At 68.2% G+C, this 56,618-nt stretch carries 50 protein-coding genes, 3 tRNA genes and 2 pseudogenes (2 of these 55 only partly in view); 14 read left to right on the top strand and 41 right to left on the bottom strand.

The annotated features are described in order from the left end of the window. The 12 genes and pseudogenes from astA to hpnI all read right to left on the bottom strand — a co-directional run. A protein-coding gene (gene astA / locus AQ610_RS06345; protein WP_009913095.1) for an arginine N-succinyltransferase crosses the window boundary here: on the bottom strand, positions 1–273 show its beginning. The gene continues 777 nt to the left of window position 1, outside the view; the window shows 273 of its 1,050 coding nt (coding positions 1–273); it begins with the start codon at positions 271–273; the stop codon falls past the left edge of the window. Further along, complete coding sequence (gene aruF, locus AQ610_RS06340) at positions 270–1,340, bottom strand: arginine/ornithine succinyltransferase subunit alpha (protein ID WP_006025852.1); 1,071 nt, start codon at positions 1,338–1,340, stop codon at positions 270–272. The genes astA and aruF overlap by 4 nt, the downstream gene beginning before the upstream one ends. Positions 1,341–1,395: 55 nt before the next feature. Further along, the gene (locus AQ610_RS06335; protein WP_006025851.1) at positions 1,396–2,631 is read right to left on the bottom strand and encodes an aspartate aminotransferase family protein; all 1,236 of its coding nucleotides are present in this window, start codon (positions 2,629–2,631) and stop codon (positions 1,396–1,398) included. Positions 2,632–3,284: 653 nt separating this feature from the next. Then, complete coding sequence (locus AQ610_RS06330; protein WP_009913099.1) at positions 3,285–4,322, bottom strand: GlxA family transcriptional regulator; 1,038 nt, start codon at positions 4,320–4,322, stop codon at positions 3,285–3,287. 27 nt (positions 4,323–4,349) lie between these two features. Beyond that, positions 4,350–5,144, bottom strand: a complete 795-nt coding sequence (locus AQ610_RS06325; protein WP_006025848.1) for an ABC transporter ATP-binding protein — start codon at positions 5,142–5,144, stop codon at positions 4,350–4,352. 21 nt (positions 5,145–5,165) lie between these two features. Next, a complete protein-coding gene (locus AQ610_RS06320; RefSeq protein ID WP_006025847.1) occupies positions 5,166–5,879 on the bottom strand; it encodes an ABC transporter permease in 714 nt (237 codons plus the stop codon). Continuing rightward, positions 5,876–6,565: an ABC transporter permease gene (locus tag AQ610_RS06315; protein ID WP_006025846.1), complete on the bottom strand. Its 690-nt coding sequence runs from the start codon at positions 6,563–6,565 to the stop codon at positions 5,876–5,878. Before AQ610_RS06315 ends, AQ610_RS06320 begins: the two co-directional genes overlap by 4 nt. Positions 6,566–6,841: 276 nt before the next feature. Next, the gene (locus AQ610_RS06310; RefSeq protein WP_006025845.1) at positions 6,842–7,432 is read right to left on the bottom strand and encodes a hypothetical protein; all 591 of its coding nucleotides are present in this window, start codon (positions 7,430–7,432) and stop codon (positions 6,842–6,844) included. Between the two features lie 274 nt (positions 7,433–7,706). Beyond that, positions 7,707–8,753 carry a lysylphosphatidylglycerol synthase domain-containing protein gene (locus AQ610_RS06305; protein ID WP_006025844.1) on the bottom strand — a complete coding sequence of 349 codons (1,047 nt, stop codon included), beginning with the start codon at positions 8,751–8,753 and terminating at the stop codon, positions 7,707–7,709. After that, positions 8,750–9,639 (bottom strand): annotated as a pseudogene (hpnK, locus tag AQ610_RS06300) (hopanoid biosynthesis-associated protein HpnK). Before hpnK ends, AQ610_RS06305 begins: the two are co-directional and overlap by 4 nt. Positions 9,640–9,642: 3 nt before the next feature. After that, on the bottom strand, positions 9,643–11,064 hold the full coding sequence (gene hpnJ, locus AQ610_RS06295) for a hopanoid biosynthesis associated radical SAM protein HpnJ (RefSeq protein ID WP_015600896.1): 1,422 nt from the start codon (positions 11,062–11,064) through the stop codon (positions 9,643–9,645). Positions 11,065–11,177: 113 nt separating this feature from the next. Further along, positions 11,178–12,356 carry a bacteriohopanetetrol glucosamine biosynthesis glycosyltransferase HpnI gene (hpnI, locus tag AQ610_RS06290; protein ID WP_006025841.1) on the bottom strand — a complete coding sequence of 393 codons (1,179 nt, stop codon included), beginning with the start codon at positions 12,354–12,356 and terminating at the stop codon, positions 11,178–11,180. Positions 12,357–13,032: 676 nt separating this feature from the next. Between hpnI and AQ610_RS06285 the strand changes: the two genes are divergently transcribed. Beyond that, complete coding sequence (locus AQ610_RS06285; protein WP_006025840.1) at positions 13,033–14,043, top strand: LLM class flavin-dependent oxidoreductase; 1,011 nt, start codon at positions 13,033–13,035, stop codon at positions 14,041–14,043. 100 nt (positions 14,044–14,143) lie between these two features. On the opposite strand, the gene AQ610_RS06280 is transcribed toward AQ610_RS06285, so the two are convergent. Next, entirely contained in the window at positions 14,144–15,280 is a 1,137-nt protein-coding gene (locus AQ610_RS06280; RefSeq protein WP_045554827.1) for an alpha/beta fold hydrolase, read from the bottom strand. A gap of 207 nt (positions 15,281–15,487) precedes the next feature. Here AQ610_RS06280 and pdxY point away from each other — a divergent pair, with 207 nt between their 5' ends. The 4 genes from pdxY (at position 15,488) to AQ610_RS06260 (ending at position 22,010) form a co-directional block, all read left to right on the top strand. After that, complete coding sequence (gene pdxY, locus AQ610_RS06275; RefSeq protein WP_006025838.1) at positions 15,488–16,351, top strand: pyridoxal kinase PdxY; 864 nt, start codon at positions 15,488–15,490, stop codon at positions 16,349–16,351. Positions 16,352–16,882: 531 nt separating this feature from the next. Continuing rightward, the gene (locus AQ610_RS06270) at positions 16,883–18,985 is read left to right on the top strand and encodes a phosphocholine-specific phospholipase C (RefSeq protein WP_006025837.1); all 2,103 of its coding nucleotides are present in this window, start codon (positions 16,883–16,885) and stop codon (positions 18,983–18,985) included. A gap of 605 nt (positions 18,986–19,590) precedes the next feature. After that, a complete protein-coding gene (locus AQ610_RS06265; RefSeq protein WP_009913124.1) occupies positions 19,591–20,739 on the top strand; it encodes a branched-chain amino acid ABC transporter substrate-binding protein in 1,149 nt (382 codons plus the stop codon). Positions 20,740–20,837: 98 nt separating this feature from the next. Further along, positions 20,838–22,010, top strand: coding sequence for an NAD(P)/FAD-dependent oxidoreductase (locus tag AQ610_RS06260; RefSeq protein WP_006025835.1), 1,173 nt, complete (start codon positions 20,838–20,840; stop codon positions 22,008–22,010). Between the two features lie 33 nt (positions 22,011–22,043). Here AQ610_RS06260 and AQ610_RS06255 read toward each other — a convergent pair whose 3' ends face one another. The 3 genes from AQ610_RS06255 to AQ610_RS06245 all read right to left on the bottom strand — a co-directional run bounded on the left by AQ610_RS06255 (position 22,044) and on the right by AQ610_RS06245 (position 24,794). After that, positions 22,044–22,505, bottom strand: coding sequence for a DUF2214 family protein (locus AQ610_RS06255; protein ID WP_006025834.1), 462 nt, complete (start codon positions 22,503–22,505; stop codon positions 22,044–22,046). A gap of 55 nt (positions 22,506–22,560) precedes the next feature. After that, positions 22,561–23,463 (bottom strand): hypothetical protein, encoded by a 903-nt coding sequence (locus tag AQ610_RS06250; protein ID WP_009913135.1) that lies wholly within the window; start codon positions 23,461–23,463, stop codon positions 22,561–22,563. A gap of 266 nt (positions 23,464–23,729) precedes the next feature. Next, on the bottom strand, positions 23,730–24,794 hold the full coding sequence (locus AQ610_RS06245) for a glycosyltransferase family 4 protein (protein WP_009913136.1): 1,065 nt from the start codon (positions 24,792–24,794) through the stop codon (positions 23,730–23,732). Between the two features lie 558 nt (positions 24,795–25,352). Here AQ610_RS06245 and AQ610_RS06240 point away from each other — a divergent pair. Then, entirely contained in the window at positions 25,353–27,212 is a 1,860-nt protein-coding gene (locus AQ610_RS06240) for an ABC transporter ATP-binding protein (RefSeq protein ID WP_009913139.1), read from the top strand. Between the two features lie 47 nt (positions 27,213–27,259). Here AQ610_RS06240 and otsA read toward each other — a convergent pair whose 3' ends face one another. Next, positions 27,260–28,636 (bottom strand): alpha,alpha-trehalose-phosphate synthase (UDP-forming), encoded by a 1,377-nt coding sequence (otsA, locus tag AQ610_RS06235; protein WP_006025830.1) that lies wholly within the window; start codon positions 28,634–28,636, stop codon positions 27,260–27,262. Next, a complete protein-coding gene (gene otsB, locus AQ610_RS06230) occupies positions 28,633–29,442 on the bottom strand; it encodes a trehalose-phosphatase (RefSeq protein ID WP_009913141.1) in 810 nt (269 codons plus the stop codon). The genes otsA and otsB overlap by 4 nt, the downstream gene beginning before the upstream one ends. Positions 29,443–29,801: 359 nt before the next feature. Between otsB and AQ610_RS06225 the strand changes: the two genes are divergently transcribed. Genes AQ610_RS06225 through AQ610_RS06215 form a run of 3 tightly spaced genes read left to right on the top strand, consistent with a single transcriptional unit; the run spans position 29,802 to position 31,865 of the window. After that, positions 29,802–30,461 (top strand): SCO family protein, encoded by a 660-nt coding sequence (locus tag AQ610_RS06225; RefSeq protein ID WP_041861833.1) that lies wholly within the window; start codon positions 29,802–29,804, stop codon positions 30,459–30,461. A gap of 26 nt (positions 30,462–30,487) precedes the next feature. Next, complete coding sequence (locus tag AQ610_RS06220; protein WP_006025827.1) at positions 30,488–30,934, top strand: copper chaperone PCu(A)C; 447 nt, start codon at positions 30,488–30,490, stop codon at positions 30,932–30,934. Positions 30,935–30,944: 10 nt separating this feature from the next. Further along, a complete protein-coding gene (locus AQ610_RS06215; protein ID WP_006025826.1) occupies positions 30,945–31,865 on the top strand; it encodes a cytochrome c oxidase assembly protein in 921 nt (306 codons plus the stop codon). Here the strand turns inward: AQ610_RS06215 and AQ610_RS06210 are convergent. Continuing rightward, positions 31,781–32,284 carry a GNAT family N-acetyltransferase gene (locus tag AQ610_RS06210; protein WP_043282478.1) on the bottom strand — a complete coding sequence of 168 codons (504 nt, stop codon included), beginning with the start codon at positions 32,282–32,284 and terminating at the stop codon, positions 31,781–31,783. The genes AQ610_RS06215 and AQ610_RS06210 overlap by 85 nt on opposite strands. A gap of 186 nt (positions 32,285–32,470) precedes the next feature. Beyond that, on the bottom strand, positions 32,471–33,337 hold the full coding sequence (locus AQ610_RS06205; RefSeq protein WP_006025825.1) for a pirin family protein: 867 nt from the start codon (positions 33,335–33,337) through the stop codon (positions 32,471–32,473). Between the two features lie 234 nt (positions 33,338–33,571). Here AQ610_RS06205 and AQ610_RS06200 point away from each other — a divergent pair. Beyond that, positions 33,572–33,797: pseudogene (locus AQ610_RS06200) on the top strand (LysR substrate-binding domain-containing protein); the annotation flags it as partial. Positions 33,798–33,955: 158 nt separating this feature from the next. Then, on the top strand, positions 33,956–34,468 hold the full coding sequence (gene msrC, locus AQ610_RS06195) for a free L-methionine (R)-S-oxide reductase MsrC (protein ID WP_006025823.1): 513 nt from the start codon (positions 33,956–33,958) through the stop codon (positions 34,466–34,468). A 175-nt stretch (positions 34,469–34,643) separates the two neighbouring features. Here msrC and AQ610_RS06190 read toward each other — a convergent pair whose 3' ends face one another. The 6 genes from AQ610_RS06190 to uvrC all read right to left on the bottom strand — a co-directional run bounded on the left by AQ610_RS06190 (position 34,644) and on the right by uvrC (position 39,237). Further along, positions 34,644–35,633: a CPBP family intramembrane glutamic endopeptidase gene (locus AQ610_RS06190; protein ID WP_006025822.1), complete on the bottom strand. Its 990-nt coding sequence runs from the start codon at positions 35,631–35,633 to the stop codon at positions 34,644–34,646. 166 nt (positions 35,634–35,799) lie between these two features. Beyond that, a tRNA-Cys gene (locus tag AQ610_RS06185) sits at positions 35,800–35,873 on the bottom strand. A 114-nt stretch (positions 35,874–35,987) separates the two neighbouring features. Next, positions 35,988–36,063 (bottom strand) — tRNA-Gly (locus tag AQ610_RS06180). Positions 36,064–36,123: 60 nt separating this feature from the next. Further along, a tRNA-Gly gene (locus AQ610_RS06175) sits at positions 36,124–36,199 on the bottom strand. 166 nt (positions 36,200–36,365) lie between these two features. Next, positions 36,366–36,959, bottom strand: a complete 594-nt coding sequence (pgsA, locus tag AQ610_RS06170) for a CDP-diacylglycerol--glycerol-3-phosphate 3-phosphatidyltransferase (RefSeq protein WP_006025821.1) — start codon at positions 36,957–36,959, stop codon at positions 36,366–36,368. A 112-nt stretch (positions 36,960–37,071) separates the two neighbouring features. Continuing rightward, positions 37,072–39,237, bottom strand: a complete 2,166-nt coding sequence (uvrC, locus tag AQ610_RS06165; RefSeq protein ID WP_009913156.1) for an excinuclease ABC subunit UvrC — start codon at positions 39,235–39,237, stop codon at positions 37,072–37,074. Between the two features lie 184 nt (positions 39,238–39,421). Between uvrC and earP the strand changes: the two genes are divergently transcribed. The 3 genes from earP to AQ610_RS06150 all read left to right on the top strand — a co-directional run bounded on the left by earP (position 39,422) and on the right by AQ610_RS06150 (position 43,071). Beyond that, the gene (gene earP / locus AQ610_RS06160; RefSeq protein ID WP_006025819.1) at positions 39,422–40,657 is read left to right on the top strand and encodes an elongation factor P maturation arginine rhamnosyltransferase EarP; all 1,236 of its coding nucleotides are present in this window, start codon (positions 39,422–39,424) and stop codon (positions 40,655–40,657) included. 189 nt (positions 40,658–40,846) lie between these two features. Continuing rightward, positions 40,847–41,404 (top strand): elongation factor P, encoded by a 558-nt coding sequence (gene efp, locus AQ610_RS06155; RefSeq protein ID WP_006025818.1) that lies wholly within the window; start codon positions 40,847–40,849, stop codon positions 41,402–41,404. A gap of 269 nt (positions 41,405–41,673) precedes the next feature. Further along, complete coding sequence (locus tag AQ610_RS06150) at positions 41,674–43,071, top strand: sigma-54-dependent transcriptional regulator (RefSeq protein ID WP_009913159.1); 1,398 nt, start codon at positions 41,674–41,676, stop codon at positions 43,069–43,071. A 66-nt stretch (positions 43,072–43,137) separates the two neighbouring features. On the opposite strand, the gene nagZ is transcribed toward AQ610_RS06150, so the two are convergent. From nagZ to fabF, 15 genes are all read right to left on the bottom strand, one after another. Further along, a complete protein-coding gene (gene nagZ / locus AQ610_RS06145; RefSeq protein WP_006025816.1) occupies positions 43,138–44,166 on the bottom strand; it encodes a beta-N-acetylhexosaminidase in 1,029 nt (342 codons plus the stop codon). Positions 44,167–44,193: 27 nt separating this feature from the next. After that, positions 44,194–44,625 carry a holo-ACP synthase gene (gene acpS, locus AQ610_RS06140; protein WP_006025815.1) on the bottom strand — a complete coding sequence of 144 codons (432 nt, stop codon included), beginning with the start codon at positions 44,623–44,625 and terminating at the stop codon, positions 44,194–44,196. 5 nt (positions 44,626–44,630) lie between these two features. Continuing rightward, positions 44,631–45,404, bottom strand: coding sequence for a pyridoxine 5'-phosphate synthase (pdxJ, locus tag AQ610_RS06135; RefSeq protein WP_006025814.1), 774 nt, complete (start codon positions 45,402–45,404; stop codon positions 44,631–44,633). Next, positions 45,401–46,252, bottom strand: a complete 852-nt coding sequence (gene recO / locus AQ610_RS06130; protein WP_015601093.1) for a DNA repair protein RecO — start codon at positions 46,250–46,252, stop codon at positions 45,401–45,403. The genes pdxJ and recO overlap by 4 nt, the downstream gene beginning before the upstream one ends. Further along, entirely contained in the window at positions 46,239–47,138 is a 900-nt protein-coding gene (gene era / locus AQ610_RS06125; protein ID WP_009913163.1) for a GTPase Era, read from the bottom strand. The genes recO and era overlap by 14 nt, the downstream gene beginning before the upstream one ends. Positions 47,139–47,207: 69 nt before the next feature. Further along, positions 47,208–48,581, bottom strand: a complete 1,374-nt coding sequence (gene rnc / locus AQ610_RS06120; protein WP_043282390.1) for a ribonuclease III — start codon at positions 48,579–48,581, stop codon at positions 47,208–47,210. A gap of 149 nt (positions 48,582–48,730) precedes the next feature. Next, entirely contained in the window at positions 48,731–49,624 is an 894-nt protein-coding gene (gene lepB / locus AQ610_RS06115; RefSeq protein WP_009913165.1) for a signal peptidase I, read from the bottom strand. A 15-nt stretch (positions 49,625–49,639) separates the two neighbouring features. Then, complete coding sequence (gene lepA / locus AQ610_RS06110; protein ID WP_006025809.1) at positions 49,640–51,433, bottom strand: translation elongation factor 4; 1,794 nt, start codon at positions 51,431–51,433, stop codon at positions 49,640–49,642. 236 nt (positions 51,434–51,669) lie between these two features. Continuing rightward, a complete protein-coding gene (locus AQ610_RS06105; RefSeq protein ID WP_045554893.1) occupies positions 51,670–51,864 on the bottom strand; it encodes a glutaredoxin family protein in 195 nt (64 codons plus the stop codon). 53 nt (positions 51,865–51,917) lie between these two features. Further along, positions 51,918–53,426, bottom strand: coding sequence for a DegQ family serine endoprotease (locus tag AQ610_RS06100; RefSeq protein ID WP_006025807.1), 1,509 nt, complete (start codon positions 53,424–53,426; stop codon positions 51,918–51,920). Positions 53,427–53,442: 16 nt separating this feature from the next. Further along, positions 53,443–54,498: a MucB/RseB family sigma factor regulatory protein gene (locus AQ610_RS06095; protein ID WP_015601294.1), complete on the bottom strand. Its 1,056-nt coding sequence runs from the start codon at positions 54,496–54,498 to the stop codon at positions 53,443–53,445. 5 nt (positions 54,499–54,503) lie between these two features. Next, the gene (locus AQ610_RS06090) at positions 54,504–55,106 is read right to left on the bottom strand and encodes a sigma-E factor negative regulatory protein (protein WP_006025805.1); all 603 of its coding nucleotides are present in this window, start codon (positions 55,104–55,106) and stop codon (positions 54,504–54,506) included. 81 nt (positions 55,107–55,187) lie between these two features. Then, positions 55,188–55,787 carry an RNA polymerase sigma factor RpoE gene (gene rpoE / locus AQ610_RS06085; RefSeq protein WP_006025804.1) on the bottom strand — a complete coding sequence of 200 codons (600 nt, stop codon included), beginning with the start codon at positions 55,785–55,787 and terminating at the stop codon, positions 55,188–55,190. Positions 55,788–55,893: 106 nt separating this feature from the next. Beyond that, entirely contained in the window at positions 55,894–56,367 is a 474-nt protein-coding gene (locus AQ610_RS06080; protein ID WP_006025803.1) for a protein YgfX, read from the bottom strand. 11 nt (positions 56,368–56,378) lie between these two features. Then, positions 56,379–56,618, bottom strand: partial view of a beta-ketoacyl-ACP synthase II gene (gene fabF, locus AQ610_RS06075; protein ID WP_009913173.1) — the final stretch only. 999 nt of this gene lie beyond the right edge of the window; 240 of the gene's 1,239 nt are visible here — the last part of the coding sequence; its start codon lies beyond the right edge, outside the window; the stop codon is at positions 56,379–56,381.

Genomic DNA, 56,618 nt, shown 5'->3' with positions numbered 1-56,618 from the left:
CACGCGGTAGTTGTAGAACGGCTGCGCGAGGCCGACTTCGGTTTCGATGCCGCATACGCCGGCGATGTCGCCCGACTGCGAATCCTCCATCACGAAGAAGTAGCCGGCTTCGGCGGGCGGCGCGAGATTGCCGAGCGTGCGGCGCGTGCGCTCGATGCGCGCGGCGAGCGCGTCGCGGTCCGGCTTGAACGTGGTGAGGCCCGGTCCGGTTTCCTGCGCGAGCGCGACGAGCGCGTCCACGTCGCCCGTTTGTACGACCCGAACGACGATCATGCTGCGTCTCCTGGTTGGTCCGTCGGTTGGTCCACCGGTTGGCCGTCGCGCTGATGCAGCGGCACGCAGCGCACCGTGTCGCCGTCAGCGACGCCGAGCGCCGTGCGCGCATCGGCGGGCAGCGGCGCGTCGGCGCTGTCGGCGGGCAAGTCCGCGAGCACGCAGCGGAACGCGTCGCCGCGCCCGCTCGACAGCAGATACGTGGCGCCGCCGTGCGCGCGCGCCGCCTCGCGCACCGTGCGATCGGCGTGCTTCGTCACGCACGCGGTGCGGTCGACCTGCGCGGTCAGCACGGGGCCGGCGTCGAAGATGTCGACATAGCGGTCCGGTTCGAAGCCTTCTTCGAGATGGATGTCGTACGCGAGGAGCGCATGCTCGTTCGGCTCGCCGAGCACGCGTTGCGCGGCTTCAGGCAAGAGCGGCACATAGAGCGGATAGGTCGGCATCACTTCGGCGATGAACGTGCGGCTGCGGCCGCCCGATTCGATCTCGACCGCCGCGAAGTCGCGCCCGAAGAACTTGCGGCCCACCGCTTCCCAGAACGGCGACGCGCCCGTCTCGTCGGTGACGCCGAGCAGCAGCGAGAACACCTCGGGCGTGAAGCGGTTGCGATTCGCGGCGATGTACATCATCCGTGCGCGCGAGAGCAGGTGCGCGGCGGCGTCGCCGCGCAGCGACGGATCGACATAGAAGCCGGCGAGCCGGCTCTTGCCCGTCAATTCGTGCGACATCGTGAGCGCGTGGATCTTGCGGTTCACGTGCAGCTCGCGCGACGCGTGGATCAGCGCGTCGTTGCGAAACGCGTAGAACGGCTCTGAGTAGCCGGCCGCGGCGACGACGCTCGCGGTGCCGAGCAGCTTGCCTGTGGCGCTGTCCTCGAGCACGAACAGATAGAACTCCTCGCCGGGGAAGTCGACTTCCGCGCGAAACGAGTCCTCGGAAAGCGCGACGCGCGCTTCGAGCGCCGCGCGGTCGTGCGGCAGCGAGTGCAGCACGGGTTGCGCGGTGCGCGCCATCTGCGCGAGCGCGTCGAGATCGGCGAGTTTGCCGGGGCGTACGAAGAGCATCGTCGGTCCTGTCTACGTCAGCGATTGGGCTGCTTGGGGGCGGCTCAGGGTCGGCTTAGCGCGACGCGGTTTCGGCTTGCGCGGCGAGCACCTGCTCGACGGCCTTCCCGAAGCGCGCGAGGCCTTCGTCGAGCACGTCGAGCGGAATCACGAGCGACGGCGCGAAGCGCAGCACGTTCGGGCCGGCGATCAGCATGATGACGCCGTGCTCGGCCGCGGCCGACACGAAGTCCTTCGCGCGGCCGTCGAGTGCGTCGACGAGTTCGGCGCCGATCAGGAGGCCCTTGCCGCGAACCTCCTTGAAGAGCTTGAAGCGCGCGTTGATTTTTTCGAGCGTGGCCGTGAGGCGCGCGCTGCGTTCGTTGACGCCTTCGAGGAGCGCGGGATCGCTGACGAGCTCGACGACCTTGTCGGCGATCGCCGACGCGAGCGGATTGCCGCCGTATGTCGTGCCGTGCACGCCGACCTTGAAGTGCGCGGCGAGCGCTTCGGTGGTGAGCATCGCGCCGATCGGGAAGCCGTTGCCGAGCGCCTTCGCGGTGGTCAGGATGTCGGGTGTGACGCCCGTGTCCATGTACGCGTAGAAGTGGCCGGTGCGGCCGACGCCCGTTTGCACTTCGTCGAAGATGAGGAGTGCGCCGTGCGCGTCGCACGCTTCGCGCAGCGCCTCGAGGAAGGCGGGATCGGCGGGAATGACGCCGCCCTCGCCCTGGATCGGCTCGACGATGACCGCGCAGGTCCTCGGGCCGATCGCGGCCTGGGCGGCGGCGATGTCGTTGAACGGCAGATGCTTGATGCCTTCCGGCACGGGGCCGAAGCCTTCGGAGTACTTCGACTGGCCGCCGACGCTGACGGTGAAGAACGTGCGGCCGTGGAACGACTGGAGAAACGACACGATTTCGTACTTGTCGGCGCCGTGGCGTTCGAACGCGACGCGGCGCGCGAGCTTGAGGGCGGCCTCGTTGGCTTCGGCGCCGGAGTTTGCGAAGAATGCGCGGTCGGCGAACGTGAGCGATTCGAGACGCTTCGCGAGGCGCAGGACGGGCTCGTTCGTGTAGCCGTTGCCGATGTGCCAGAGCTTGCGGCTTTGCTCGTCGAGCACCTTGAGGAGTTCCGGATGACCGTGGCCGAGCGCGGTGACGGCGATGCCGCCGGCGAAATCGACATAATCGCGGCCTTCCGTGTCCCAGACGCGCGAGCCCTCGCCGCGATCGGGGACGAACGGCGCGGGCGAGAACACCGGCACCATCACTTCATCGAAAGTCTGACGGGACACGTTCGGGCTCTTCATGACGATTCCTTTCGTTTCGTAAGAGGTAACAGATTCAAGTTTAGGCAACGTCGCGGGATGCGTCTTGCGCAATTGCGACGGGATTTATCGGAGGGGGCTTTTGCCACCTTTTTCGGTGGGGGATGGTTTCTCTGTCGGTCATTTGTGTGTGTGTTGCGTGAATGGCCTGTGATGTTTTCGGTCCATTGGCGTCGCCCCTCCCCGGGGCGGGGGTCACTTTTCTTTGTCTTGCCAAAGAAAAGTAACCAAAAGAAAGGCGCGTCCTTGGGCGGACAGCAAAGGGAGCTACGCTTCCTCTTCCCGCCAGCTTTCCCGCTCGATTCGCTGTACCCATCGTCCGAGCGCAGCGAGGATGGAGCGGCGGGAGGTATACCGCTCTGGTGAACGGTTCGACGACACCGACCCTGCGCGATCCCCTTGGCGTTCTTGTCTGACGCGACTCGTTAGGGGCTGTGCCAGTTTGCTGGAGCCTGGCAACGTAGGCCGGGGCCGAAAAAGCGCCTTTCTTTTGGTTACTTTTCTTTGGCAAGACAAAGAAAAGTGACCCCCGCCCCGGGGAGGGGCAACGCCAATGGACCGAAAACATCACAGGCCATTCACGCCCCCCAAAAGCACCGCCAAAAACTGCCACAAAAAAACGCCCCGACGACCACTCAATCCCCATCGCTGGGCCGCTCGACCAGCGCCCCCGCCCGAGGCGGCTCGACGCCCCCATGCTGCTTCTCGAGCCAGGCCCGCCGATCTTCACGCGGCGTCACCCCGAACCGCTCCCGATAAGCATTGGAGAAATGCGCAGCAGAAGAAAACCCACAAGCAAGACTCACCTGCACGACGGACTTGCTCGTGCGCTGCAACTGCGTGCGGGCCTTCAGGAGCCGCAAATTGAGGTAATACTTGGACGGCATCGCGCCGAGATATTGTCTGAAGAGCCGCTCGAGCTGCCTGCGCGACACGCCGACGAGCCCCGCGATCTCGTCGGTCGCGAGCGGGTCCTCGATGTTCGCCTCCATCAGCAGCAACGCATCGTTCAACCGCGGGTGCCGCTCGCCCGGCGCCGTCACGAACGGAATCCGCTGGCGCGCCTCGCCGCTTCTGAGCGGCCCCGTGCCGAGCGCATCCGCAATCCGCTCCGCCAGCTCCGGCCCCTGGTCGCGGCCGATCATCGCCAGCATGAAGTCGACGCTCGCCTGGCCGCCCGCGCATGTCGCGCGATCGCGGTCGATCTCGAAGATCTGCTGCGTGACGATCGAGCGCTCGAACTGTTCGGCGAACTGCTGGTAGGTCTCCCAGTTCACGCTGACCCGGTAGCCCGACAGTTGCCCCGCCATCGCGAGCCACCATACGCCGTGATGGATGCCCGTCACGAGCGGCGTGCGCTGACCGACCCGCGCGAGGCTCGCGAGAAAAAGCCGGTAGTCGGCGAACTGCTGGAACCGCTCGCTCACGACGATCAGCCAGTCGCAGACGATCGCATCGTTGAACGCCGCGTCCGCGTGCCATTGCGCGCCGCCCGCAAGCGGCACCGCACGTCCGTCCCACGAGCACACCCGCCAGCGGTACAGCAGACGCCCGTCGATCTCGTTCGCGAGATTCAGCGCGTCGACGATCGGCCCGACACCCGACATCGACACGGGCGGCAATGCAACGATCGCCACCTGTATCGTGCGCGCGGGGCTGCCTGGGCGATTCACGGACGTCACGACCTGCCGCGTCGGCCGTTACTTGAGGCTGCCCGACAGGAACTGCTTCAGGCGCTCGCTCTTCGTGCCGCCGAACACCTCGGCAGGCGCGCCCTCCTCCTCGACGCGACCCTGGTGCAGGAACATCACGTGATTCGACACGTTGCGCGCAAAGCCCATCTCGTGCGTGACGACGATCATCGTCCGCCCTTCCTCCGCGAGCTTCTGCATCACCTTCAGCACTTCGCCGACCAGCTCCGGATCGAGCGCCGACGTCGGCTCGTCGAACAGCATCACGTCCGGGTGCATCGCCAGCGCACGCGCAATCGCGACGCGCTGCTGCTGGCCGCCCGACAAATGCGACGGATACTGCTTCTCCACCCGCGGCGCGAGACCGACCTTCTCCAGATATTCGCGCGCGCGCCCCTCCGCCTCCCGCCTCGAAATCCCCAGCACGTGCACGGGCGCTTCCATCACGTTCTCCAGCACGTTCATGTGCGACCACAGATTGAAGTGCTGGAACACCATCGCGAGCTTCGTGCGAATCCGCTGCAGTTGCTTGTGATCGGCGACTTCGAGATTGCCCGCGCGATCGGTCTTCGTGCGCACCGTCTCGCCGTCGACGACGATCTGACCCGCGTTCGGCCGCTCGAGGAAGTTGATGCAGCGCAGGAACGTGCTCTTGCCCGAGCCGGACGCGCCGATCACGCTGATCACGTCGCCCGCCTTCGCGTTCAGCGACACGCCCTTGAGCACCTCGTTGTCGCCGTAGCGCTTGTGGATGTCCCGTGCCTCGAGCTTGCACGCGGCATTCGTGGTCGTGGTCTCTGCCAACTGGCTCTCCCTGGAGTGAAATCAATGACGGCCGGCCGCGAGATACGCGAGCCAGTGGCGCTCGGCCCGACGAAAGGCCGCGACGAGTGCGAACGATACCGCAAGATAGATCAGCGCGGCGATTCCGAACGACTGGAACGCCATGTACGTCGCCGAATTCGCGTCTCGCGCGACCTTCAGGATGTCGGGCACGGTCGCCGTGAACGCAACCGTCGTCGCGTGCAGCATCAGGATCACCTCGTTGCTGTAGAGCGGCAATGCGCGGCGCAGCGAAGACGGCAGGATCACCCGGCGATACATCGTGAACGGGCCCATTCCGTACGCGCGCGCCGCCTCCACCTCGCCGTGCGCAATCGCGCGGATCGCGCCCGCGAAGATTTCGGTCGTGTACGCGCAGGTGTTCAGCGCGAACGCGAGAATCGCGCAGTTGAAGCCGCTCCTGAAGAACGCGTCGAGGAACGCGTGATCGCGAACGAACGCGAGGCTGTACATCCCCGTGTAGATGAGGAGCAACTGCACGTAGAGCGGCGTGCCGCGGAACACGTACGTGTAGAAGCGCACGGGCGTCGACAGCCAGCGCTTCTTCGACACCCGCGCAACCGCGAGCGGCACCGCGCAGACGAAGCCGATCGCGATCGACGCGACGAGCAGCCACAGCGTGACGGCGAGCCCCGACACGCGCTGGCCGTCCCAGTAGAGGAACGCGCGCCCGAATTCCTGGAGAATCCCGATCATAGTTCCGCGTGCCTCACGCCGATGGAATAACGCTTCTCGAGCTGCTTGAGCACGAGATTGGAGGCCGTCGTGATCGCCAGATAGACGAGCGCCGCGACGAGAATGAAGAAGAACATGTTGAACGTGCTCTTGCCCGCGTCCTGCGCGGCTTTCACGATGTCGGCGAGACCGATGATCGACACGAGCGCGGTCGCCTTCACGAGCACCTGCCAGTTGTTGCCGATGCCGGGCAGCGCGAAGCGCATCATCTGCGGAAACATGATCCGCACGAACACGCGCATCCCGCCCATCCCGTACGCGCTGCCCGCCTCGAGCTGACCGCGCGGCACCGCGAGGAACGCGCCGCGGAACGTCTCGGTGAAATACGCGCCGTAGATGAACCCGAGCGTCAGCACGCCGGCGACGAACGGATCGATGTCGATCTGATCCCAGTTCATCAGATCGGTGAACTGGTTGAGCCAGATCTGGATGCTGTAGAACAGCAGCAGCATCAGCACGAGATCGGGCACCGAGCGGATGAGCGTCGTGTAGCCCGTCGCGATCGCGCGCAGCACGCGATTGTGCGAGAGCTTCGCGATCGCGCCGGCGAGGCCGAGCAGCACCGCCGCCGCGAGCGACAGCACCGACAGCTCGATCGTCTGCACGGTGCCCGCCCAGATGAGCGGACCAAAGCCGTATAGGAACACGCTTGTCTCCGTGATCGTGAAGGGGAACGGCGCGCGGATGACTGCGCCGGTTTGACGCGGATAGTCGCAAGCGAAAAAAAACCGCTCAAATGGCGGTGGCGCGCGATGCTGCGTTGCAACATCGCACCGACGCCGCCGCGCGCGGCGCGCACAGCACTGTTTTAGCGGGGTAAACGTCGGTTCCGTGCGTTGCCGGCCGCGCGCCGTCTGCGGCTTTTTTGCAAGTTTCGGGTCGCTTTTGCGATAGAGCCGACGGGGTCGGCGGGCGAGCGGCGCTCAGTGCCCCTTCAGGATGTCGGAGCGCGAAGTCGTGTAGACGAGCCCGTCCGGCCCGAAATGGACGTTGAAGAACGCGTCCTGATTGACGCCGTCCTCGAGCCAGCGCCAGCTCCACACCGTCTCCGGCTTGAGCGGGTAGCGCGCGACCTCGGTCGGCTTGCCGAGCAGACGCCGCACCTCGTCCTGCGTCATGCCCGAGCGGATCTTCGCGAAGTTCGCGGCCGTCAGCACCTGCGTCGCGGCGACGAAGCGGCCGTTCGCGTCGATGTCGACCATGTACGTCTCGTTGCCCATCGGGCCGCGCGGGTATTCGAGCCGCTTCGAGCCGTCGGTGTAGGCGCGCTCCGTCTCGGGCCGCCCCATCTGGCTGCGGATCTCGGCCTCGGTCGTCACGCCGGGCGTGAGCCCCTTGAGGAACAGCGGCGCGGGCTTGATCGCGTTGAAGAAATCCTTGAATCGCTGCACGGTCTGCTCGCTTTGCTGATCGTCGCAACCGGCGAGCGCGAGCGCCGCGCCGAGCATCGCGACAGGGAGGATACGGAATCGGAACATCGTCATCGGGAAACGGCGCGTCTTCGCGCGTGACATCGAACACGCGCGCAAGCATACCGCACCGCGGCCGTCGCACCCGGAAAGCGCAATTCGGCGCGGCGAGCGGGCGGGCGATTCCCCCCCGGGGGCCGGGGCGGGAAAGGAGGAAAATCGGAAACCCGTCGACCGCATGGCCGGGGGATCGCCACCGACGGAAGCACTGGGCGCGCACGAGGCCCGCGCCTTTGAGGCTTTGAGCCACCGGAGCATCGATCCGCCGCGCCCGCGAGTCAACGCCCGAACGAAAGCGCCCCGCCGCTCGGCCGCGCGCTCACAGCATGGGCTCGGCCTGCCGCTCGCGCCGCGCCTCGGCGGCCGCGACGCGCGCCGCGCGCCGCGCATGGCTGCGAATCCGCCGCCGCGTGCGCGACAGCTCGACGAACTGCCACGACCCGAGCGCGAGCGCGCCGAACAGCAGCTCGCGCACGCGCTTGACGAGCGCGAGCGACAGCGCCGCCTCGCGGCCGACGCCGAACATCTGCGCGAGCAGCACGACGGTCGCCTCCTGCACGCCGAGACCGCCCGGCACCATGAATGCCGCATGCCGCACCGCCTGCGTCATCGCCTCGATCGCGATCGCGCCGCCGATCGACACCGGATGGCCGAGCAGCGCGAGCGCCCAATAGATCTCGAGCGCGCCGGCGACATAACCCGCGAGCTGCCAGAAGAACGCGCGGAACAGCAGGCCCGCGCGCGACATCAGCGCATCGATGTCGGCGTCGAGGCGCTTGCCGTCGACGCCCTGCAGCAGCCGGTGCGAATCGCCGAGCAGCCGGCTCGCGAAGCGCTCGATCGCATGGAAGACGCCGCCGCGCCGCATCAGCACGAATCCGAGCACGGGGATCGGCAGCGACAGCACGAGCCCGACGCCGATCGTCCTCGCGCCGACGCTCTCCTGCGTCGCAGCGAGCAGCAGCACGAGCCCGAGCGCGGCGAACGCGTACTGGACGGCGATCGTCACGAGCACCTCGACGATCACCGACGCCGTCACGCGGCTCGCATCGGGCACGCGCCAGCGCGCGAGCCGGATGCCGACGATCTCGCCGCCGACGCCGACGACGGGCAACAGCCGGTTCACCGCCTCGCGCACGGTCGCGATCCACCAGAGGAACGGCAGCGACGCGCGCTTGTCGAGCAGCAGACGCCACGCGTGCGCGTCGAGCAGCAGCGGCAGCCCGTGGAACGGCACGAGCCACAGCAGCGCGAAGCCGGCCTGGCCGATCACGCGGCCGACGTCGCCGACGCCCTCGCGCACGACGAGCGCGAGCAGGATCGCAATCCCGATCGGCCAGCCGAGCCATTTGATCCAGCGGGTCATGACGGCTGCGCTCCGCTCATCCGCGCGCCGCGCGCGGCATCCGTGCGCGCGCGCCGCCGTCGAACACGTCGGCGAAGCCGCCGCACGCGACGCCCGCCGCCTGCACCGCGGCCGCGACGCGCGGCGACAGCAGCGCGGCGAGTTCGTCGGCCGGCCGGTAGTCGCGCATCGACGGCGTGATCGGGCCGTCGCCCGCCTCGGCCGGATGGCTGTAGATCTCGCCGACGCCCGCGGGCAGCTTCGCGAGCGCTGCGAGCAGCGCCGCCTCGTCCATCGCGCCCGAGTGCTCGATGCCGACGACGTAATCGTTGTGCGCGATGCCCGCGCGGTCGAGCCGCGCGCGCACGAGCGCGATCCACGGCTTCAGCCAGAACGGCGTCGACGGCTCGCACGGCAGCCGCATCGCGGAGAGCCCGAACTCGCGGCCGATGTCGACGATCATCGACAGCACGGTCGGATGCAGATGGAAATGCTTGTGCGTGTTCACGTGATCGAGCGCGAGCCCGGTCGCCGCGAACGCGTCGAACTGCGCGCGGATCTCGCGGCGCAGTTGCGCCCGCACATGCGGCAGGAAGAAGAAGCGGCAGCCGTCCTTCGCCATCGCGTCGCGAAAGCGACCGTCGGGACCGACGAGCGCGGGGATCTCGCGCGCGGGCAGCGTCGCGGGCCCGTCGGCAAGCACGACGTGCAGGCCGACGGCGAGCGACGGCAGGCGCTTCGCGCGCTCGACCGCGTCGCGCGCGGCCGGCGCGCCGACCATCAGGCTCGCGGCCGAGAGCACGCCGTCGCGGTGCGCGCGCTCGACGGCCGCATTGACCCGCTCATGCAGGCCGAAGTCGTCCGCCGTGAAGATCAGCGCACGCGGCGCCGCGCCGGAAGCCGCCACCGATCACGCCTCATGCGCGCGCAGGAAACGGAAGAACTCGACGCCCTCGCGCAAACGGCGCTTCATCATCTCCCAGCTCGTCAGCATTTCGCGGAGGATTTCCCAGATCTTCGACGGGCGGAAGTAGAACTCGCGATAGAAGTGCTCGAGCTCGTGATAGATCTCCTCCTTCGGCAGGTGCGGATAGCCGATCGCGGCGAGCTGCACGCCTTCCTTGCTGACGAGGTTGATCGTCTTGTTCTCTTCCATCCAGCCGTTCTCGATCGCCTGGTTGTACAGGCGCGTGCCAGGATACGGCGCGGCGAGCGACACCTGGATCGTGTGCGGATTGATTTCCTTCGCGTACTCGATCGTCTTCTTGATCGTTTCCTTCGTCTCGCCCGGCAGGCCGAGGATGAAGGTGCCGTGGATCTTGATGCCGAGCTTCCTGCAATCTTCATTGAAGCGGCGCGCGATGTCGGTGCGCAGGCCCTTCTTGATGTTCAGCAGGATCTGGTCGTCGCCCGACTCGTAGCCGACGAGCAGCAGCCTCAGGCCGTTCTCCTTCATGATCTTCAGCGTCGAATACGGGACGTTCGCCTTCGCGTTGCACGACCACGTGACGCCGAGCTTGCCGAGCCCGCGTGCGATTTCCTCGACGCGCGGCTTGAAGTCGGTGAACGTGTCGTCGTCGAACATGATCTCCTTGACTTCCGGCATGTTGTCGCGAATCCACTTCACTTCCGCGAGCACGCTCTCGACCGAGCGCGTGCGATAGCGATGGCCACCGACCGTCTGCGGCCACAGGCAGAACGTGCACTTCGAGCGGCAGCCGCGGCCCGTGTAGATCGACACGTACGGGTAGTTCAGATAGCCGATGAAGTAGTTGTCGATCTTCAGGTCGCGCTTGTAGACGGGCGCGACGAACGGCAGCTCGTCCATGTTCTCGATCATCGGGCGCGCTCCGTTGTGCTCGATCGAGCCGTCCTTCGCGCGGTAGCTCATCCCGAGGATCTCGGCGAACGGCAAGCCTGCCGCGATGTCCTTGCACGTGTAGTCGAATTCCTCGCGGCACACGAAATCGATCGCTTCCGTCGCGGCGAGCGAGTTGTGCGGATCGACCGCGACCTTCGCGCCGACCATGCCGACGAGCATCGACGGCTTCATCTTCTTCAGGTCTTCCGCGAACATCGCGTCGGTCGGGAACGACGGCGTGCTCGTGTGGATGATCACGAGATCGTAGTCCTGCGCGATCTTGAGCGTCTCCTCGACCGACAGGCCGTCGGCGGGCGCGTCGAGGACGCGGCTGCCCGGCACGAGTGCAGCCGGCTGCGCGAGCCAGGTCGGATACCAGAAGGATCGGATCTCGCGCTTCGCCTGGTAGCGGGAGCCCGCGCCGCCGTCGAAGCCGTCGTACGACGGTGCCTGCAAGAACAGCGTTTTCATGAATGCTCCGGTAGCCTGCTGCATAGATATCAATTCGTTCCAGTACAAATGTTTCGAAAAACCGCGGACGGCCCGCCGCCGCCCGCGCATCCGGCATGAGTGCCCGGCACCCGTCAGCGCCCGTCGCCCGCTTCCACGACCGTCGCGCGCGCGTCGCCGCCGACGACCGTCATCCGCGCGCCCCGCCACACGACCTGCGTGCCGAACGCCGCGACGAGCCATTCGAGCGCGAGCAGCGCGTCGCGCACCGGCACGAGCGGCAAGTCGCGCCAGAACGCGCGCCATCCGGCCGAGCCGCGCGCGTGCAGCGCAAGCCGCGCGAGCGCGCCGATCGCGGCCGCCGCGGCGGCCGTCGCGCCCGCCGCCGACGCCGGGCCGAGCCACGCCGCGAGCGCCGCGCCGATCGCGAGCCACGGCGCGGTGAACGTGATGAACAGGAAGGCGAAGCCCGCCGGATTCAGCGAGCGGATCGTGCGCAGCCAGCGCGTCTCGCGCAGCCACAGCGGCGCGAACGACGGCTCCGCGACGTCGGTCGCCACGTTCACCTCGGAGAGCACCGTGCGCCGCCCGAGGCGGCGCGGCAGCTCGGCGAGCCAGTAGTCGTCCGCGAGCTCGTCCTTCAGCGCCTTGAAGCCGCCGATCGCGTCGAGCGTCGCGCGCGTCAACGCGAGCGTCGCGCCGAACCCGAACCGGCTCGACCCGCCGAGATGGGTGATCCGGACCGACGGCGCGAACCACGCATCGACGAACTGCGCGCCGATCCGCGTCCAGAAGCCGCCGACGCTGCGCGCATGATACAGGCAAGTGACGACGCCGACCGACGGATCGGCGAGCGGCGCGCTCACGCGCGTCAGATAGTCGGGCTCGACCGCGATGTCGCTGTCGGCGATCACGATGCGGCCGTGGCGCGCGCGCTCGGCGAGATTGACGAGATTGCTGACCTTCAGGTTCGAGCCGTACACGCGCGCGTCGATCACGAGCTCGATATCGCTATCGGGATAGTCGGCCTGCAGCCGGCGCACGACGGCTGCGGCCGGATCGGCGGCCGACGCGACGCCGAACAGCAACTGATAGCGCGGATGCCGCTGCTCGCAGAAGGTCGCGAGGTTTTCATAGAGATGCGGCTCCGATCCGCACAGCGGCTTGAGCACGCTCACGGGCTCGAAGCCGTCGCGCGCGGCCGTACGGGGCACGCGCGGCGCGGGCGCGAACGCGGCGAGCGCCGCATAGCCGCACGATGCGCAAACGAGCGCGAGCAACACCCAACCGACGATGGAAAGCGATTCCGTCATGCCGCGCGCCTCCGGACGATCGGGCGGCGGGCGAAACGGGGATGCGATGCTTCGGCGGGGACGATTTCGAACACGATCCCAACTCCTTTCTGACTGGCTTGCACTTTCAACGACGCGCAACGCACCGGAACCGGCCTGGCGGCCGCTATCCCGAGGCTCCTCGTGCGGCTTTTCGCTGCAGGCGCAGGGAGAATAGAACGGAATCCGTGAGCGCGATTGGTGCGTAGGCCGCGAATTTTAGCAGCGACAAGCCGGCAACGCTTGCCGCGCATGTTGAAAAGCACTGTTTCTGAACGGCAGATCCACGCAGATACGGTCAATTTCCACGCAATTGCTCCATTGTTAGCGTAAGCGCTTTGCAGGACGCGCGCTGTCCAAAACGTAAGGGTTTCTGTGAATTTTTGTACCAGATGAAATATTCGAGTCAAATCCTCGCTTATTTCGTCGGGTTTCTTACGATTACAGTCTATTACAGAACAATCTTTCGCGAGGCGCCGCGTCACGTCGACACCCCCTTTCGCCCCTGCCGCCGTCAGGGATATCTTTCCGGCCTCCGACGCGATCCGGAACGCTTTGGCACAATCGACGCCATCTGTTGCGTGCGCGCATCATCGCCGGACAGCGGCGCATGCGCCGGCCCGCGTTCCGTCCCCATCCCATTCGTTCCGCCGTCGCCATGATCCCGTTTTCCGTTCTCGACCTCGCGCCGATTCCCGCCGGCGCCGACGCCGCCCAGGCGTTTCGCCACTCCGCCGATCTCGCTCGGCATGCCGAGCGTCTCGGCTATCGCCGCTACTGGCTCGCCGAGCACCACAACATGCCCGGCATCGCGAGCGCGGCGACCGCCGTCGTGATCGGCCACGTCGCGGGCGCGACGCAGACGATCCGCGTCGGCTCGGGCGGCGTGATGCTGCCGAACCACGCGCCGCTCGTGATTGCCGAGCAGTTCGGCACGCTCGCGTCGCTGTATCCGGGCCGCATCGATCTAGGCCTCGGGCGCGCGCCCGGCACCGATCAGACGACGGCCCGCGCGCTGCGCCGCGACCTGATCGGCAGCGCCGATTCGTTCCCGGACGACGTCGTCGAGCTGCAGCGCTACTTCGCCGCGCCCGCCCCTGGCCAGCGCGTGCGCGCGGTGCCGGGCGCGGGGCTCGACGTGCCGGTCTGGCTGCTCGGCTCGAGCCTCTTCAGCGCGCAGCTCGCCGCGATGCTCGGGCTGCCGTTCGCGTTCGCGTCGCATTTCGCGCCGGACTATCTGATGCGCGCGCTCGACGTGTACCGCGCGCAATTCCGGCCGTCCGCCGCGCTCGCGAAACCGTATGCGATGGTCGGCGTGAACGTGTTCGCCGCCGACACCGACGACGACGCGCGCCGCCTCTTCACGTCGCTGCAGCAGCAGTTCCTGAATCTGCGGCGCGGCACGCCTGGGCAACTGCCGCCGCCCGTCGAATCGCTCGACGCGCTCGGCGCGACCGAGCAGGAGCTCGCGAGCGTCGCGCACGCGCTGTCGTTCGCGGCGGTCGGCTCGCGCGACACCGTGCGCGAGCGGCTGCGGCGGATGATCGCGCAGACGGGCGCGGACGAACTGATCGTCGCCGCGCAGATCTTCGATCACGGCGCGCGGGTGCGGTCGTACGAGCTCGCCGCGCAGGTGCGCGACGAGCTTCGCGACGAAGCCGGGGGGTGACGGGGGGAAGACGGCGGGGGCAGCGCGATGGCGATGGCCGCGTGGGGGTGATGCGCGGAGTCCAGGTCCAAATGTCCGGGCCCCGCCCCGCCACGAACGCCTACTCGTTCGCCGAACCCGCCGCGCGCGCGGCGGGCTTCACGTCCGCGAGCCCGTCGAGCAGCGCCTTGTGGAACGTCGCCGGGTCCTGGATCTGCGGCGCGTGGCCGAGCGCCGGGAATTCGTATAGCACCGCGCCCGGAATCGCCGCCTGCGTTCGCTTGGCGAGCGCCGGATAGCGGCCGAGCCTCGCATGCACGTCGGGCGGCGCGACGTCCTTGCCGATCGCGGTCGTGTCCTTGTCGCCGATGAGGAGCAGCGTCGGCACCCTGATCGCGCCGAACTCGTAGAGCACCGGCTGCGTGAAGATCATGTCGTAGACGAGCGCCGAATTCCACGCGACGACGTCGCGCCCCGGTCCGCGATACATGCCGGCCAGCATCTGCACCCAGCGCTCGTACGCGGGCGACCACTCGCCCGCGTAGTACGTGCGCTGCTCGTAGCGGCGAATGCCGTCCGCGGTCGTCTTCAGCTCGCGCGCATACCAGTAGTCGACCGACAGCGGCGGCACGCCGAGCGCCTTCCAGTCCTCGAGGCCGATCGGATTGACGAGCACGAGCTGCTGCGTGTCCTTCGGGTACATCAGCGCGTAGCGCGCCGCGAGCATGCCCCCCGTCGAATGGCCGACGATCGTCGCCTCCCTCACGCCGATCGATTCGAGCAGCGCGTGCGTGTTGTGCGCGAGCTGCTGGAAGCTGTATTGATAGCGCACGGGCTTCGTCGACTTGCAAAAGCCGATCTGGTCGGGCGCGACGACGCGGTAGCCCGCCTTCGCGAGCACGTCGATCGTCTGCTCCCACGTCCCCGCGCAGAAGTTCTTCCCGTGCAGCAGCACGACGGCGCGGCCGTTCGGATGCTCGGGGCGCACGTCGAGATACGCCATCTGCAGCGTCTCGCGCTGCGACGTGAATGCGTAGCGATGCACCGGATACGCGTATGCGAAGCCTTCCAACTGGGCGCCGTACTCGGGGCCGTCGGCCTTCGCGCGCGCGGCGGCGCTCGCCGCACCCACGGCAGGCGCGCTCGCGGCAACCGGCAAAGCGGCGAACGCCGGCGCCTGCGGCATCGCCGCGGCCGCCGCAGCGGCCGCGAACATCGCGGCGAGCCGCGTGAACCACACTATGCGAATCTGGAGCATCGTCGAAGCCGGGAAGAGTGAATGAAGCGATAAAGGAAGCGATGAAGAAAGCGGCTCGCCGACATCCGTGCAAGCCGCGCGCCATTTTACTTTCGACGGGCTGACGCCTCCCCGGCACTGTATTACTGGATGTTTCCGCGAATGCGGGAAAGTCATGTATCGTTCGACGTAGTCCGACGGGCCCGCCGCGCGCCGGCACACTCGATCATGAAAAACGTCCTCAGCATCCAGTCGCACGTCATCTACGGGCATGCGGGCAACAGCGCCGCAGTGTTTCCGATGCAACGGCTCGGCGTCAACGTCTGGCCGCTCAACACCGTGCAATTGTCGAACCACATGCAGTATGGTCACTGGGCGGGCAGCGCGATCGACGCGGCGAAGATGGAGCAGCTCGTCGACGGCATCGCCGCGATCGGCGCGCTCAAGCGCTGCGACGCGGTTCTCTCGGGCTTCCTCGGCTCGCCCGCGCAGGCGCGCGCGGCGGTCGAGATCGTGCGCACCGTGAAGGCGACGAATCCGAACGCGTGGTACTTCTGCGATCCGGCGATGGGCCAGACGGGCGGCATCCGGCCGGAGCCCGGCGTCGAGGAGTTCATCGTCGCCGAGCTGCCCGAACTCGCGGACGGCATGGCGCCCAATCACAGCGAGCTGCAAAAGCTTGCCGGACAGCGGATCGAAACGGTCGCCGAGGCGGTCGACGCATGCCGCTCGATCATCCGCCGCGGTCCGCAGGTGATCCTTGTCAAGCATCTGCACGACCGCAACAGCCCCGCCGACCGTTTCAACATGCTCGTCGTCACCGAGACCGAAGCGTGGATCGGCCAGCGGCCGCTGTATGCGTTCCCGCGGCATCCGGTCGGCGTCGGCGACCTGACGAGCGCGATCTTCGTCGCACGCCGGCTGCGCGGCGACAGCGTGCGCGCCGCGTTCGAGCACACGCTCGCCGCCGTGCACGCGGTCGTCAAGGCGACCTACGACGCGCGGCGCTACGAGCTCGAGCTCGTCGCCGCGCAGGACGAGATCGCGCAGCCGAGCGAGTGGTTCGGCGCGTGGATCACGGGCGCGGATTGATGCGCGGCGCGCGCCGGCCCGCGTGTTGATCCGCACGCTCCATCGCGCGCTTGCGTTTCGGCCGCCGCGGCGCAAAGCGTCGTCGCGGTTCTCGCCGCTTCCGCTTTCCTCGCCGTTCCTGCCGCCTTCGCCCTCTTCGTTCGCTCCGTTCGCTCCGTTCGCTTCGGCCGTCCCGTCCTCGCCGTCCTCGCCATCGCCGCAGTCATCACAGCCGCCGTCGCCCGCCTCGCGGCCACAGCCGCGGCCGCGCCCATCGCCCGCCCACTCGCGTCCTTGCGCCGAACCGCATCCGCCGCGCCGCCGCGCACGCCGCATCGACACGGCGCGCGCCATCGCGCCCGAACGCGCGCGCCGGCATCCACGCGCACGCCCGCGCACGTTCATCCGGATGACACCGTTTCCCCGATATCCTCCCGGCGGCGTTGCGCGGCGGCGCTGCCGCGCAAGACGGCATCACGCATCGCGACCATCTTCCCTTCGGCCGCCGCCGCTCCGGCGGTCTCGCCCCACTCCAGACAAGGAAGCGACAACATGACGAATCAGAATCGCCGGGACTTTCTGCGCCTCGCCGCCGGCACGGCGGGCGCGGCCGCGCTGCAGCTCTTTCCGCCCGTGATCCGCGAAGCGCTCGCGATTCCCGCGAACCGCCGCACCGGCACGATTCGCGACATCGAACACATCGTGATCCTGATGCAGGAAAACCGCTCGTTCGACCATTACTTCGGCAAGCTGCGCGGCGTGCGCGGCTTCGGCGATCCGCGCCCGCTCGTGATGCAGAACGGCAAGTCGGTGTTCCATCAGCCGGTGCTCCTCGGCCCGGCCGAGTTGCTGCCGTTCCATCCGGACGCGTCGAACCTCGGCATGCAGTTCCTGCAGGATCTGCCTCACGGCTGGCAGGACACGCACGGCGCATGGAACAAGGGGCGCTACGACCGCTGGATCGCGAACAAGGGCACGACGACGATGGCGCACCTCGAGCGCGGCGACATCCCGTTCCACTACCAGCTCGCCGACGCGTTCACGATCTGCGACGCGTACCACTGCTCGATCCCGAGCTCGACCGATCCGAACCGCTACTACATGTGGACGGGCTACGTCGGCAACGACGGCGCGGGCGGCGGCCCGGTGCTCGGCAACGAGGAGGCCGGCTACGGCTGGAGCACGTATCCGGAGACGCTCGAGCAGGCGGGCGTGTCGTGGAAGATCTATCAGGACGTCGGCACGGGCCTCGACGCGGCGGGCTCGTGGGGCTGGACGCAGAACCCGTACATCGGCAACTACGGCGACAATTCGCTCCTCTATTTCAACCAGTACCGCAACGCGCAGCCGGGCAGCCCGCTGTACGACAAGGCGCGCACGGGCACGAACGTGAGCGCGGGCGGCACCCTGTTCGACGTGCTGCAGCAGGACGTGAAGAACGGCACGCTGCCGCAGGTGTCGTGGATCTGCGCGCCGGAAGCGTATTCCGAGCACCCGAACTGGCCGGCGAACTACGGCGCGTGGTACGTCGAGCAGGTGCTGAAGGCGCTGACGTCGAACCCGGACGTATGGAGCAAGACCGCGCTCTTCATCACGTATGACGAGAACGACGGCTTCTTCGATCACGTCGCGCCGCCGTTCGCGCCGCAGTCGCGCGACAACGGGCTGTCGACGGTGTCGACCGCGGGCGAGATCTTCGCGGGCGACGCGACGCACATGGCCGGACCTTACGGGCTCGGGCCGCGCGTGCCGATGCTCGTCGTGTCGCCGTGGACGAAGGGCGGCTGGGTCTGCTCGCAGACGTTCGATCACACGTCGCTGCTGCAATTCATCGAAGCGCGCTTCAACGATCGCTACCCGGTGCGCGCGCCGAACGTGACGCCGTGGCGCCGCGCGGTGTGCGGCGATCTCACGTCCGCATTCGACTTCGCGAGCCCGGACGGCAATTGGCCGCAACTGCCCGACACGAGCGGCTACGCGCCGCCCGATCGCAACCGCCACCCGAGCTACGTGCCGGTGCCGCCCGTCGTGCAGTCGATGCCGAAACAGGAGGCGGGCCTGCGCGCCGCGCGCGCGCTGCCGTACGAACTCTTCGTGCTCGGCCGCATCGACCAGTCGACCGGCAAGTTCAAGCTGACCTTCGCGAACACGGGCCGCGCGGGCGCGGCGTTCCAGGTGACGGCCGGCAATCGGCTCGACGGCCCGTGGGCGTACACGGTCGAAGCGCGCAAGCGCCTGTCCGACGAGTGGAGCACGGCGCTCACGCTGAGCCTCTACGATCTGACCGTCTACGGCCCGAACGGCTTCCTCTGCCAGTTCCGCGGCTCGACCGCGGCCGCGCTCGGCCTCACCGCGAACCCGGAAGTGATCTACGGTTACGACGTCGCGAACGGCAACATCACGCTGCGCCTGTCGAACCGCGGCCGCGCGGCGGTGCGGCTCACGGTCGCGAACGCGTACGGCAAGGAAAGCCCGCGCGTCTACGAGCTGAAGCCCGGTCAGCGGATCAACGACTACTGGGATCTGCGCGACAGCTACAACTGGTACGACCTGACCGTCTCCGACGGCGCGCCGAACGGCTTCCTGCGCCGCTTCGCGGGGCACGTCGAGACAGGCCGGCCGAGCACGAGCGATCCGCTGATCGCGACGGTCTGAGCGGCGGTCCGAGCGACGCCGCGTGCGTCGCTTCGGCGGCGCACGCGGCTGAAGCGACGGGCGCGGGCTGTCGCCCGTCGTGCGGCGGGCGAGCGCACGACGGAGCGCTCGAGCGGCGATCGCCCCGCGCGTCCGGCGAACACGCGGCGAGACGCACGCAGCGCGACGCGTCTCGCCGCGTCATGCCGCAATCGATCGATCACGCGCCGGCGATCCGTCGTACGAAATCGTCCTGAAAGCGGCGGAGCGCATACCGCCCGCCATATGTCTCCCGCGGTCTCCCGCGCACGCTTTCCCCGCTCGAACCCGATTCCCCGCGTTCTGCCGCAATGCGCCGCGAGCACCCGCCGATGCACGCACGGCGCACTTCGCCAACAGTCTGCAGAATCCAAGCGCCCCCGCCGTTTCGCGCCCGCTCCCGCCATCGCGCGACTATGCGCAAATCCGCACCCGATGCGCCGCAAATCGACAAGACTCGCCCAATTTGGCCTTCTATAAATCGGTTAGCCGGCGCCGCTCCGGCAGCCCGCGACGCGGGCCGCGGCGTCGGCCCTGAGCATCCGCGCTACTCGCGTCCCGTTCGTGCATCGCTACAAGGAAAGAACATGAGACTCCGCTCGTCACTGTCCTCCCTCGCCCTCGCCGCGGCATTCGCGTGCGGCGCAACCGGCGCCGCGCGCGCCGCCGACGACACGCCCGTGAGGATCGGCTTCGCCGCGCCGCTCACGGGCGTCAACGCGGGCTACGGCAAGGATCTGCAAAACGGCGTGCAGCTCGCGCTCGACGACGCCCGCGCGCAGGACGTCAAGATCGCCGGCAAGCCCGCGCGCTTCGAGCTCGTCGTCGAGGATGACCAGGCCGACCCGCGGATCGGCGTGCAGGCCGCGCAAAGCCTCGTCGACAAGAAGGTGTCGGTCGTGGTCGGCCACTTCAATTCCGGGACGACGATTCCCGCATCGGTCGTCTACGACAAGGCGAGCATCCCCGTCATCGATCCGGCCGCGACGAACCCCGTCATCACCTCGCGCGGGCTCGCGAACGTGTTCATGGTGATCGCCACCGACGGCCAGAACGCCGGCAACGCGGGCCGCTACGCGGTCGGCGTGACGAAGGCGAAGCGCATCGCGATCGTCGACGACCGCACCGCGTTCGGCCAGGGCGAGGCCGACGAGTTCGACAAGGCGGTCAAGGCCGCGGGCGGCGCGATCGTCGCGCGCGAATACACGAGCAACCAGGCCGTCGACTTCCGCGCGCAGATCACGAGCCTCAAGAGCAAGAACGTCGATCTGGTGTTCTTCGGCGGCCTCGATTCGCTCGCGGCGAACTTCACCAGGCAGATGAAGCAGCTCGGCCTGAATGCGCAGTTCGTCGGCGGCGGCGGCGTGAAGGACGCCGAGTTCATCAAGATCGCCGGCCCCGCCGCGGAAGGCGCGATGGCGTGGGAATACGGCCGGCCGCTCGACCAGTTGCCGCAAGGCAAGGATTTCGAGGCGCGCTTCAAGAAGCGCTTCGGCGTCGACGTGCTGTCGTACGCGCAGTTCGGCTACGACGCGACGTGGGCCGCGATCAAGGCGATGCAGGCAGCGGGCTCGACCGATCCGAACGGCTATCGGCCCGCGCTGAAGAAGATCGACTTCGAGGGCATCACCGGCCGCATCTCGTTTGGCGGCGACGGCTCGCTCAAGAGCGGGATGTCCACGCTCTATCAGGTAAAGAACGGCGCGTGGCAGACGATCGTCACGAAGGGGGGCTGATCGGCCGCCCGTGATTCGAGCGGGCCGCGTGCAACGCGCTGCATGCGCGCGGCCCTTTTCCCGAACGGCGCGCATCGCGCCCAACCCACGGAGTTTCGATGCATTCGAAAGTCGTCATCGTCGGCGGCGGCGTCATCGGCAGCGCGACCGCCTACTTCCTGCGCACGCTCGATCCGGGCATCGCCGTGACCGTGATCGAGCGCGATCCGACTTATGCGCGCGCGTCGTCCGCGCTGTCCGCGGCGTCGATCCGCCAGCAGTTCTCGACGCCGCTGTCGATCCGGATGTCGCTCTTCGGGATCGAGTTCCTGCGCTCGCTCGGCGAGCGGCTCGCGGTCGACGGCGAACGAGCGTCGATCGATCTGCACGAAGGCGGCTACCTCTTTCTCGCGACGCCGGCGGGCGACGCGACGCTGCGCGAGAACCACGCGCTGCAGACGTCGCTCGGCGCGCAGATCCGCTATCTGCCGCGCGATGCGCTCGCCGCGGCGTTCCCGTGGCTCGCCGCCGATGACCTCGCGGCCGGCTGCTACGGCGAGCGCGGCGAAGGCTGGTTCGACGGCTACGGGCTCGTGCAGGCGCTGCGCCGCAAGGCGCGCGCGCTCGGCGCGCAATACGTGAGCGCGGATGTGACGGGCGCGCGCGTCGGCGGGCGGCGCGTCACGCAACTGCTGACGGCCGACGGCCGCACGTTCGACTGCGACGCGCTCGTCAACGCGGCGGGGCCGTGGGCGCGCACGGTCGCGGCGTTCGTCGGCGTCGATCTGCCGGTGCGCGCGCGCCGCCGCAGCATCTTCAACGTGAGCTCGCCCGCCGTGCTGCCGCGCTGCCCGCTCGTCGTCGATCCGAGCGGCGTCTACTTCCGGCCGGAAGGCGCATCGTTCATTTGCGGCGCGGCGCCGCCGCCCGAGCGTGATTTCGACGACCTGCCGCTCGACGACGTCGACCATGCGCTCTTCGACGACCTGATCTGGCCGACGCTCGCGCACCGCGTGCCGCAGTTCGAGGCGCTGCGGGTCGTGCGGAGCTGGTCCGGCTACTACGAGTACAACGTGCTCGACCAGAACGCGATCATCGGGCCGCACCCGGACCTCGACAATTGCCTCTTCGCGAACGGCTTCTCGGGGCATGGGCTGCAGCAGGGGCCGGCGACGGGGCGCGGCGTTGCGGAGCTGATTGTGCACGGGCGGTACACGTCGCTCGATCTTTCGCCGCTCGGCTTCGCGCGCGTGCTCGAAGGCCGGCCGATCGTCGAGAAGAACGTGGTTTGACGGAGAATGCGCGGCGGCGGGAACGGCCGGCGCTCAGAGCCCGACGCCGCGCGCCATTCCGGTTGCCGCGAGCATGATCACGGCGACGAGCATCGCCTGCACGTGGCCGATCCGCGCGTACGCGGGCGCGCGCGCTAGGTCGGGCAGCATCCCGCGCCGCGCGGTCACACGCCAGCGGATGAGGCCCATCATCGGCATCAGCTCGAGCACGAGGATCAGCGCGAGCGCGCCCATCTTCAGATGAAAGAGCGGCGCGTGCAGATAATAGTCGCCGCCTTTCTCGAAGCCGCCGAACGCGCGGACGATGCCCGTCGTGATCAGCACGAGCGCGGACACGCCCCAGATCGCGTCGGCCCTGAACACGTCGGGCAGATCGGCGGACTGCCGCGACGCGGCGACGCGCTTGAGCGCGCGGTTGCGCGCGGCGATCGACGCGAACGCGAAACCGAACGCGAGCAAATGAACGGCGGCGAGCAGCCATCGAACGGTCAGCATCGTTCCTCCTTGTGTCGGCGAAGCGGGCGCGGCGGCGCGAGCCGGCCCGCCGGCGTCACGCGATCTGCCTGAGCGACGCGTCGAGCGCGCGCGCCGCGACGCGGTCCCCTTCCGTCGCGAGCGGCGCGCGCATCACGATCTGGCGGTTGTGGCCGACCGCCGCGGGCGAATCCCAAAGCAGCTCGATCTTCGGCCGCGCGAGCCACCCTCCGTTGCGCGGTGCGGGACGCGCCGACGTCGGCTGTTTCGCCGAAGCACGCGATGCGGCCGATGCCGCCGATGCGGCGGCATCCGGTTGCGCAACGGGTTGCGCGGCAATATCCGGTTGCGCCGGCGCGCCGGCTTCGACGGCCGCGGATTGCGGCGCGGCCCCCTTCGGCCAGCGCACGGACAGCTCGCGCGCATCGTATTGCCCGACCTTGCGGCTCTCCATCCAGACGACGACGGTGCGCGTCAGCACATCGAGCGAGATCGCGTAGCGGCCGATCGCGTAGCGGCGCGCAGCGACATTGGTACGCCACAGCGCACGCGGCCGGCACATCCAGACGACGGCCGCATAGAGCGCGGGCGCGGCGAGCAGCCAGCCGTTGCTGACCGTCAGCGCGTGCAGCGAGCGGCGCCAGCCGGCCGCCGCCGCGAACACGCCGACCGACCATACGGCGAACAGAAAGCCGAGCAGCGCGAAGAAGCGCAGCGCCTGGCGCAGCCACTGCGGAAGCGGATGGAACGGGCGCTCGGCGCGCGCCTGCGCGCCGGGCAAGACGAGCAGCAGGAAGATGAGGACGACGTTGATGCACGCCCACGGCGAGGACGCCATCGCCGACAGCGACGCGCGATAGCCCATCAGCGACATCGAGAACAGCCAGCGGGCGAGCAGCACGAGACCGATGGCTCGCAACGCGAAAATGACGCCCGAGCCGGGAGCCGGGTTCGCGCGCGTGGGTTTCGTTCTCGCCAAAGCTCTCTCCTCTTGACGGCCTTGCCGGGGCCTGATTTTACGGCACGGCCATTATAGGGACATTACTCGGCCGGCTGATGCCCGCGCGGCGCAAATCGCCGGATTGCGTCGTTTCCTGCCCCGGCGGCGCGGCGCGAATACAACAGATCGCGGGCGGCGCGCCAGGGCGGCCGGCCTACCCCGTCGCCGAATGCAAAATGCCCCGCCCGGGTCGACCCGGGCGGGGCATCGCTCGAACATGCAGCGTCCGAAAGCGCGGCGCCGCGTCAGCCTGCGTTGACTTCGCGCAGCACCGTGCGGCGCTTCTGGCGCAGCAACTCTTCGTAGCCCGACACGTAGTTCCGCGCCATCACCTTCGACGTGAAGCGCGCATCGAACGCGGCGCGCACCCGCTCGCGCGGCAGCGTGTTCAGGCGCTTGACGGCGGCGACGGCCGACAGCTCGTCTTCGACGACGAAGCCCGACACGCCGTTCTCGATCACCTCGGGCACCGAGCCGCGCTTGAACGCGATCACCGGCGTGCCGCACGCCATCGCCTCGATCATCACGAGGCCGAACGGCTCCGGCCAGTCGATCGGGAACAGCAGCGCGTGCGCGTTGCCGAGGAATTCGGCCTTCTCGGCTTCGCTGATCTCGCCGATATATTCGACGTGCGGCAGCGAGAAAAGCGGCTTGATCTTCTCTTCGTAGTACGCGCGGTCGGCCTTGTCGAGCTTCGCGGCGATCTTGATCGGCATGCCGGCCTGCTCGGCGATCCGGATCGCGGTGTCGACGCGCTTTTCCGGCGAGATGCGGCCGAGGAACGCGAGGTAGCTCGGCTTCACGTCCGGAATCGGCTTCAGCAGGTTCTCGGGCAGACCGTGGTAGGTCGTCTGCAGCCAGTTCGCCTGCGGCAGCGGAATGCGCTGGTTGTCGGAGATCGACACGACGGGCACGTCGCTGAACGTGTTGAAGATCGGCTGCAGCTCCGGCAAGTCGAGGCGGCCGTGCAGCGTCGTCAGATGCGGCACCGGCTGGCGCGAGAACAGCGGGAACGGGTAGTAGTCGATGTGGAAGTGCAGCACGTCGAACTCGTCCGCGCGGCGGCGCACTTCCTCGAGCAGCAGCATGTGCGGCGCCATCACGTCGCGGATCGTCGGATCGAGGCGCAGCGCCTGCGGCCACACGGCCGCGAGCTTCGCGGAGGTTTGCGAATCGCCGCTCGCGAAGAGCGTGACGTCATGCCCCATCTCGACGAGCGCCTCGGTCAGATAGGACACCACCCGTTCGGTACCGCCGTACAGTTTCGGGGGAACCGCTTCGTGCAACGGAGCGATTTGAGCGATTCGCATGTGCAACTCCTAAAAAATCGGCAAAAAGTAAAACAGCGGGTCGATCGCCCGCCTGCCGAACGCCGCCGCGACGTCGGTTGGACGTCGGGCGAGCCGGCTCGCGACACTGAAGCTGCGTTGCCTCGCAGGCCGCGTCGCACGGGCAATCAACGTTTCAGCGGGAAATCCGTTGACAGGTTCCAGTAAAGGACCTAGGGCAAACCCGGAGTCGATTATCGGGGGTCGCGAACAGTGCGGCGCACAACATTTCAAAGTCTTTACGTTGTTACAAAGACGCAACACTTTGCCAATCTTCCGACGTGAAGACCGTTTTAGAGTAGTTGCGTCTGCCCCGCTCCCTGCGGCAACAGGCCGTGCGCGCGGCGGTTTTCGTCCGTCGACGAGAGGAACGCGCCACAAGACATAAAATTTTATCCCAAAATAAGTCGCATACCCTGGCGCGATGCAACTCGGGTGCAGCGCGACACACCGGCTTGATTACAATGCCGGCTTTCGCCTGCTTCTCGGCGCGACGTTCGGACGCGGCGTTCAACCCTCGTTTCACCACACGCACTGATTTTGGAAGCTCTCACCCCTGCCCAGCGCAACGCCCACAACGCGAAGCTCGCGAGCTACGCCGCCCGGCCGCTCGCGTTCCTGTTCCGCTACATCCGGATGCACCCGGTCGCACATGTCGTCGTGCTCGTCAGCGTGCTCGCGGCGGTCGGCTGCGCGCTCGGCTCGCAGTACGCGATCAAGCACCTGATCGACGTGCTCGCGGCCGGCCGCCATCATCCGGGCGCGCTCTGGGGCGCGTTCGCGCTCCTCGTCGGCCTGATCGCCGCGGACAACCTGCTCTGGCGCGTCGGCGGCTGGGTCGCCGCGCATACGTTCGTCGCGGTCACGGGCGACCTGCGCCGCGATCTGTTCCAGTATTTGAGCGGGCACTCGCAGACCTACTACGCGGAGAAGCAGCCCGGCACGCTCGCGAGCCGGATCACCGCGACGTCGAACGCGATCTACACGTCGGAGAACACGATGGCGTGGAACGTACTGCCGCCGTGCATCGCGGTGATGGGCGCGATCCTGATGATCATCGTCGTCAATCCGCTGATGGCGCTCGGCCTGCTGTCGTGCTCGGGCGTGCTCGCGATCGTGCTGTTCAAGCTCGCCAAGCGCGGCTCGATGCGCCACCACCGCTTCGCGGCGAAGGCGGCGGCTGTCGACGGCGAGCTCGTCGACGTGATCGGCAACATGGGGCTCGTGCGCGCGTTCGGGATGACGCTGCGCGAGCAGAAGCGCTTTTCCGCGACCGTGAAGGCCGAGATGGACGCGCGCCAGCAGAGCCTGCTCTACCTCGAGAAGCTGCGCCTCTTGCACGCGGTGATCACCGCGATGCTGTCGGCGGGCCTTCTCGGCTGGGCGCTGTGGCTCTGGGACCAGGGCCGGGCGACGTCGGGCGACATCGTGCTCGTCAGCTCGCTCGGCTTCACGATCCTGCACGGCACGCGCGACCTCGCCGTCGCGCTCGTCGACGTCACGCAACACGTCGCGCGTCTCGCCGAGGCGGTAAAGACGCTCCTCGAGCCGCACGGGATGCCCGACCGCTCGGACGCGATCGCGCTTGCGCCGCGCGGCGGCCGCGTCGACTTCGAGCGCGTGACGTTCGCGTATCCGCACCGCCGGCCGATCCTCGACCACTTCGACCTGCACATCGAGCCCGGCCAGCGCGTCGGCCTGATCGGCAAGTCGGGCGCGGGCAAATCGACCGTGCTCGCGCTGCTGCAGCGCTTCTACGACATCCAGCAGGGCGCGATCCGGGTCGACGGCCAGGACCTCGGCTCGATCACGCAGGAGAGCCTGCGCCAATCGATCGCGCTCGTGCCGCAGGACATCTCCCTCTTTCACCGGTCGATCTACGAGAACATCGCGTACGGCCGGCCCGACGCGACGCGCGAGGAAGTGCTCGCCGCCGCGCGCGACGCGCGCTGCACCGAGTTCATCGAGGCGATGCCCGAGGGCTTCGAGACGATCGTCGGCGATCGCGGCGTGAAGCTGTCGGGCGGCCAGCGGCAGCGGATCGCGATCGCGCGCGCAATCCTGAAGGACGCGCCGATCCTGCTGCTCGACGAGGCGACGTCGGCGCTCGACAGCGCGTCCGAGGAAGCGATCCAGGCCGCCCTCGACCGGCTGATGACGGGCCGCACGGTGATCGCGATCGCCCACCGGCTGTCGACGCTGCGCAACTTCGACCGGATCATCGTGATGAGCGCGGGCAAGGTGATCGACGACGGCAGCCCCGACGTGCTGCGCGAGCGCCCGGGCCTGTACCGCGACCTGCTCGCGAAGCAGCACGGCCGGCACCTGGCCGCGCCGGCGCCCGCCGAAGACAACGGCGACGACGATTCGTCTGCGTCGGACGACGAACGCGTCGCGTAGCGCCGCGCGCGCCGCAGAGGACCCGGGCCGTCGCCCGTCGCCGTGCGCTACCGCCCGAGATCCCGCAAGAAGTTGTCGCGCCACACCGACACGTTGTTCTCGCGCAGCCGCGCGAGCATGTCGGCGTGACGCGCGCGCCGCTCGGCGAGCGGCATCGACAGCGCGCGCGACAACGCATCGGCCATCCCGCCGATATCGATCGGATTGACGATCAGCGCGCCCGTCAGTTCGCACGCGGCGCCCGCGAAGCGCGACAGCACGAGCACGCCGGGATCGTCCGGGTCCTGCGCCGACACGTACTCCTTCGCGACGAGATTCATCCCGTCGCGCAGCGGCGTCACGTACCCGACGCGCGCGAGCCGGTACAGCGCGGCGAGCACCGGCCGCTCGTACTGCCGGTGGATATAGAGGATCGGCGCCCAGTCGAGCTCGGCGAAGCGGCCGTTGATGCGCCCCGATTCGCCCTCGAGCTGCCGGCGGATGTCCTGGTACGCGCGCAGGTCGGCGCGCGTCGACGGCGCGATCTGCAGGAACGACACGTGGTTGCGAAACGACGTCTCGTGCTCGAGCAGTTTCTCGAACGCGCGAAAGCGCTCGACGAGCCCCTTCGAGTAATCGAGCCGGTCGACGCTCATCACGAGCTGCCGCCCGCGCAGCGACGCCGCGAGCGACTTCACCGCGCGGCCGTTCTCGCCCGCCTTCGCGAGCGCGGCGATCTCGTCCGGATAGACGCCGATCGGATACGCGGCCGCGCGCAGCGTGCGCCCGAACGCCTCGACGCGCGCCGGATGCGCGGCGCGGTCGACCGCGCCGCCCGCCTCGCATTCGACGTACTCGAAGAACGCGCGCAGATCGGTGTCGGTCTGGAAGCCGAGCAGATCGAACGAGCACAGCGCCTCGACGAGCTCGCGATGCGGCGGCACGTTGACGAGCACCTGCGCGGCCGGAAACGGAATGTGCAGGAAGAAGCCGATCCGGTTCTTCACGCCGGCCGCGCGCAACGCCTGCGCGAACGGGATCAGATGATAGTCGTGCACCCAGATCACGTCGTCGTCGCGCAAGAGCGGCACGAGCTGCTGCGCGAGCCACACGTTCACGCGCGAATAGCCCTCGAACTCGTGGCGGTCGAACTGGATCAGGTCCGCGCGGTAATGGAACGCGGGCCACAGCGTCGCATTCGAGAAGCCCCGGTAGTACTGATCGTAGTCGCGGCGCGACAGCCCGATCGTCGCGAACGTGACGGGGCCGTGCTCCTCGACGCGAATCTGCGGCGCGCCCGACGCGACGACCTCGCCGCTCCAGCCGAACCACATGCCGCCCGTTTCCTTCAGCGCGTCGTAGACGCCGATCGCGAGACCGCCCGCGGCGGGCTCCCCTTCCGAAATCGGCGCGACCCGATTCGAGACGATGATGAGACGGCTCATGCGGGCGCGCGCCCCGCGTCGATCCAGCGCGCGAGCTGCTCGCGGAACGCGGCGACCGAATCGATGCGCGCGCGCGCCGTCGTGTCGCCCGCGCCGACCTTGATCGACAGTCCGCCGTTCGCGTTGACGACGGCGAAGCCCTGCTCGTCGGTCAGATCGTCGCCGGCGAAGACAGGCATGCGGCCGGCGAACGGCGGCTCGTTCAGGAACGCGGCGACCGCGCGCCCCTTGTCGACGCCCCTCGGCTTGATCTCGAACACCATCTTGCCCGGCTGCAGCACGTACACGTCCGGATAGTCGGCGACGAGCCGCTCGGCCGCCGCGCGCGCAACGCCTTCGCGTTCGGGCGCGTTGCGAAAGTGCAGCGCGAGCGCCGCGCCCTTGATCTCGAGCAGCATGCCCGGATGGCGATCGACGACCGCCGCGAGCTCGCGCTCGATGCGCAACAGACGCGGATCGTCGAAGCCGATCCGCTGCGTGTCGCCGTTCGCGTCGCGCCGTTCGGCGCCGTGCAGGCCCGCCACCGGCAGATCCGGCAGGTTGAGGTACGCGTCGATGCTGTCGATGCCGCGCCCCGACACGATCGCGACCGCGCCGTGCGACAGCCGCCGCAGCGCGTCGACGAGCGCGGGCACGTCGGGCGGCACCCGGATCGCGTCGGGCGTCGGCGCGAGATCGACGAGCGTGCCGTCGAAGTCGAAGAAGAACGCAGTGCGGGCGAGCGGAAGGGAAAGCGGGATGGATTGCATCGATTCGCTGAAGAGAATGGCTGCCGGCGGGCGCGCCCGCCGGGCGAATGTGCGCATCTTACCGCGCCTCATGCACGATGAACAAAAGCGCGGGCCCGTGGCGCGCGGCCGGCATGCCGCGCCGCTGCGACATTTTGCCCCGGTTCGGTGCGCCGCGCGCGTTTCGAAAAGACGATCCGGATCAAATTGCGCTACAGTCGCAATCGCCAACCGATATAGCGCGACACGGCGCGACGCCGATCCGCAGGTGCCGGTGCCCGTGGCCGGGCCTGACGCGCGCGCCGCGACGGGCGATGCGCCGAAGGCGCGGCGCGATCGATGCGCCCTCGACCGCAGCCGGCGCCGCAAGCCCCGTGCCGCGGCACCCGACGCCGCGCGTGGCCGTCGCGCACGATTGCTTCGAACCGAATTCGCCGATGCCGTTTCCTTTTTTCGCGGCGCGCGCGCAGGCCGCCTCACCGCCGGCTGGCGCACGCCGCATGCGCCTTCTCCGCTTCGCCGCCGCCTGCGCGGCGGCGGCCGCGCTCGCCGGCTGCACGCCGCGCGGCGAGCCGTGGCGCTTGACGAACGTGACAGGCCACCTGCCCGACCTGACGTTCTCGCTCACGGGCGAGGACGGCAAGCCGATCGACGCGTCCGCGTTCCGCGGCCGCGCCGCGCTCGTCTACTTCGGCTACACGCACTGCCCGGACGTGTGCCCCGAAACGATGACGCGCCTGATGCGGGTGCTCGCGCTGCTCGGCCCCGACGCGCGCGGCGACGTGCGCATCCTGTTCGTGTCGGTCGACCCGGCGCGCGACACGCCCGCCGCGATGCGCGACTACGTCGGCGCGTTCGACGCCGAGCACGCGTACGGGCTCACGGGCAGCGAGCGGCAAATCGAGTCGCTCGCGAAGCGCTATCGCGTCGCGTATCAGATGGAAAAGCGCGACCCGAACGGCAGCTACGAAGTCACGCACAGCTCGGCCGTCTACGTGTTCGATGCGCAAGGCCGCGCGCGCCTGCTCGCGACCGACCAGGATTCCCCCGACGCGATCGCCGCCGATCTGCGCCGGATCATCGCCAACCGTTCCTGAACCGGAACCCACTTACCGCCAAGCCGATGACGCTCAAACCGACCCTCCTCGCCGCGCTCGCCGCCCTTTCGCTCAGCCTGAACGCACACGCGGCCGGCGCCGCTTCGATCAGCGCGCAGAACGCGTGGGTGCGCTGGCTGCCGAACAAACTGCCCGCCGCCGGCTACGTGACGCTCGTCAACGCGAGCGACAAGCCGATCGATCTCGTCGACGTCGACAGCCCCGAGTACGGGATGACGATGCTGCACCAGACCGTGTCGAACGGCTCGACGCAGAAGATGGAGATGGTCGACAAGCTGACGATCCCCGCGCGCGGCAAGGTCGACATCGCGCCGGGCGGCTATCACTTCATGCTCGAAGAGCCGAAGCGCGCGATCAAGCCGGGCGACACCGTGCACCTGCGGATGCAGTTCTCCGACGGCGAGAAGCTCGACGCGCCGTTCGCCGTGAAGTCGCCCGCGGCCGCCAAGTAAGCTCCGCGCGATGAACCTGCTGTACTGGCTCGAGCCGTGGGAGCCGTCGCCCACCGTCGTGATCGCCGTGCTCGTGGCCGGCGTGCTGTTCGCGCGCGGCGCGCGCAAGGCGAAGGTGTCGGCACCGCGGCGCGTCGCGTTCTGGCTCGGACTTGTCGCGCTGTACGTCGCGCTGCACACGCGGCTCGATTATTTCTTCGAGCACGAGTTCTTCATGCATCGCGCGCAGCACCTGGTGCTGCACCACCTCGGGCCGTTCTTCATCGCGCTGTCATATCCGGGCGCGGCGATCCGCGCCGGCATCCCGTTCGCGTGGCGGCAGCGCTTCGTGCGCCCCGCGCTCGCGCAGCCGTTCGTGCGCGCGACGCTCGACGTGCTGTTCAATCCGGTCGTCGCGGTCGTGCTGTTCGTCGGACTGATCTATTTCTGGCTGCTGTCGCCGATCCACTTCGTCGCGATGCTCGACTGGCGGCTCTATCGCGTGATGAACTGGAGCATGGTGATCGACGGGCTGCTGTTCTGGTGGCTCGTCGTCGATCCACGGCCCGCGCCGCCCGCCCGGCTCGCGCCGGGGCGGCGCATCCTGATGGTCGTCGCGGCGATTCCGCCGCAGATCATGCTCGGCGCGCTGATCTTCTTCACGCCGCACGAGCTCTATCCGATCTATTCGATCTGCGGGCGCGCGTTCACGTGGTTGAGCCCGCTGCGCGACCAGCAGATCGGCGGGCTGCTGCTGTGGATTCCCGGCTCGATGATGAGCGTGATCGGCGCGCTGATCGCGCTGCGGCACTGGATGCGGCTGTCCGCGCGCGGCCGGCTGTCCGACGAGCGCGCGGCGCGCGCCGCTCACGCGGGCGAACGCATCCACACGTGCGCAATGCCGTCCTCGTCGTGCACGTCCGAACTCGGCGCGAAACCGAACGCGCCATAGAACTTCTGCAAATGCGCCTGCGCGTGCAGGCTGATCGACGTATCCGGCCATTGCGCGCGAATGCGCTCGAGCACGGCCGAGAGCATCGCATGGCCGACGCCCATTCCGCGAAACGGCTGCGTCGTCAGCACGCGTCCGATCCGGATGTCCGGCTCCGACGCGTCGGGCAGCAGCACGCGCAGGTAGCATGCGAGGCGGCCCTGCGCGTCGTACGCGCCGAGGTGCCATGCCTCGAGATCGGCATGATCGATGTCGCGGTACACGCAGTTCTGCTCGACGACGAACACGTCGCTACGCGCCGCGAGGATCGCGTAGATCTCGCTCGGCGTCAGCGCGCCGAACGGCTTCCAGCGCCATTCGAGCGACGCCAGCGGCGCAGCGGTGGTAACGGACGAAGCGGCTGTCGTGGAGATGGACATGATCGAGATCCCGAATGAAAGGCTGCGCCGTTGCGATGCGCGCAATGGCCGATTATGCCTTGAACGGACGGGGTCGCGAACGCGAATGCAGACAGCCGCGCCGATGCGCACGCGCCGCGCCGAGCATCCGCGCGCGGCGCCGCGCGACGGCGCACGAAAAACGCCCCGCTCATCGCGGGGCCTTCGTCAAGCGCTCATCTTGCCGAAGCGGCCGCCGTTGAAATCGTCGATCGCCTGACGGATCTCCTCGTCGCTGTTCATCACGAACGGCCCGTAGCCGACGATCGGCTCGTCGATCGGCTCGCCGCTCAGCCACAGCAGCGTCGCATCGTTGTTCGCTTCGATGTCGACGTCGCCGCCGTCCCGCGCGAACTGCACGAGTTGCGCTTCGCGCACGACCTCTTCGCCGTTCACGAGCACCGTGCCGCGCAGCACGACGAGCGCGAGCGTGCGGCCCGCGTCGGCGCGCAGCCGCACGCGGCCGCCCTGCGCAACGCGCACGTCCCACACGTCGAGCGGCGTGTGCGTGCGCGCCGGCCCGCGGCGGCCGCCGAACTCGCCCGCGATCACCCGCACGCGGCCCGCGCCGTCGGGCAGCTCGACGGACGGGATACTGTCGTTCGGCAGCGTCTGGTAGCCGGGCTCGGACATCTTGTCCTTCGCCGGCAGATTCACCCAGAGCTGCACCATCTCGAGCGTGCCGCCGTCGCGCGCGAACTGCGCCGAATGAAACTCCTCGTGCAGGATGCCGCCCGCCGCCGTCATCCACTGGACGTCGCCCGGGCCGATATGGCCGCCCGCGCCCGTCGAGTCGCGGTGATCGACTTCGCCCTGATAGACGATCGTCACCGTCTCGAACCCGCGGTGCGGGTGCTGGCCGACGCCGCGCCGGCGGGCCGTCGGCTCGAAGCGCGCGGGACCGGCATAGTCGAGCAGCAGGAACGGGCTCAGATGCGCGCCGTGGCTGTCGTAGCTGAACAGGGGCCGCGCGGGAAAGCCGTCGCCGACCCAATGCGAGCGAGGCGCGCTGTGCACGCCGACGATTTGCTTCATGCTCCTCTCCTTTCATTCATGGCCGAAGCGATCGCTTCAGTCGATGGATAGAAGATAGAATCCGAACGATGTTTGCGGTAGTGCGTGGAAATCGCACTCAGCGTTCCATATGGAGAACGATGCATCATGCGGGATCTGAACGATCTCTGCTACTTCGTCCAGGTCGTCGATCATGGCGGCTTCGCGCCCGCCGGGCGCGCGCTGAACATGCCGAAGTCGAAGCCGAGCCGGCGCATCGCGCTACGCGCGGCCGCCGCCGCGAGCGTCGGCGTCGCCCAGTTGCCGACGATGATGGTCCGCGACCCGATTGCGCGCGGCGAGCTGCGGCAACTGCTGCCCGGCTGGGCGCCGCGGCGCGAAATCGTGCATGCGGTGTTCGCGTCGCGCCGCGGGCTGCTGCCGTCCGTGCGCGCTGCTCGACTTTCTCGCCCGGCGTTTCGCCGCGCTCGAGCCGGATTAGACAACGCTCGGGCCTTCGATCGATACGGCGCCCGCCTCCGATCGGCCCCGGCCGCGGCGCGCGATCACGCCGCACGCCTCGGCGAATTCCCGTAGACTGCACGAGCTGCGGCCGCCACAGCCACCGCAGCCGCCGCTCAACCATCACGTCAATCGCTCATGTTCGCGCTCTCCGAAACCCTTCCGTCATCGAAGCCTGCGCTCTACGAAACGCTCGCCGCGCAGGCGCGCGCGCTCGTCGAGACGGAAACCGATGTCGTCGCCAACGCGGCGAATTTCGCTTCGCTCGTCTACCACTCGCTCGACAGCCTCAACTGGGCCGGCTTCTATTTCCTTGACGGCCGCGAGCTCGTCGTCGGCCCGTTCCAGGGCAAGCCCGCGTGCGTGCGCATTCCGCTCGGCAAGGGCGTGTGCGGGACGGCCGCGCAGACGCGCAGCACGCAAGTCGTGCACGACGTGCACGCGTTTGCCGGCCACATCGCATGCGATTCGGCGTCGCAATCGGAAATCGTCGTGCCGCTCGTCGCGCGCGACGGCGCATTGATCGGCGTATGGGACGTCGACAGCCCGCTGATCGGCCGCTTCGACGAAGAGGACGCGGCAGGCATGGAGGCGCTCTGCCGGGTGTTCGTCGAGGTCGCGTGGGAAAACGCGGCGCGGCCCGGCAAGTGAATCGGTATCCGGCGATGCCGGCCGTGCCAGGCGGAAGGCGTCGCCGGCAAGCCGTTCGCCTCGTCTCGACAGTGTGCAATCGCGCGCGCCTCGCGTCCGTATGATCGCCCCCCCTCGCGCACTCGCGATGAATCAGGGTGCCCGGCCGCTCCCTCATCGAACCGGCCGGCCGCGTCTATCGATCGATTCCCCGCGCGCTTTCGCCACGCAGCGCAATGCCCGGCGCACGTGCGCCGCGCCGCCACCAGCCCCACATCGCGAACGCGCCGATAGCGAGCAGCGGCAGAACCAGCACGCTGCCCTCGGGCCCGGCCGTCCCGCCGCTCAGCAGCGGATGCCCGACGGCGTGCGCGGTCAGCCGCACGCCCTCGACGAGCCGGCCGCTATCCGGCGCGCCGTAGAAATACGATTCGCCCCAGTCCCATGCCGCATGAAAGCCGATCGCCCACCAGAGCGACCCCGTATACCAGAGCGATAGACAGAGGACGAATCCGAACAGCATCGCCGACACGAGCCCCATGATCGATTCGTCCGGACTGACGACATGCAGCACGCCGAAGAGCGCCGACAACAACACGGCGCCCCACCAAAAGCCAATCCAGCGCGCGAGCGTACAAAGCAGATAGCCGCGCAGCAGCGACTCCTCGAAGAGCCCGGTCATCACGAACATCGCGGCCCACACGGCCGCATATTCCCACGCGCGCGCACCGTGAATCGCGGGCGCATCGAAGCGCAGCAGCCCTGCCTCCCACAACGCGAACACCAGCGCCGAAATCGCCATGAAGCCGCATACGGCGCCAGCCGCGAAGCGCAACGCGCGCGCTCGCCCCTGCAGCCCGTAGGAAAACGGCGAACGGCGCTCGATCCACGCGAGCACGATCGTTGCGAGCGCAACCGATGCGAGTTGCATCGCCTCCATCACCGCGCCGTTCACGACGGACAGCGCCTGATCGCCCGCCGGCATCGGCAGCAGCCGGCGCGAGACGAGCGCAAGCCCGGCGATCGCACCGACGAAGATCGCGACGAACAGCAGCACGCCCCACGGCGCGCGCAAGCCGTCCTGATCCAGCAGGACCCGGCGCAGACGGCCGCCGCGATACCCGGCCGATGCCGCGGCCGACGTGTCGTTCGACGACGCGGACGAATTCGAATGAATCGGTTTCAAGTACGCTCCCGGTCGGGCTCGAAATGGGAAACGGCTCGCGCACGCGAGCAGGCGACGCTGCGCGTTGCCCGCGGCGCATGCGGATTGAACGCGATTGTCACACCGGAAGCGGCGATACGGGCGGGGAAGCGAAAAAAAGAAAAGCCCCGTTGATCGGGGCTTTGTCTGGAGGCGCGAGCCGGAGTCGAACCGGCCTACACGGCTTTGCAGGCCGCTGCATAACCGCTTTGCTATCGCGCCGTAAGCGGACTGCCGAACGTCGCGAAAACCAGCCGGCTTGCAACGATCGACAGATTTCGTTCGAGGGCCGAAAGGCCCATCAAACAAAAAGGGAAGCTTGGCTTCCCCTTGTTCTGGAGCGGGAGACGAGTCTCGAACTCGCGACCTCAACCTTGGCAAGGTTGCGCTCTACCAACTGAGCTACTCCCGCATCATCCTGCACTGCATGTCTTGCCGAACAGCACGTCAAGCAAAACGCTGCCTTGAAACCTGGAGCGGGAGACGAGTCTCGAACTCGCGACCTCAACCTTGGCAAGGTTGCGCTCTACCAACTGAGCTACTCCCGCGTTTTGCTTCCCCCACCGCACTGCGTCAGGCGTCATGCAGTGGAGAAGCGAAATTATGGTGAAACTCGATTTGCGTGTCAAGCGTTTTTCGCGCCCTTTTTCTTCGATCACGTCATCGCCATCGTCGACGCGCGATCCGGCATGCGTTTCGCCGTGCGTTCCGCGCTCACGCCGCGCCGCCGCGCTCGCGAATCTGCGGCCACGCGAGCTTCATGTAGTAGAGCATCGACCAGATCGTCAGCACGGCCGCGAGATAGATCAGCCACTCGCCCCACACGCGCGTGTCGATCGCGACGCCGCCGCCGAACGGCAGCCGGCCGTAGAAGAGCAGCATCGGGATCGCGACCATCTGGCACGCGGTCTTGAACTTGCCGAGCGAGTTCACCGCGACGCTCTTCGACGCGCCGATCTGCGCCATCCATTCACGCAGCGCCGAGATCGCGATTTCGCGGCCGACGATCACGAGCGCGATCGCCGCGTCAATGCGCGCGAGCTGCACGAGCATCAGCAGCGCCGCCGTCACCATCAGCTTGTCGGCGACCGGATCGAGAAACGCGCCGAATGCCGACGTCTGGTTCCATTTCCGCGCGAGATAGCCGTCGAACCAGTCGGTCAGCGCGGCCAGAATGAAGATCACGGCGGCCGCCAGATTGCGATGGTCGGCGCTCAGCATCGTGTCCGGCAGATAAAACACGCCGACGACGAGCGGAATCAGCACGATTCGCACCCACGTCAGGAAAATCGGGAAGTTGAACGGCATGGCACGCGACACGATTGAAGGATTTGCCATTGTGCCGCGTCGCCCGCGCCGCCACAAGCAAGGCGCCCGGCGCGGGCCGCGCCGGGCCGGGCGGCGGCGGGCGGTGCGGCGTTCAGTGGAGTTGCCGGTAGATCTGCTCGGCGAGCGCGCGGGAGATGCCTTCGACGCTCGCGAGCTCGTCGACGCTCGCGGCAACGACGCCGCGCAAGCCGCCGAAGCGCGCAAGCAGTCGCTGCCGACGCTTCGCGCCGACGCCTTCGAGTTCCTCGAGCCGCGACGTCTGCCGCGCCTTCGCCCGCTTCGCGCGCATCCCGGTGATCGCGAAGCGGTGCGCCTCGTCGCGGATCTGCGCGACGAGCATCAGCGCGGCGCTCTCCTTGCCGAGCTCGAGCGGCGCGCGGCCGTCGGCGAAGATCAGCGTCTCGAGCCCGACCTTGCGCCCCTCGCCCTTCGCCACGCCGACGAGCATCGAGATATCGAGCCCGAGCTCGGAGAACACCTGGCGCGCGATCTCGACCTGGCCCCGGCCGCCGTCGATCAGCACGATGTTCGGCAACCGCCCGGCCGAAGCGGCCGCATGCACCGCGTTGCCGTCGATGCCGGCCGCTTCGTCGGCCGACGCCTCGGCGGCCGCCTCCTCGACCATCTTCTCGTAGCGGCGCGTGAGCACCTGGCGCATCGCCGCGTAGTCGTCGCCGGGCGTGATCCCCGCGATGTTGTAGCGGCGGTACTCGGACGACTGCATCTTGTGATGGTGATAGACGACGCACGACGCCTGCGTCGCCTCGCCCATCGTATGGCTGATGTCGAAGCACTCGATCCGCAACTGCGCGAGATCGTCGCTCTCGTAGCCGAGCACGTCGGCGAGCGCGCGCGTGCGCGCCTGCTGCGAGCCCTGCTCGGACAAGAGCCGCGCGAGCGCGAGGCGCGCGTTCTGCTCGGCCATCGCGAGCCACGCGCGCTTCTGGCCCTGCGGCTGCCGCACGACCGCGACCTTGTGCCCAGCCTGCTCGACGAGCAGATCGATCAGCTCGCGATTCGCGGGCGCATGGCTCACGACGAGAATCGGCGGCACGCGGTTGCCGAGGTAGTGCTGCGCGATGAACGCTTCGAGCACTTCGGTTTCGAGCGGCGCGGCGGCAGCATCGGTCTCGGCTTCCTGACGCGCGGCGGCAGCGCCGCTGCCGGGCGGCGCGCCGGCCTCGCGCGCTTCGGCCTCGCCTTGCGGGCCGACGCTCGCGTCCGCGCGTCGCTCGACATCGCCTTCGGCACGCGCGTCGGCGGTCGCGTCGCCCGCAAGCGGCGCCCGCGTCGTCGGCTCCGCTCCGGCGGCCTGCGCGTCGTCGCCGCCTTCGCCGGCGCGCGCGTCGAAGTCGCCTTCGAGCGCGAGCGCGGTTTCGACGTGCGTCGGGAAATACGCCTTGTCGCCGAGATGCCGGCCGCCGCGCACCATCGCGAGATTCACGCACACGCGGCCGCCCTGCGCGACGACGGCGAGGATATCGACGTCGCTGTCGCCGCCGACGTCGATCGCCTGCTGATGCAGCACCTTCGCGAGCGAGCTCATCTGGTTGCGCACGGCCGCTGCCTGCTCGAACTTCAGCTCGGCCGCGAACGCGTGCATCTTCCGCTCGAGCTCGCCCATCACCTCGCCCTGCCGGCCGAGCAGGAAGCGCGACGCGTTGTCGACGTCGCGCGCATAGTCCTCCTCGCCGATCGCGCCGACGCACGGCGCCGAGCAGCGGCCGATCTGGTGCAGCAGGCACGGGCGCGTGCGGTTGTTGAACACCGAGTCCTCGCAGGTGCGCAACTGGAACACGCGCTGCAGGATCTGGATGCTCTCGCGCACCGCCCACGCGCTCGGAAACGGCCCGAAGTACTGGTTCTTCTTGTCGACCGCGCCGCGGTAGTACGCCATGCGCGGAAACGCGTGGCCCGTGAGCTTCAGGTACGGATACGACTTGTCGTCGCGAAACAGGATGTTGTAGCGCGGCGCGAGCGCCTTGATCAGGTTGTTCTCGAGCAGCAGCGCCTCGGCCTCCGAGCGCGTGACCGTGGTCTCGACGCGCGCGATGCGCGTGACCATCATCGCGATCCGCGGCGACGACTGCGTCTTCGTGAAGTAGCTCGACACGCGCTTTTTCAGGTCGCGCGCCTTGCCGACGTACAGCACCGCGTCCTGCGCGTCGTAGTAACGGTAGACGCCCGGCAGGTGCGGCAGTTGGGCGAGGATCGGCTTGGGTTCGAAACGGGATTCGGGTGCGTCGGGGGATGTCATGCTCAATGCGGGCGCGAGCGGCGCGCGCGAACAAGGTCATTTAGAATCGCCAGTTTAGAGCATTCGCCGCGCGCGATCGCGGCCCGGCCGCCGCGGCGCGCGTCCGCGTGCCGCGCGGCTCGCCGGTTTGCACGCTGATTCGCCTGCCGATCAGCGTTTCATTCGCTACGCTTGCCCAGACCAGATGACGTCGTCCGCCCCGCTCACCCCGCCCGCTTCCGCACCCGCTTCCGCGCCCGCCGACACTCGCCCGCCGCCGCAAGACACGGCGGGCCCGATCGCGTGCGACATCTTCTGCGCGGTCGTCGACAACTTCGGCGACATCGGCGTGTGCTGGCGCCTCGCGCGCCAGCTCGCGGCCGAGCATGGCTGGCAGGTGCGGCTCTTCGTCGACGATCTCGCGACATTCGCGCGCCTGCAGCCGGCCGCCCGGCCCGACGCCGCGCGGCAGACCGTCGACGGCATCGCCGTCGAACACTGGCGCGCGCCCGCGCACGCGGGCGACACGCTCGAGATCGCCGACGTCGTGATCGAAGCGTTCGCGTGCGAGCTGCCGGGCGCTTACGTCGCCGCGATGGCGCGCCGCGCGCGGCCGCCCGTTTGGATCAACCTCGAATACCTGAGCGCCGAAGACTGGGTGGGCGACTTCCATCTGCGCCCGTCGCCGCACCCGCGCTACCCGCTGACGAAGACGTTCTTCTTCCCCGGCCTCGGCCCCGGCACGGGCGGCGTGCTGAAGGAGCGCGATCTCGACGCGCGCCGCGCCGCGTTCGAAGCCGACGACGACGCGCGCCGCGCATGGTGGCAAAACGTTGCGGGCGCGCCAAGGCCAGGCCCGGACGCAACCGTCGCATCGCTCTTCGCGTACGAGAACCCGGCGCTCGACGCGCTGCTCGAACAATGGCGCGACGGCGGCGAGCCGGTCGTGCTGCTCGTGCCCGAGGGCCGGATCTCGGCGCGCGTCGCGCGCTTCTTCGGGGTCGGCACGTTCGGCGCCGGCGCGCACGCGGCACGCGGCAGCGTCGCCGCGCACGGGCTCGCGTTCGTCGCACAGCCCGACTACGACCGGCTGCTGTGGGCGAGCGACGTGAACTTCGTGCGCGGCGAGGATTCGTTCGTTCGCGCGCAATGGGCGCGCCGGCCCTTCGTCTGGCAGATCTATCCGCAGGCCGACGACGCGCATCTGCCGAAGCTCGACGCGGCGCTCGCGCACGTCACGGCGCGCGTCGATCACGCGACGCGCGCGGCGACCGAACGCTTCTGGCATGCGTGGAATGGCGCGGGCGCGCCCGACTGGGCCGACTTCTGGCAGCACCGCGCGGCGCTCGCCGCGCGCGCGGCGAACTGGGCGAACGAGCTCGCGGCCGTCGGCGACCTCGCCGGAAATCTGGCGGATTTTGCAAAAACTCAGTTAAAATAAACGGTTATCCAACGGCTGACCACGCAAGCGCGTCCGTTACCGGCGCGACGCTTCAGGATAAAGGGGGCCGCCAGCCCGGCCGCGACCGATCGCGCATGCGGTCGCAGGGCTTGCCGGGTCGAGCCCGCTTGCGCCGTTAGCCGTTGAGCAACGCTCAGGCAAATTCTCTCGTTCAGGATAGTTTTAGTTATGAAAACCGCACAGGAACTCCGCGTAGGCAACGTCGTGATGGTCGGCAACGACGCATGGGTCGTCTCGAAGGCCGAATACAACAAGTCGGGCCGCAACGCCGCCGTCGTCAAGATGAAGCTGAAGAACCTGCTGACGAACGCAGGCCAGGAATCGGTCTACAAGGCGGACGACAAGTTCGACGTCGTCGTGCTCGATCGCAAGGAAGTCACGTATTCGTACTTTGCCGACCCGATGTACGTGTTCATGGACGCCGACTACAACCAGTACGAAGTCGAAGCGGAAATGATGGGCGACGCGCTCAACTATCTCGAAGACGGCATGGCGTGCGAAGTCGTGTTCTACAACGAGAAGGCGATCTCGGTCGAACTGCCGACGATCCTCGTTCGCGAGATCACGTACACGGAACCGGCCGTCAAGGGCGACACGTCGTCGGGCAAGGTGCTCAAGAACGCGAAGCTCTCGACGGGCTTCGAGCTGCAGGTGCCGCTCTTCTGCAACACCGGCGACAAGATCGAAATCGACACGCGCACGAACGAGTACCGCAGCCGCGCATAAGCGCCGATTGCGCCGGCAGGTCGAACAAAGCGCCCTTCGGGGCGCTTTTTGTTTATTCGACGCCGCTTATTGCATAAAGGCGCCACATCATAAACAATGCCTTGAAGAAGCACTGACGGGATTCAATTTGTATCATCCGTAACTGTTTTATAGTCGATAACAAATACCGTACGCCAAGTGCGCGATGGGGCATAAAATTCATTTCTCATCCCGAAATGGGGGCTGTACGCCGGTCCGGCCGATGGACCGGTCTTTCAATTGCGCACACCATGCCACACGCCCTGATTGTCGAAGACGATCCCAATAGCTTATCCGGCCTGACCGCGCTCCTCGCCGCGGACGGTTTCTCGGTCGATACGGCCACCTCGCTCGCCGAGGCCCGTGGCGCCCTCGCCCGCTCGATTCCCGACGTCGTCCTCGTCGACCTGAACCTGCCCGACGGCAGCGGCTTCGACCTGCTGCAGAACCTGCCGCAACAGCAGCCGAACGGCTCGCTGCCGGTGATCGTGCTGACCGGCAATGCGACCGTCGAAAGCGCGATCGAGGGGCTGCGGCACGGCGTCTGGGATTACCTGCTGAAGCCAGTCAACATCCCGCGGCTGCGCAGCCTGCTCGCGCGAATCCCGCGCCCGTACGAACTGATCGAGGAAGTGCAGGCGCTGCGCGCGTCGCTGCGCCGCCTCGGCCGCTTCGGCTCGCTCGTCGGGCGCAGCGACGCGATCCAGCACGTCTACGACATGATCGAGCACAATGCGCGCACCGAAACCGCGGTGCTGCTGTGGGGCGAGCCCGGCACCGGCAAGGAGGCGGCCGCGCGCACGCTGCACGGGCTGAGCCGCCGCCGCAAGGGCCCGTTCGTCGCGTTCGACTGCCGCGCCGCCGTGCAATCGCCGCGCAACATCGAGACCAACGGCCGCGCGATCGAGAGCATGCTGCTCGGCCGCGAGCGCGGCGCGTACACGGGCGTCGAGCGGCGCGACCCCGGCCTCTTCGAGCAGGCGAGCGGCGGCACGCTGTTCCTCGAGGAAATCACCGCGCTGCCGCTGTCGCTGCAGGAGGCGCTGCTGCGCGCGCTCGATTCGCAGAACTTCATGCGCGTCGGCGGCACGACGGAAATCGCGAGCGACTTCCGGCTGATCGCGACGACGCGCCGCCCCGCGCGCGAAGCGGTCGCGAACGGCACGCTGCGCGAGGATCTGTGGCTGCGTCTCGACGCCGCGTCGATCGGCCTGCCGCCGCTGCGCGAACGCGACGACGACGTCGTCGTCATGGCCGAGGCGTTCGTCGACGACCTGAACCGCGACGCGCGCGCGGCGGGCCTGAACATCACCGACAAGCGGATCGCGCCCGGCTTCATCCGCGAATGCCTCGCCTACGACTGGCCGGGCAACGTGCGCGAGCTGCAGGAGCGCGTGCGGACCGCGTACGACCAGTCGGGCGACTTCATCGATACGCTGCGCGCGGGCGACGCGTATCCGAAGCCCGGCGCCGCGCTGAACGGCAGCAGCGTGCAGGTGCGCGTCGGCATGCCGCTCGCCGACGTCGAGGATCTGCTGATCCGCGCGACGCTCGACGCGGTCGGCGGCACGCGCCACCGTGCGGCGACGCTGCTCGGCATCAGCCCGAAGACGCTCTACAACAAGCTGCAGCGAATGAAGATCGGCTGACGTCCGGCCGACGTCGACGCGAAGGCGGCCGCACGCCGCCTTCGCCCCGCGTTCGCCCGTTTCAAGTCAGGCGAACGCGCTGCGCAGGAGTTCCTGCGCAATCAGATAACGCGGCTCGCGCATCAGCTTGCGCCATTTGAGCGCCTTGCCGCGCGGCTGCATCTGCTTGATCCGCTGCAGCGATTCACGCGATGTCGTCGTGCGCAGCGCGTCGAGCACCCGTTCCGCCGCATCCGGCTGATTGCAGACGAGCACCATGTCGCAGCCCGCATCGAGCGCCGCCTGCGCCGCCTGCGCGAGCGTGCCGCCTTCGCGCGCGGCCTCCATCGACAGATCGTCGCTGAACACCGCGCCCGGAAAGCGCAGCCGGCCGCGCAGCACGTCCTGCAGCCACACGCGCGAGAAGCCCGCCGGCTTCGAGTCGACCTGCGTATAGATCACGTGCGCCGGGATGACGGCCGCAAGCGACAGCCCGAGCCAGTCGTACGGCGCCGCGTCGTTCGCGAGGATCTCGTCGAGCGGGCGGTCGTCGGTCGGCAGCGCGACGTGCGAATCGGCCTGCGCGAAGCCGTGACCGGGAAAATGCTTGCCGCAGTTCGCCATCCCGGCGAGCGCGAGCCCGTGGTTGACGCTCTTCGCGAGCAGCGCAACAACGCGCGGATCGCGATGGAACGCGCGATCGCCGATCACCTTCGAGCGGCCGTAATCGAGATCGAGCACGGGCGTGAAGCTCATGTCGATGCCGCACGCGCGCAACTCGGACGCGAGCACGTAGCCGAGCGCGGTCGCCGCCTTCGTCGCGCGCAGCACGTCGTGGTCCCACAGCTCGCCGAGCCGGCGCATCGCCGGCAGCACGGTGAAGCCGTCGGTGCGAAAGCGCTGCACGCGGCCGCCCTCGTGATCGACCGCGATCAGGATGTCGTCGCGGACCGCGCGGATCGCGTCGGTCAGCGCGACGAGCTGCGCGCGGCTTTCGAAGTGGCGCGCGAACAGGATCACGCCGCCCGTCTGCGGATGCGCGAGACGGCGCGCGTCGTCACGCGTGAGCGTCGTGCCGACGACGTCGAGCATCACCGGACCGGGGGTCAGTTTCATCGAATCAGCGTCCTTGCGGAGAATGGATCAGGAAGCGGCGCCCGAGCGCGCGGCGACGACGTCGTCGGGCGCCTCGGCGACGACGAACGTGACCGCGTAGTCGCGCTCGTCGCTCACCGTCACGCGCGCGGTGATGCCGCGCGCATCGAGCCACGCGGCGAGCTCGCCCGACGCGACGACGTAAGGCTCGCCGCTCGGCCGGTTGAGTGTCTGCAGCGCGCGCCATGTCATCGGCCAGTGCATGCCGAGGCCGATCGCCTTCGAGAACGCTTCCTTCGCGGAAAAGCGCGTCGCGAGAAACGCGATGCCGCGCGCCTCCGAGCGCGCGCGCCGCGCGTGGAACACGCGCAGTTCGTCGGGGCCGAGCACCTTCGCGGCGAAGCGCCCGCCCGTGCGCTCGAGCACGGCGGCGATGCGGCTCACCTGAGCGAGATCGGTGCCGATGCCGTAGATCGCCATGCGCGTCAGCGGCCGCCGTGCAGCGCGGCGACGCGCGCGGCGACCATGATCGCCTTCATCTCGCGCACCGCGTTGTCCCAGCCCGCGAACACCGCGTGCGCGACGATCGCGTGCCCGATGTTCAGCTCGGCGATGCCGGGCAGCGCGGCGATCGCCTGCACGTTCGTGTAGTGCAGTCCGTGGCCCGCGTTCACCTTCAGCCCGAGCGCGATGCCGGCGTCGACGCCCGTCGCGATCCGCTCGAACTCGCGCTGCTGCTCGGCCGCGTCGTGCGCGTCCGCATAGCGGCCGGTGTGCAGCTCGATCACGGGCGCGCCCGTCTCGTGCGCGGCGCGGATCTGCGCGTCGTCCGGATCGATGAAGAGCGACACGCGCACGCCCGCGTCCGCGAGCTGCTTGCACGCGGCGCGTACCGCGTCGAAGTGCCCGACGACGTCGAGGCCGCCTTCCGTCGTCAGCTCCGAGCGCTTCTCCGGCACGAGGCAGGCGTCGTGCGGCCGGATCTCGCACGCGATGTCGAGCATCTCCGGCGTCACCGCGCACTCGAGATTCATCCGCGTCTTCACGAGCGGACGCAGCGTGCGCACGTCCGCGTCGACGATGTGCCGGCGGTCTTCGCGCAGATGCAGCGTGATCGCGTCGGCGCCGGCATCCTCGGCGGCAAGCGCCGCGCGCACGGGGTCCGGATAGGCGGTGCCGCGCGCGTTGCGCAGCGTCGCGACGTGGTCGATGTTCACGCCCAGTTCGATGGCGGTAGGCGTCGTGAGGAAGAAGCTCATAGGTTTTGCAGGTCGATCAGGATCTGACGCGTGGCGAGCGGCGTGCCGCCCAGATAGGTGTTGAGCAGAAAGCGCATCAGCGTCTTGCTTTGCGCAACGGTCTGCGCCCGATGGTAATCGTCCTCTTCCATGTCGAGCAACGTCTGGCCGGCGATCACGGGCCAGTGCGACGGCACGTCGCTGCCCGCATCGCACACGCCGCGCTGCGGATCGAACACGTAGAGCCTGCCGGGCTCGACCGCGCGCCGCGCGACGGTGCGCTTCAACGTCATCGCATAGCCCGTCTCGCGCAGCAGCACGCGCTCGAACGAGCGCAGCACCTGCACGGGCGGCTCGCCGTGCGCGAGGCGCGTGAGCGTGACGAGATAGTGCTGGAAGAGCGGCGGATGCGGATCTTCGCGCGCGCAGAACTTGACGAGCAGCTCGTTCACGTAGAAGCCGCACAAGAGCGCGTCGCCCGCGAGCGGCAGCATGCCGCCCACCCATTCGGCGCCCGTCAGCGTGCGCAGCTCCGACTTGCCGGACCACGACAGCGACAGCGGCTGGAACGTCTGCAGCACGCCGCGCAGCGCCGAATGCGGGCGCTTCGCGCCCTTCGCGACGAGCGCGATGCGGCCGTGGTCGCGCGTCAGCACGTCGACGACGAGGCTCGTCTCGCGATACGGATAGCTGTGCAGCACGAACCCCGGCTGCTCGGCGATCCGGAATTCGGACGTGCGCGGCGCGGCGCGGCGCGGCTTGCGCGCCGGCTTGCCGGCGTCCGGCGCGGGCGGCGCGATCGGGGGTTGCGGGTCGGCGTCGGCCTCGTCGGTCATCCCGACATCGGACGTCCCGTCATTCGTACCCATAGGCGCGCAGCCCCGCTTCGTTGTCCGCCCAGCCGCTCCTCACCTTGACGAAGGTCTCGAGATAGACGGGGCCGTCGAACAGCTTCTCCATGTCCTGCCGCGCCTCGGTGCTGATCTGCTTGAGCTTCGCGCCCTTCCTGCCGATCACCATCGCCTTGTGCGAATCGCGCTCGACGAGGATCGTCGCGAACACGCGCGTGAGCCGCCCCTCCTCCTCGAACTTGTCGATGACGACGGTGCTCGTGTAAGGCAACTCGTCGCCCGTCCAGCGAAACACTTTCTCGCGCAGGATCTCGGCCGCGAGGAAGCGCGAGCTGCGGTCGGTCAGGTCGTCTTCGCCGTAGATCGCGTCGCCTTCCGGCAGATACGGCTTGACCGTGTTCATCAGCCGCTCGATGTCTTCCGGATGCTTCGCCGACAGCGGCACGATCTCCGCGAACTCGCGCAGCTCGCCCATCTTCTGGAAGAACGGGTACAGCGTGCCCTTGTCGGATACGCGGTCGAGCTTGTTCGCGACGAGGAGCGTCGGCGTGCCGGGCGGAATCAGGTCGAGCACCTTCTGGTCGTCGGGGCCGAAGCGGCCCGCCTCGATCACGAACAGGATCGCGTCGACCGACGTCAGCGTCGACGTCACCGCGCGGTTCAGCGACCGGTTGAGCGCGGTGCTGTGGCGCGTCTGGAAGCCGGGCGTGTCGACGAAGATGTATTGCGCGTCGTCGAGCGTGCGGATGCCGGTGATCCGGTGGCGGGTCGTCTGCGCCTTGCGTGACGTGATGCTGATCTTCTGGCCGACGAGCGCGTTCATCAGCGTCGACTTGCCGACGTTCGGACGGCCGACGATCGCGATCATGCCGCAACGGAAACCGGTGGGAGCGGGTGCGTTCATATCAGGCTGCTGCTGGGTTCGGAAGCGGCCGCGCGACCGTGCGCGACCGCGATGTCGATTGGGACGATGTCAATGCCCCGCGTCGGCGACGCGCACGGGCGCGGCGGCCAGATCGGGCTCGGCGGTGGCGGACGACGACGCGTCGCGCGCGCGCGGCGGCCGGTCAGCCGTTCCCGCGGAGACGCGCACGGCGGCGTCCGGCTTTTCCATCGGCTTTTCCGCCGATTTCTCCGTCGACGGCTTGTCGCTCGCCTTCTCCGGCAGCTTGTCGGCCGTCGAAGCGGATTTTTCGGCCGGCTTCGACGCGCGCGGCTCGCTCTTGTCGGCGCCGTGCTCGACGTGCGCCGCGCGGATCACCGCGACGGGCGTGGCCGCGGGCGAACGGGCGGCCACGTCGTCGGCCTGCGCAGGCACGACGGGCGAAGCGGCCGCGTGGGTCTGCGCACCGGCCTTCGCGTCCGCCGAGGCTCTTGCCTCGGGCGCCTTCGCCTCGGCCGCCTTCGAGTCATCCGCGCAGGACTCCGCAGCCTTCGGCCCGCCATGCTTCGCGTCGCCCGACTTCGGGTCGGCCACGGCCTTCGGATCGACCGCCTTCGGCTCGGCGCCCTTAGCTTCGTCGCCCGCCACGCGGCTCGCGCCGCGCTCCTTGCGGTCCGGCGAACGCAGGTCGAGCGCCTCCTGCACGCCCTTCACGCCCGGCACGATCTCCGGCTCCACATGCTTCGCTCCGCGCGCGCTCTTCGAGCGCTTCGGCTTCGCGGCGAGCATCGGCGCAACCGCCATCACCTCGTCGAGCGCCTTCTTCGCGGCGGCCTGCTCGGCCGCGCGGCGGCTCGCGCCCGAGCCGGACACCTTGATGTCCAGCTTCGGCACCGTGCACTCGACTTCGAATTGCTGATTGTGCGCCGCACCATGCGTCGCGACGACGGTATAGGTCGGCAGCGCGATCTTGTGGCCCTGCAGGTATTCCTGCAGCAGCGTCTTCGCATCCTTGCCGAGCGTGCGCGGATCGATGTGGTCGAGAATCGGCACGTACAATCGCTTGATGACCCCTTGGGCGGCTTCGAAGCCGCCATCGACGAACACCGCCCCGATGATGGCTTCGAATGCGTCCGCGAGGATCGACGGTCTTCGGAATCCGCCGCTGCGCAGCTCGCCTTCGCCGAGCCGCAGGCCGTCCGAGATATTGAGGGCCTGAGCAATTTCGTACAGCGACTGCTGCTTGACGAGATTCGCCCGCACGCGCGACAAATCGCCTTCGTCCAGCTTGCCGAAGCGCTGAAACAAAAGGGCGGCCACCGCGCAATTCAGAACGGAATCGCCGAGAAACTCGAGCCGTTCGTTATGCGTGGCACTGTGACTGCGATGGGTCAAAGCCTGGCGCAACAATTCCGCATTGCGAAATTCATAGCGCAGCCGGCTTTCCAACTGGGATAAGGGCATGGACAGGAGTATAACGCGGGCGCCGCTTCGGTCGGGAAACGCGGCCTGGCGCGAAAAGGCGTGACGAGGCGGCATTGCCGCCGGTTCTTAAAGTGGTTCGGCAACACGCCTCGCAGCCCGTGCGCGGCGTGTCGCAACGTTCGGTGCGGCTAGTTGAACGAGCCGATGCGTTTGAGCTCGCTGAAGTTCATCCAGATGAAGAACGCGCGGCCGACGATGTTCTTGTCCGGCACGAAGCCCCAGTAGCGGCTGTCGGCGCTGTTGTCGCGGTTGTCGCCCATCATGAAGTAGTGGCCAGGCGGCACCTTGCAGACGACGCCGCGGCTGTCGTACTGGCAATTGTTGCGATACGGATAGTCGTCCGCGCCCATCACGAACGGCGGCACCGACGGATTGTTCAGGATCGCGTTCTTGCGCGCGCCGAGCGTTTCTTCGAACTGCTTCGCGTAGTTCATCCGCTCTTCGTCGAAGTAGTCCGGCAGCGGCGTCTCGGGCACGGGCTGGCCGTTGATCGTCAGCTTCTTGTCCTGATACGCGATCGTGTCGCCCGGCAGGCCGATCACGCGCTTGATGTAGTCGACCGATTCGTCCTTCGGATAGCGGAACACGACGACGTCGCCGCGTTCGAGCGGACGGCCTGCGGTGATCTTCCGGTTCGTGATCGGCAGACGCAGGCCGTAGTCGAACTTGTTGACCAGGATGAAATCGCCGACGACGAGCGTCGGCACCATCGAGCCCGACGGAATCTTGAACGGCTCGACGACGAACGAGCGCACGACGAACACGACGAGAATCACCGGAAAGAAGCTCGCGGTGTATTCGAGCCACCACGGCTGGCGCAGCTTCTCGTCACGCAGCCGCGCGCGCGTCTGCGGCGCGTTCTCGTCGGCGAAGCGCTCGCCGATCCGCTCCTGCTGGCGGTCGAACTCGGCGACCGCCGCGTCTGCCGCCTTCTTCCGCTGCGGCAGGAAAACCAGCTTGTCCAGCACCCACGCAATGCCCGTCAGCACGACGAGCACAAAAAGGATCAACGCAAAATTCATAAAGGATCAGTCCTGTTATTTGTCTTCGACTCGCAAGATCGCCAGGAACGCCTCCTGCGGGATCTCGACCGAACCCACCTGCTTCATTCGTTTCTTGCCTTCCTTCTGCTTTTCGAGCAGTTTCTTCTTGCGCGTGATGTCGCCGCCATAGCACTTCGCGAGCACGTTCTTGCGCAGCGCCTTGATGTTCTCGCGCGCGATGATGTGCGCGCCGATCGCCGCCTGGATCGCGACGTCGTACATCTGGCGCGGAATGATCTCGCGCATCTTCGCCGCGACTTCGCGGCCGCGATACTGCGACTGCGAACGGTGGACGATGATCGACAGCGCATCGACCTTGTCGCCGTTGATCAGCATGTCGACCTTCACGACGTCGGACGTCCGGTATTCCTTGAACTCGTAGTCCATCGACGCGTAGCCGCGCGACACCGATTTCAGCCGATCGAAGAAGTCGAGCACGATTTCCGCCATCGGGATCTCGTACGTGAGCTGCACCTGCCGGCCGTGATACTGCATGTTGATCTGCGAGCCGCGCTTCTGCTCGCACAGCGTGATCACCGAGCCGACGTAGTCCTGCGGCATGTACAGGTTGACCGTCACGATCGGCTCGCGGATCTCGGCGATCCGGGCGGGCTCCGGCATCTTCGCCGGGTTCTCGACCCTGATCGTCGTGCCGTCGCTCTGCACGACCTCGTAGACCACGGTCGGCGCGGTCGTGATGAGATCCATGTCGAACTCGCGCTCGAGCCGCTCCTGCACGATCTCCATGTGCAGCAGCCCCAGGAAGCCGCAGCGGAAGCCGAAGCCGAGCGCCTGCGACACTTCGGGCTCGTACTGCAGCGACGCGTCGTTCAGCTTCAGCTTCTCGAGCGATTCGCGCAGCGCGTCGTACTGGTTCGCCTCGACGGGATAGAGGCCCGCGAACACCTGCGGCTTCACTTCCTTGAAGCCCGGCAGCGGCTCGGGCGCGGGCTTCGTCGCGTGCGTGACCGTGTCGCCGACCTTCGCGGCCGTCAGTTCCTTGATGCCGGCGATGATGAAGCCCACCTGCCCCGCCGACAGCGATTCGAGATTGCGCGACTTCGGCGTGAACACGCCGACGTGCTCGACCGAATACAGCGCATCGGTCGCCATCAGCTTGATCTTTTCCTTCGGGCGCAGCGTGCCGTTGACGATGCGCACGAGCATCACGACGCCGACGTAGTTGTCGAACCATGAATCGATGATGAGCGCCTGCAGCGGCGCATCGGGATCGCCCTTCGGCGGCGGCACCTTCGCGATCAGCGATTCGAGCACATCCTCGACGCCCAGGCCCGTCTTCGCGCTGCAGCGCACCGCATCGGTCGCGTCGATGCCGATCACGTCCTCGATCTCGGCGATCGCGTTCTCCGGGTTTGCGGCCGGCAGGTCGATCTTGTTGAGGACGGGCACCACTTCGACGCCGAGCTCGATTGCCGTGTAGCAGTTTGCGACCGTCTGCGCCTCGACGCCCTGGCTCGCGTCGACGACGAGCAGCGCGCCTTCGCACGCGGACAGCGAGCGGCTCACTTCATACGAGAAGTCGACGTGCCCCGGCGTATCGATGAGATTCAGGTTGTAGACTTTGCCGTCGCGCGCGCGATAGGTGAGCGCGGCGGTCTGTGCCTTGATCGTGATGCCGCGCTCGCGCTCGAGATCCATCGAGTCGAGCACCTGCGCTTCCATCTCGCGGTCGGACAGGCCACCGCAAAGCTGGATGATGCGATCCGCGAGCGTCGACTTGCCGTGGTCGATGTGCGCGATGATCGAGAAGTTGCGAATATGATCCATTCAGTGCCGATCAAGCGAAAAAGGCGCGCTCGACGACCGCAGAGCACGCCTTGTAAGTCGGTGAAAAAACGGCTTATTTTAGCCGAAAAGGTTCGCTAGGGGCGGCATTTTGGGCGTCCGGACATGCGCCGGCCGGCGACCTGCGGCGCGATCGTTCGAAGTGCGCGGCGAGTCGTCGGGCGCGAGCGGCGGCGAGACCGCCGCGCTTCCTTTGGCGCGCTTCATCGCGCAGCGCTTCACGCCCCGCGCCGCGCGAGCGCTTCCCTGACCCGCGCCTCGTCGAACCGGTGCCGGCATACCTCGACACCGTCGAGCAGCAGCACCGGCACGTCCTCGTCATAGCGCGCGACGAGCGCCGGCTCCGCGTCGATGTCGACATAATCGACGCTCGCCGAGCATTCGGCCGCCACCGGCGCGAGCGCGTCGCGCATGTCGTCGCACAAATGGCACCAGCCGCGGCCGTACAGCGTGAAACGCGCGGCGCTCACTTCTGGCGCGGCCGGATCGGGATGAACTGCGTGTTGTCGCCGCGCCGCACGAGCACCGCGACCGCGCGCTGCGGATCGAGCTTCGACGTCACGTCGACGAACTGCTTCGCGCTCGTGATGTCGACGTCGCCGACGCGCAGCACGATATCGCCGCGCTGCAGCCCCGCGCGTGCGGCCGGCCCGTCGACCGCGTCGATCTGCACGCCGTTGCGCAGCTTGAGCGTCTTCAACTGATCGGGCGACAGGTCGCTGACCGTCAGGCCAAGCGCGCTGCTGCGCGGCTTCTGCTGCGGCGCCTGGCGGCTGTCGGCCTTCGCGGTCTTGTCGGCCGGAAATTCCGTGATCGTGATCGGCAGATCGCGCGACTGCCCCTTGCGCCACACCGTCACCGTCGCCTTCGTGCCCGGCTTCGTGTCGCCGACCATGCGCGGCAGATCCGACGCCGTTTCGACCGGACGGCCGTTGAACTTCAGGATGATGTCGCCCGGCTGCAGGCCCGCCTTGTCGGCCGGGCCGCCCGGCTCGACGCTGCTGACGAGCGCGCCTTCCGCCTTCGGCAGGCCGATCGAATCGGCGACTTCCTTCGTCACCTCGCCGATCGCGACCGCGATCCGGCCGCGCGTGACCTTGCCCGACGCCTTCAGTTGCTCGGCCACGCGCATCGCCTCGTCGATCGGAATCGCGAACGAGATGCCCATGAAGCCGCCCGTGCGGCTGTAGATCTGCGAGTTGATGCCGATCACTTCGCCCTGCATGTTGATGAGCGGGCCGCCCGAGTTGCCGGGGTTGACCGCGACGTCCGTCTGGATGAACGGCAGGTAGTCGCCGGTGTTGCGGCCCTTCGCGCTGACGATGCCGGCCGTGACCGTGTTGTCGAGGCCGAACGGCGAGCCGATCGCGACGACCCACTCGCCGACGCGCACGCGGTTCGAATCGCCGATCGCGACGGTCGGCAGGCTCGACGCGTTGATCTTCACGATCGCGACGTCGGTGCGCTCGTCGACGCCGATGAGCCTGGCCTTGAATTCGCGCTTGTCGGTGAGCGTCACATAGATCGTGTCCGCGTCGTCGACGACGTGCGCGTTCGTCATCACATAGCCGTCCGGCGACAGGATGAAGCCCGAGCCGACGCCGCGGTTCTGCTCGGTGTCGGGCGCCTCGGGCGTGCTCGGCGCGTTCTTCTGCCCGCCCGGCGGCTGCGGCAGCGGAATGCCGAAGAAGCGGCGGAAGAATTCCGACATGTCGCCGTTGTCGAGGCCGGGCGGCAGCGCGCCGCGCGTGTCGGCCGGCACGTTCGCCGTCGTCCGGATGTTGACGACCGCCGGGCCGACTCTCTCGACGAGGTCCGCGAAATCGGGCAGACCCGCGCGCGTCGTGGGCGCGGCGCCCGCTGCGGCGGGCGCGGTCGTGGCATTCGGAGCCGCCGTCGCCGATTGCGCGGCAAGCGGCGTCAAGGCCGTCACCGCCGCGGCGACGAGCCAGGTGCGCAGCGAGGGATTCATCATGTCGGAAACCGAAAGGTTACTTGGAAGCCTTGTATTCTATGGCAGACGCGAACTGCTGCAACGTCGAGGGAGGCGCTTCGCCGAGAACCGTGATCCAGAAATCGCCGCGGCGCTTGACGAGCACGTGCGTCGCGCCCGTGCTGCCCGCCCCTTCCTTGCGGCTGTTCTTCTCGGCGGGTTCGATGAAGACCGAGATCGTCGCGAGGCCGTCGGTGAACACGGCCTGGTCGACGGGAATCGGCGGATCGTTCGCGTCGCGCGCGGCCATCGGGCGGCGCACTTCGCGGATCTTGCGGAAGCCCGCGACGGTCGGCGCGATCTGCCAGCCCTGCGCCTCGATGTCGACGGGCGAAACGGGCGGCCGCACGATGGTCCAGCCGCCGAGATTGCGCATGCCGGCCGCGATCGCGGTCTTCTGGCTCGGCGCAGCGGCGCCGAGCTGCAGTTGCGAAAAGGCGATCTGCTCGAGCACGCGATCGTCGGCGTCGAGCGTCTGCGAGCGCAGCAGAAGCCCCGTCTTCGCGTCGGTCCACAGCTTGTACGCAAAGCGGTACGCGTCCTTCGGCACGAGTTCGACGACCTGCGCGTCGAGGCCCGCGACGCGATCGCGCCCGAGCGACTTCGGCTCGTAGACGGACAGCACCTGCTCGCCGCTCGCGCCGAGCAGCGCGGGGAACGAATCCTTGTTCTGGCGGCGCTCGACGACGCAGAGCCGCCGCTCGGGCACGAACGTGTAGAGATCGTCGTTGTGGCGCAGCAGCTTACGCGGCTTGCCGTCGAGGCTTTCGACGCGCTCGTATTCGCCGTCGCCCTTCGTCGCGACATGAACGATCCGCGACGATTGCACGTACGCGCCGCGCTGATAGACGAACGTCCCTTCGTAGTTCTGCTGCTGCGCGGCCTGCTGGAGGCGATCGAGCCACTCGGCGGCCTGGCGCCGGGTGGCCACGGGATCGTCGGGTTGCTGCGCAGAGGCAGCGGACTGGACGGACAACAGCGCGGCCGCGCACAGCAACAGCGCCGGCAGCCGTCTCCAACCTAGGGGGGCTTGATTCAACTGCAACGTCCGCATCGAGTTTATTGGCCTTGCGTGGCGACGGCGGTACGAATGACCGGCATCGAACCCGTCACGACGGGCTGCTGCGCGAATTGCTGATGCGCTTCGAGATATTGATCGAGGCTCGCGTCGCGGATGATGTTCACGTCCTGCGCGCCCGGCTGCGCGGCCGCCACGCGTTGCAGCGGGCCTTGCTGCGCGGGGCTCAACGACGCGACCTGGACGGCACCCGGCGCGCCGGCGCCCTGCATCTGCGGCACGACGATCCACGTGAGCGTCGCCGCGGCGGCGGCGACCGCGAACGCGGGCACGACGCGGCGGCGCAGCGCCAGCAGCCGGCGCGCGACAGGCGCGGCCGCGGGCGCGAGCAGGTGCGGCTCGGCCGCGAGGCTCGTCGAGAAGCGGGCCATGAACGCGCGGCTCTCGGCGGGCTCGAGCGTGAGCTCGTCGGAGCGCAGCGCGTCACCGATCACGTGATATTGCGCCCACGTCGCGCGCTCGGCGTCGGCGAGCCCCGCGAGAATCTGTTTCAGCGAAAGGCCCTCAGGCGCTTCGCCGTCGACCAGAGCGGACGTGCGCTCGCGTTGCGAGCACGCCTGCGACTGCGTAGAGACCGACCCCATGATGCTCCCCATCTTGCACACCCCGTCGTGACACACGACTCCGTAACTAGACCCCAAGCCGCTTCGATTCGCCGCAGGCGCTCACCAGCGCCTGCCTTCCGGCGTATCGAGAAGCGGCCGCAATTTTGCCGCGATCGCCTCGCGGGCGCGAAAGATCCGCGAGCGGACGGTGCCGATCGGGCATCCCATCATCTCCGCGATCTCTTCGTAGCTCAGGCCTTCGATCTCGCGCAGCGTGATGGCCGTTCGCAACTCTTCCGGCAACAACGCCATCGCGGCGTTGACCGTCTGGGCGATCTGCTTGCTCATCAACATCGACTCAGGCGTGTTGATATCCCTTAGTTGGTCGGCGTCGGAGAAAGTTTCAGCCTCTTCGGCGTCCGCGTCGGTGGACGTGGGCGCCCGGCGACCCTGGGTCGCAAGGTAGTTCTTCGCCGTATTGACGGCAATCCGGTACAACCACGTGTAGAACGCCGACTCGCCGCGGAACTGCGGCAACGCGCGATACGCCTTGATGAACGCGTCCTGGGCCACGTCCTCGACCTCCGCGGGGTCCCGCACGAGGCGCGAGATCAGCCGGATGATCTTGCGGTGGTATTTGGAGACCAGGAGTTCGAACGCCGCCTTGTCGCCATTCTGTACGCGTTCGACCAGTGCCTGATCGATTTCTTTTTCACTCACCTGACAAATCCGTAAACGAGGGAAGCAACGCGGAGCGCTATTGTAACGTTCCCGCTCGAGCCGCTCATGGGCGTTTTCGACCGGAAACGGCCGGCCGCGAAAGCGGTCATGCCGCCGCGAGCGTCCCGCGCGCGGCGCGCCGGCCCAGCACGCAGAGCGCGCGGAACACGGGCGCGTCGACCGCGTCAGCCGGAATGACGAGCGGCGTCGCGCGCCGGCCGCGGCCTTGCACCGTCAGCACGACGAGCAGATCGCTCCATTGCGTGCAGCCGGCGATCTGCCCGCGCGCAAGGAGCCGCCCGTCGCGGTCGAACGCCGCGAGCACGCCCGCGCCGGCATCGATCTGCAACGCAGCCGGCTGACGCCGCTCGCGGGCGGCCCGCGCGCGCAACGCAACGAGCGCCGCGATGAGCCCCGCGAGCGCCGCCGCCCCGCCGCTGCCGACGAGCGGCGCCGCACAAGCGTAGACCGCCGCGCCAGCGGCCGCCACGAACAGCGCGCACGCGGTGCGCAGGCACGCCGACGCGCGCAGCACGATGTGCTGCGCGCCTGCCGATGCGGCGTGGAACGGCTCCGTCAAGCGACCCCGCGTCAGACGCGCTTGAAGACCAGCGTGCCGTTAGTCCCGCCGAAGCCGAAGGAGTTCTTCAACGCGACGTCGATCTTCATCTCGCGCGCTTCGTTCGCGCAATAGTCGAGATCGCACGCGGGGTCCTGGTTGAAGATGTTGATCGTCGGCGGCGACACCTGGTTGTGGACGGCCAGCACCGTGAACACCGATTCCAGCCCGCCCGAGCCGCCGAGCAGGTGGCCCGTCATCGACTTCGTCGA

This window comes from Burkholderia humptydooensis, assembly GCF_001513745.1.
Classification (GTDB): Bacteria; Pseudomonadota; Gammaproteobacteria; order Burkholderiales; family Burkholderiaceae; genus Burkholderia; species Burkholderia humptydooensis.
Note: the sequence above shows the minus strand (reverse complement) of the source record. Positions and strands in the feature narration are given on the sequence as shown.

Excerpts from the sequence above, each read along its gene's own strand:
- AQ610_RS06220 (WP_006025827.1), top strand. The coding sequence starts at position 30,488 with ATGACGCTCAAACCGACCCTCCTCGCCGCGCTCGCCGCCCTTTCGCTC.
- AQ610_RS06305 (WP_006025844.1), bottom strand. The coding sequence starts at position 8,753 with ATGACCCGCTGGATCAAATGGCTCGGCTGGCCGATCGGGATTGCGATC.
- AQ610_RS06285 (WP_006025840.1), top strand. The coding sequence starts at position 13,033 with ATGATCCCGTTTTCCGTTCTCGACCTCGCGCCGATTCCCGCCGGCGCC.
- AQ610_RS06105 (WP_045554893.1), bottom strand. The coding sequence starts at position 51,864 with ATGCGCGACGCGCTCGCGCCGGTGGCGGCCGAATGCTCGGCGAGCGTC.
- AQ610_RS06255 (WP_006025834.1), bottom strand. The coding sequence starts at position 22,505 with ATGCTGACCGTTCGATGGCTGCTCGCCGCCGTTCATTTGCTCGCGTTC.
- AQ610_RS06205 (WP_006025825.1), bottom strand. The coding sequence starts at position 33,337 with ATGAAGCAAATCGTCGGCGTGCACAGCGCGCCTCGCTCGCATTGGGTC.
- rnc (WP_043282390.1), bottom strand. The coding sequence starts at position 48,581 with ATGCCCTTATCCCAGTTGGAAAGCCGGCTGCGCTATGAATTTCGCAAT.
- pdxJ (WP_006025814.1), bottom strand. The coding sequence starts at position 45,404 with ATGAGCTTCTTCCTCACGACGCCTACCGCCATCGAACTGGGCGTGAAC.
- AQ610_RS06210 (WP_043282478.1), bottom strand. The coding sequence starts at position 32,284 with ATGTCCATCTCCACGACAGCCGCTTCGTCCGTTACCACCGCTGCGCCG.
- otsB (WP_009913141.1), bottom strand. The coding sequence starts at position 29,442 with ATGCGCACATTCGCCCGGCGGGCGCGCCCGCCGGCAGCCATTCTCTTC.
- AQ610_RS06095 (WP_015601294.1), bottom strand. The coding sequence starts at position 54,498 with ATGCGGACGTTGCAGTTGAATCAAGCCCCCCTAGGTTGGAGACGGCTG.
- pdxY (WP_006025838.1), top strand. The coding sequence starts at position 15,488 with ATGAAAAACGTCCTCAGCATCCAGTCGCACGTCATCTACGGGCATGCG.
- uvrC (WP_009913156.1), bottom strand. The coding sequence starts at position 39,237 with ATGACATCCCCCGACGCACCCGAATCCCGTTTCGAACCCAAGCCGATC.
- AQ610_RS06280 (WP_045554827.1), bottom strand. The coding sequence starts at position 15,280 with ATGCTCCAGATTCGCATAGTGTGGTTCACGCGGCTCGCCGCGATGTTC.
- pgsA (WP_006025821.1), bottom strand. The coding sequence starts at position 36,959 with ATGCCGTTCAACTTCCCGATTTTCCTGACGTGGGTGCGAATCGTGCTG.
- AQ610_RS06335 (WP_006025851.1), bottom strand. The coding sequence starts at position 2,631 with ATGAAGAGCCCGAACGTGTCCCGTCAGACTTTCGATGAAGTGATGGTG.
- earP (WP_006025819.1), top strand. The coding sequence starts at position 39,422 with ATGACGTCGTCCGCCCCGCTCACCCCGCCCGCTTCCGCACCCGCTTCC.
- AQ610_RS06260 (WP_006025835.1), top strand. The coding sequence starts at position 20,838 with ATGCATTCGAAAGTCGTCATCGTCGGCGGCGGCGTCATCGGCAGCGCG.
- era (WP_009913163.1), bottom strand. The coding sequence starts at position 47,138 with ATGAACGCACCCGCTCCCACCGGTTTCCGTTGCGGCATGATCGCGATC.
- msrC (WP_006025823.1), top strand. The coding sequence starts at position 33,956 with ATGTTCGCGCTCTCCGAAACCCTTCCGTCATCGAAGCCTGCGCTCTAC.
- AQ610_RS06270 (WP_006025837.1), top strand. The coding sequence starts at position 16,883 with ATGACGAATCAGAATCGCCGGGACTTTCTGCGCCTCGCCGCCGGCACG.
- AQ610_RS06215 (WP_006025826.1), top strand. The coding sequence starts at position 30,945 with ATGAACCTGCTGTACTGGCTCGAGCCGTGGGAGCCGTCGCCCACCGTC.
- lepA (WP_006025809.1), bottom strand. The coding sequence starts at position 51,433 with ATGGATCATATTCGCAACTTCTCGATCATCGCGCACATCGACCACGGC.
- recO (WP_015601093.1), bottom strand. The coding sequence starts at position 46,252 with ATGGGTACGAATGACGGGACGTCCGATGTCGGGATGACCGACGAGGCC.
- hpnJ (WP_015600896.1), bottom strand. The coding sequence starts at position 11,064 with ATGAAAACGCTGTTCTTGCAGGCACCGTCGTACGACGGCTTCGACGGC.
- AQ610_RS06310 (WP_006025845.1), bottom strand. The coding sequence starts at position 7,432 with ATGTCACGCGCGAAGACGCGCCGTTTCCCGATGACGATGTTCCGATTC.
- AQ610_RS06225 (WP_041861833.1), top strand. The coding sequence starts at position 29,802 with ATGCCGTTTCCTTTTTTCGCGGCGCGCGCGCAGGCCGCCTCACCGCCG.
- lepB (WP_009913165.1), bottom strand. The coding sequence starts at position 49,624 with ATGAATTTTGCGTTGATCCTTTTTGTGCTCGTCGTGCTGACGGGCATT.
- AQ610_RS06320 (WP_006025847.1), bottom strand. The coding sequence starts at position 5,879 with ATGATCGGGATTCTCCAGGAATTCGGGCGCGCGTTCCTCTACTGGGAC.
- AQ610_RS06100 (WP_006025807.1), bottom strand. The coding sequence starts at position 53,426 with ATGATGAATCCCTCGCTGCGCACCTGGCTCGTCGCCGCGGCGGTGACG.
- AQ610_RS06150 (WP_009913159.1), top strand. The coding sequence starts at position 41,674 with ATGCCACACGCCCTGATTGTCGAAGACGATCCCAATAGCTTATCCGGC.
- AQ610_RS06245 (WP_009913136.1), bottom strand. The coding sequence starts at position 24,794 with ATGCGAATCGCTCAAATCGCTCCGTTGCACGAAGCGGTTCCCCCGAAA.
- otsA (WP_006025830.1), bottom strand. The coding sequence starts at position 28,636 with ATGAGCCGTCTCATCATCGTCTCGAATCGGGTCGCGCCGATTTCGGAA.
- hpnI (WP_006025841.1), bottom strand. The coding sequence starts at position 12,356 with ATGACGGAATCGCTTTCCATCGTCGGTTGGGTGTTGCTCGCGCTCGTT.
- AQ610_RS06265 (WP_009913124.1), top strand. The coding sequence starts at position 19,591 with ATGAGACTCCGCTCGTCACTGTCCTCCCTCGCCCTCGCCGCGGCATTC.
- AQ610_RS06090 (WP_006025805.1), bottom strand. The coding sequence starts at position 55,106 with ATGGGGTCGGTCTCTACGCAGTCGCAGGCGTGCTCGCAACGCGAGCGC.
- efp (WP_006025818.1), top strand. The coding sequence starts at position 40,847 with ATGAAAACCGCACAGGAACTCCGCGTAGGCAACGTCGTGATGGTCGGC.
- acpS (WP_006025815.1), bottom strand. The coding sequence starts at position 44,625 with ATGGCGATCTACGGCATCGGCACCGATCTCGCTCAGGTGAGCCGCATC.
- nagZ (WP_006025816.1), bottom strand. The coding sequence starts at position 44,166 with ATGAAACTGACCCCCGGTCCGGTGATGCTCGACGTCGTCGGCACGACG.
- aruF (WP_006025852.1), bottom strand. The coding sequence starts at position 1,340 with ATGCTCTTCGTACGCCCCGGCAAACTCGCCGATCTCGACGCGCTCGCG.